This is a genomic window from Ruegeria sp. HKCCD7181 (genome assembly GCF_057221055.1).
Map to the genome: position 1 here is coordinate 57,672 of NZ_JBWVBC010000013.1, position 42,178 is coordinate 99,849.

General features: G+C 56.6%; 31 protein-coding genes and 1 pseudogene (1 of these 32 running past the window's edge). 14 read left to right on the forward strand and 18 right to left on the reverse strand.

Features of this window, described 5'->3' with window-relative positions; translation table 11 throughout:
• The 3 genes in view from AC2TCY_RS20440 to AC2TCY_RS20450 are tightly spaced (at most 2 nt apart) and all read left to right on the forward strand, a layout consistent with a single transcriptional unit that may run on beyond the window.
• A protein-coding gene (locus AC2TCY_RS20440) for a 2Fe-2S iron-sulfur cluster-binding protein (RefSeq protein ID WP_480850288.1) crosses the window boundary here: on the forward strand, positions 1 to 2,449 show its 3' portion. The gene continues 428 nt to the left of window position 1, outside the view; only the last 2,449 of its 2,877 coding nucleotides appear in the window; its start codon lies beyond the left edge, outside the window; its stop codon occupies positions 2,447 to 2,449.
• Positions 2,442 to 2,993, forward strand: a complete 552-nt coding sequence (locus tag AC2TCY_RS20445) for a hypothetical protein (RefSeq protein WP_480850290.1) — start codon at positions 2,442 to 2,444, stop codon at positions 2,991 to 2,993. The genes AC2TCY_RS20440 and AC2TCY_RS20445 overlap by 8 nt, the downstream gene beginning before the upstream one ends.
• 2 nt (positions 2,994 to 2,995) lie before the next feature.
• Positions 2,996 to 4,033 (forward strand): aromatic ring-hydroxylating dioxygenase subunit alpha, encoded by a 1,038-nt coding sequence (locus AC2TCY_RS20450; protein ID WP_480850292.1) that lies wholly within the window; start codon positions 2,996 to 2,998, stop codon positions 4,031 to 4,033.
• 161 nt (positions 4,034 to 4,194) lie between these two features.
• On the opposite strand, the gene AC2TCY_RS20455 is transcribed toward AC2TCY_RS20450, so the two are convergent.
• The 5 genes from AC2TCY_RS20455 to AC2TCY_RS20475 form a co-directional block, all read right to left on the reverse strand.
• A complete protein-coding gene (locus AC2TCY_RS20455; RefSeq protein ID WP_480850294.1) occupies positions 4,195 to 4,428 on the reverse strand; it encodes a hypothetical protein in 234 nt (77 codons plus the stop codon).
• 458 nt (positions 4,429 to 4,886) lie between these two features.
• The gene (locus tag AC2TCY_RS20460) at positions 4,887 to 5,747 is read right to left on the reverse strand and encodes an amidohydrolase family protein (RefSeq protein ID WP_480850295.1); all 861 of its coding nucleotides are present in this window, start codon (positions 5,745 to 5,747) and stop codon (positions 4,887 to 4,889) included.
• Positions 5,748 to 5,749: 2 nt separating this feature from the next.
• A complete protein-coding gene (locus tag AC2TCY_RS20465) occupies positions 5,750 to 6,886 on the reverse strand; it encodes a mandelate racemase/muconate lactonizing enzyme family protein (protein ID WP_480850297.1) in 1,137 nt (378 codons plus the stop codon).
• Positions 6,883 to 7,788: a 5-dehydro-4-deoxyglucarate dehydratase gene (gene kdgD, locus AC2TCY_RS20470; RefSeq protein WP_480850299.1), complete on the reverse strand. Its 906-nt coding sequence runs from the start codon at positions 7,786 to 7,788 to the stop codon at positions 6,883 to 6,885. The genes AC2TCY_RS20465 and kdgD overlap by 4 nt, the downstream gene beginning before the upstream one ends.
• A gap of 91 nt (positions 7,789 to 7,879) precedes the next feature.
• On the reverse strand, positions 7,880 to 8,557 hold the full coding sequence (locus AC2TCY_RS20475) for a FadR/GntR family transcriptional regulator (protein WP_480850301.1): 678 nt from the start codon (positions 8,555 to 8,557) through the stop codon (positions 7,880 to 7,882).
• A 216-nt stretch (positions 8,558 to 8,773) separates the two neighbouring features.
• On the opposite strand from AC2TCY_RS20475, the gene AC2TCY_RS20480 reads away from it, so the two are divergent.
• The 8 genes from AC2TCY_RS20480 (at position 8,774) to AC2TCY_RS20515 (ending at position 17,973) form a co-directional block, all read left to right on the forward strand.
• On the forward strand, positions 8,774 to 9,745 hold the full coding sequence (locus tag AC2TCY_RS20480) for a TRAP transporter substrate-binding protein (protein ID WP_480850303.1): 972 nt from the start codon (positions 8,774 to 8,776) through the stop codon (positions 9,743 to 9,745).
• A 64-nt stretch (positions 9,746 to 9,809) separates the two neighbouring features.
• Positions 9,810 to 10,313, forward strand: coding sequence for a TRAP transporter small permease (locus AC2TCY_RS20485; protein WP_480850305.1), 504 nt, complete (start codon positions 9,810 to 9,812; stop codon positions 10,311 to 10,313).
• 1 nt (position 10,314) lies between these two features.
• Complete coding sequence (locus AC2TCY_RS20490) at positions 10,315 to 11,595, forward strand: TRAP transporter large permease (RefSeq protein ID WP_480850350.1); 1,281 nt, start codon at positions 10,315 to 10,317, stop codon at positions 11,593 to 11,595.
• A gap of 10 nt (positions 11,596 to 11,605) precedes the next feature.
• Positions 11,606 to 12,403, forward strand: a complete 798-nt coding sequence (locus AC2TCY_RS20495) for an NAD-dependent epimerase/dehydratase family protein (protein ID WP_480850307.1) — start codon at positions 11,606 to 11,608, stop codon at positions 12,401 to 12,403.
• Positions 12,404 to 12,409: 6 nt separating this feature from the next.
• On the forward strand, positions 12,410 to 13,915 hold the full coding sequence (locus tag AC2TCY_RS20500; protein WP_480850309.1) for an aldehyde dehydrogenase (NADP(+)): 1,506 nt from the start codon (positions 12,410 to 12,412) through the stop codon (positions 13,913 to 13,915).
• A gap of 53 nt (positions 13,916 to 13,968) precedes the next feature.
• On the forward strand, positions 13,969 to 14,961 hold the full coding sequence (locus AC2TCY_RS20505; RefSeq protein WP_480850311.1) for a tagatose 1,6-diphosphate aldolase: 993 nt from the start codon (positions 13,969 to 13,971) through the stop codon (positions 14,959 to 14,961).
• Between the two features lie 427 nt (positions 14,962 to 15,388).
• Positions 15,389 to 17,038, forward strand: coding sequence for a FumA C-terminus/TtdB family hydratase beta subunit (locus AC2TCY_RS20510; RefSeq protein ID WP_480850313.1), 1,650 nt, complete (start codon positions 15,389 to 15,391; stop codon positions 17,036 to 17,038).
• Positions 17,035 to 17,973, forward strand: coding sequence for a LysR family transcriptional regulator (locus tag AC2TCY_RS20515; protein WP_480850315.1), 939 nt, complete (start codon positions 17,035 to 17,037; stop codon positions 17,971 to 17,973). Before AC2TCY_RS20510 ends, AC2TCY_RS20515 begins: the two co-directional genes overlap by 4 nt.
• Here the strand turns inward: AC2TCY_RS20515 and AC2TCY_RS20520 are convergent.
• The 6 genes from AC2TCY_RS20520 to AC2TCY_RS20545 all read right to left on the reverse strand — a co-directional run bounded on the left by AC2TCY_RS20520 (position 17,942) and on the right by AC2TCY_RS20545 (position 24,847).
• On the reverse strand, positions 17,942 to 18,808 hold the full coding sequence (locus AC2TCY_RS20520) for an HpcH/HpaI aldolase/citrate lyase family protein (protein ID WP_480850317.1): 867 nt from the start codon (positions 18,806 to 18,808) through the stop codon (positions 17,942 to 17,944). The two genes, AC2TCY_RS20515 and AC2TCY_RS20520, sit on opposite strands and share 32 nt — an antisense overlap.
• Complete coding sequence (locus AC2TCY_RS20525; RefSeq protein WP_480850319.1) at positions 18,805 to 19,971, reverse strand: CaiB/BaiF CoA transferase family protein; 1,167 nt, start codon at positions 19,969 to 19,971, stop codon at positions 18,805 to 18,807. The genes AC2TCY_RS20520 and AC2TCY_RS20525 overlap by 4 nt, the downstream gene beginning before the upstream one ends.
• 1 nt (position 19,972) lies before the next feature.
• Complete coding sequence (locus AC2TCY_RS20530) at positions 19,973 to 21,220, reverse strand: methylaspartate ammonia-lyase (RefSeq protein WP_480850321.1); 1,248 nt, start codon at positions 21,218 to 21,220, stop codon at positions 19,973 to 19,975.
• Positions 21,221 to 21,235: 15 nt separating this feature from the next.
• On the reverse strand, positions 21,236 to 22,705 hold the full coding sequence (locus AC2TCY_RS20535; RefSeq protein ID WP_480850323.1) for a methylaspartate mutase subunit E: 1,470 nt from the start codon (positions 22,703 to 22,705) through the stop codon (positions 21,236 to 21,238).
• Positions 22,706 to 22,800: 95 nt separating this feature from the next.
• Positions 22,801 to 23,298 (reverse strand): methylaspartate mutase subunit S, encoded by a 498-nt coding sequence (gene glmS / locus AC2TCY_RS20540; protein WP_480850325.1) that lies wholly within the window; start codon positions 23,296 to 23,298, stop codon positions 22,801 to 22,803.
• 595 nt (positions 23,299 to 23,893) lie between these two features.
• Positions 23,894 to 24,847 (reverse strand): winged helix-turn-helix domain-containing protein, encoded by a 954-nt coding sequence (locus tag AC2TCY_RS20545; protein WP_480850327.1) that lies wholly within the window; start codon positions 24,845 to 24,847, stop codon positions 23,894 to 23,896.
• A 396-nt stretch (positions 24,848 to 25,243) separates the two neighbouring features.
• Here AC2TCY_RS20545 and AC2TCY_RS20550 point away from each other — a divergent pair, with 396 nt between their 5' ends.
• Both AC2TCY_RS20550 and AC2TCY_RS20555 read left to right on the forward strand, forming a co-directional pair.
• Positions 25,244 to 26,374 (forward strand): TIGR03032 family protein, encoded by a 1,131-nt coding sequence (locus tag AC2TCY_RS20550; RefSeq protein WP_480850353.1) that lies wholly within the window; start codon positions 25,244 to 25,246, stop codon positions 26,372 to 26,374.
• A 100-nt stretch (positions 26,375 to 26,474) separates the two neighbouring features.
• The gene (locus AC2TCY_RS20555) at positions 26,475 to 29,717 is read left to right on the forward strand and encodes an autotransporter outer membrane beta-barrel domain-containing protein (protein ID WP_480850329.1); all 3,243 of its coding nucleotides are present in this window, start codon (positions 26,475 to 26,477) and stop codon (positions 29,715 to 29,717) included.
• Between the two features lie 266 nt (positions 29,718 to 29,983).
• Here AC2TCY_RS20555 and AC2TCY_RS20560 read toward each other — a convergent pair whose 3' ends face one another.
• The 6 genes from AC2TCY_RS20560 to AC2TCY_RS20585 form a co-directional block, all read right to left on the reverse strand.
• A complete protein-coding gene (locus tag AC2TCY_RS20560; RefSeq protein WP_480850331.1) occupies positions 29,984 to 30,766 on the reverse strand; it encodes a hypothetical protein in 783 nt (260 codons plus the stop codon).
• 129 nt (positions 30,767 to 30,895) lie between these two features.
• A complete protein-coding gene (locus AC2TCY_RS20565; RefSeq protein WP_480850333.1) occupies positions 30,896 to 32,791 on the reverse strand; it encodes a DUF3604 domain-containing protein in 1,896 nt (631 codons plus the stop codon).
• 146 nt (positions 32,792 to 32,937) lie between these two features.
• Positions 32,938 to 33,945, reverse strand: coding sequence for a HupE/UreJ family protein (locus tag AC2TCY_RS20570; protein ID WP_480850335.1), 1,008 nt, complete (start codon positions 33,943 to 33,945; stop codon positions 32,938 to 32,940).
• Positions 33,945 to 34,787 (reverse strand): peptidylprolyl isomerase, encoded by an 843-nt coding sequence (locus AC2TCY_RS20575; RefSeq protein WP_480850337.1) that lies wholly within the window; start codon positions 34,785 to 34,787, stop codon positions 33,945 to 33,947. Before AC2TCY_RS20575 ends, AC2TCY_RS20570 begins: the two co-directional genes overlap by 1 nt.
• A gap of 72 nt (positions 34,788 to 34,859) precedes the next feature.
• A complete protein-coding gene (locus AC2TCY_RS20580; protein ID WP_480850339.1) occupies positions 34,860 to 36,770 on the reverse strand; it encodes a DUF3604 domain-containing protein in 1,911 nt (636 codons plus the stop codon).
• A gap of 537 nt (positions 36,771 to 37,307) precedes the next feature.
• The gene (locus tag AC2TCY_RS20585) at positions 37,308 to 38,840 is read right to left on the reverse strand and encodes an arylsulfatase (RefSeq protein WP_480850341.1); all 1,533 of its coding nucleotides are present in this window, start codon (positions 38,838 to 38,840) and stop codon (positions 37,308 to 37,310) included.
• Between the two features lie 568 nt (positions 38,841 to 39,408).
• On the opposite strand from AC2TCY_RS20585, the gene AC2TCY_RS20590 reads away from it, so the two are divergent.
• Positions 39,409 to 41,151 carry an alkaline phosphatase family protein gene (locus AC2TCY_RS20590; protein ID WP_480850343.1) on the forward strand — a complete coding sequence of 581 codons (1,743 nt, stop codon included), beginning with the start codon at positions 39,409 to 39,411 and terminating at the stop codon, positions 41,149 to 41,151.
• Between the two features lie 192 nt (positions 41,152 to 41,343).
• Here AC2TCY_RS20590 and AC2TCY_RS20595 read toward each other — a convergent pair.
• Positions 41,344 to 41,994, reverse strand: a pseudogene (locus AC2TCY_RS20595) (IS6 family transposase).
• Positions 41,995 to 42,178: the final 184 nt, after the last annotated feature.

Consider the following 42,178-nt stretch of genomic DNA (forward strand, 5'->3'; position numbering starts at 1 on the left):
GCAGGCAGCGGGGCACGGGACAGTGGACTCCGCCCCCGATCCGGCGCTTTACGACAAGCGACGCAAAAGCTGTGATGTACTTGTGATCGGCAGTGGTCCTGCTGGGCTTTCCGCAGCCGTTACCGCCGCACAATCAGGCGCCACGGTGATCCTGCTTGAACAGGACCACGCGCTGGGTGGGTCACTGCTGTCCGCCAACGGAACTCTGCAAGGGTTGTCCGCGTTTGATTGGGCAAACGACGCCGAGGACGCGCTGCGGGTTCTGTCAAACGTCACAGTCATGCCGCGAACATTAGCCTTTGGTCAGTACGATCACGGGTTGGTTCAGGCGGTGGAGACACGTCCTGACGAAAGTATATGCAACGCGGTCTTCTGGAAGATCCGGGCAAGGCGCATCCTGCTGGCGGCCGGTGCCATCGAACGCCCGCTGGTGTTCCCCGGCAACGACCGACCCGGCATTATGTTGGCGGGCGCCGTTCGTTGTTATGTCCGCCGCTTCAGTGTTGCCCCAGGGAGCCGTGTCGTGGTGGCGGTTCGTGACCCTCAGGAGCGCGCAGATACGGTCGCTGCCTTGCACGAGGCTGGAATCCAGATCGCAGCTGAGTTGCCAACCGGTTCGCGGCTCCTCTCCACGCGAGGCAAACGGCACCTGACTGGTCTTGTCTGGCGGGATGCTCAGGGTCACAAGCATCACACTCCCTGCGATCTGATCGCCATGTCCGCAGGCTGGATGCCGACTGCGCATTTGTTTGCGCAGACGGGAGAGCGCCTCAGTTTCTCGGCATACACCCAAAGCCTGTTGCCGCCAGAGACGGACGGTCCATTACGCGCCATAGGCGGCGCCCGGGGCGTACTGGATACGGCCGAGTGCGTAGCCGACGGTAAAGCGGCCGCGCATCAGGCCATGGCCGAGCTGGAGATGCACAAATTCCTCGACCTGCCACGCCCGGACCCGACGCCCACCCCAACCGGGGATTTCGACGCGGGCAAAGGCAAAGCAATCGTTGATTTTCAGAATGATGTTACCTGCGACGACATCGCCCTCGCACAGCGGGAAGGCTATCGAGATATCGAACTGACCAAGCGCTATACCACTCTTGGAATGGGCACTGATCAAGGCAAAACCAGCTGGACCAATGGTCTGCTGGAGATCGCCGCTTTGTCAGGACAAGACCCCACCGATATCGGTCACACAACCTATCGCCCGCCTTATTCTCCAGTCTCACTTGGCGCGCTGGTCGGTGCAGAGGTTGGCGCGCAAATGACACCCGTCTTGCGCACCCCTTTCCATACCGGGTTCGAGAAACTGGGTTGCGTTTTCCAGACCTCCGGCGACTGGCTCTATTCCCGATACTTCCCGAAAGCGGGGGAAACGATGGCCCAGGCGATCATGCGTGAAACCCGCGCCGTTCGCAATTCACTCGGCTGTGTTGACATGTCCACCTTGGGCAAGATCGACGTTCAGGGACCGGACGCGCTTGAGTTTCTCTCACGTCTTTACTGCAACAACTTCGATACAATCAAACCCGGTCGCCTGCGCTATGCCTTGATGTTGCGGGAAGACGGTTATGTGTTTGACGACGGAACCATCGCCTGCCTCGGCGAAGAGCATTTCCTTGTGACTTCTACGACAGCCAATGCCGGGTCCGTCTGGCGATACATGCAGCTATGCGCCCAGCTAGAATGGCCCGATCTGGATGTGTCCCTCACGGATGTCAGCGACCATTGGGCTTCTCTGGCAATAGCCGGTCCGAATGCGCGCGGACTACTGGCTGCATTGAAACCTGATTTCGACATTGCGCGCGACGCTTTCCCCTTTGCGGCGATACGCGAGGGGCATCTGGACCAGTTGCCCGTCAGGGTTTTCTCGGTCAGCTTCTCGGGCGAATTGAGTTACGAGATAAATGTGCCGGCAGGATATGCTGAATCCCTGCTGACGCGCGTACTGGAACGGGGCGCTGAATGGGATATCACACCCTATGGCCTTGAAACGCTGGATGTGTTGCGGATCGAAAAAGGCCATTTGTCGGTGGGGACCGAAATAGACGGACGCCGGACGCCGGGCGATCTTGGTCTGGCCGGAATGGTTTCAAAAAAGAAGGACTTTCTAGGCCGGGCCCTGCTACAGCGCCCAAACCTGCAAGGCAACGCGCGCGAACAGATGGTGGGGCTGGTGCCAGAGGACGGAACTACCACAATACCGTGCGCTGCACATCTGAGTGACAGCGAACTCGATGAGAGTGGACAAACCGCCACAATCGGCCATTTGACCGCCGCAATACACAGTCCAACACTCGACCATCCGATCGCGCTTGGGTTCCTGCAAGCGGGCCGAACCCGGATTGGCGAAGTAATTTGGGCGCACTCCCCGGTGGCCGGTGCATCGGTGCCGGTTCGGGTTGTCGAGCCTTGTTTCTATGATCCAGAAGGGGACAGGCTTCATGACTGAGGCGTTGCAAATCACCCGTGCAAGCAATGCCGTCGGGTTCCTGCCCGGTTCGCTGGGTCTGCGGCTGGATGAGGAGTTCTTTCCGCTGATCGCATTGTATGCAAATCCAAATACTCTGGATGCGCTGCTGCCATTTGGCCATGTTCAGCAAGGTGGCGAGACCTTCCTGCTGCGGTTATGGCCGGGAACTGTCTGGTGCAGCGGGCCTACCCCCGCTGGAACCTACCGCCAGGTGGACATCGGCCACGGCTTGACCCGCTTTCGCCTGCGCGGCGTCGAGGCCCTGCATTTTCTGGATCATTACACCTGCGCTGATATGTTTTCCGCCCAGACACGTCAGACCCATTGCATTCGCACCCGGCTTGGCTGCTATGAATGCACTATGTGGTGGCATAACACACGCGATGTGAACCTGATCGTTTTCCGCTCGGCCGCGCAATCTTTTGCAGACTATTTGCGCGCACTGGCCTTTCGTCACGACCCTACCGATCCATCCACCTATCCGCGCCCGGTTGTCCCCGGCGCTCCAGACAGAAGAGGTTGAACATGTATCTCCGCAACACCTGGTATGTCGCTGCATGGGACAGCGAAGTCACTCGCGAGCCGCGCCAGATCAAAGTTCTGGGTGAAAAGATTGTGATTTACCGCACCGAGGCCGGCACGCCTGTTGCCTTGATCGATGCGTGTCCGCACCGCAAACTGCCGCTCAGCAAGGGCCGCATCAAGGGTGACCACATCGAATGTGGCTATCACGGGCTGACCTTTGACTGCTCCGGCAGCTGCGTGCGAGTACCCGGTCAGGATAAAATCCCCGCGGCCACAAACATCCACTCATACCCGGTCAAAAGCCGCTACGGCCTGGTCTGGATCTGGATGGGCGATCCGGCGCTGGCGGACCCAAACAAGATTTTTGAAGTTGAACATTTCGAAGAACCGGGTTGGGGCATAAACAGGGGCGATGCGATGCCGTTCCCTTGCAACTACCTCTTTATCACAGACAATCTGCTCGATCCGTCTCACGTGGCCTGGGTGCATCAAAGCTCATTCGGTAACGCTGCATGCGAAGAGGAGCCGCTGACCGTGACAGGCACCGAAAACGGGGTGATCGTGTCGCGCTGGATGTATGATGTCGAAGTTGCGCCCTTCTACAAAAAGCTGGTGCCATTCGAAGGTAATTGCGACCGCGAGCAGCACTACGAAGTTCGCTATCCTTCGCTTGCCTATATCAAGGCGATCTTCACGCCTGCTGGCACTGGCGGTGATGCCACCAATCTGCCTGAGGGGCAGTACTTTCAGATGGACAGCTACAACTTCATGACGCCGGTGGACGAAAAAACCACCCGATACTACTGGTTCCAAATTCGAAATGTGCATGCAGACGATGCAGAGATTTCGCAATACATGAGCGACTCGGTGGAGTTTGCCTTTAACGAAGACCGCGACATTCTGATCGAAGTGCAGAAAGGGATGGATGATAAATCCACCCGCAACGTCGATCTGGCGATTGATGCCGGACCTCTTCTATTCCGCCGCCGCCTGCAGAAAATGATCAATGCGGAACAAGAAGTCTTGGAACCGGTCTGACCCTAGAGCCATCTAACGGGTTATGTTGCGTTTGGCTGACCAGGCTGAGCGGCATTGCCAACATGTTGTTCTGGCAGGGACGTTGAAGCCCTGCTGGAATGATCCAAAGTTCCGCGTTGCCCCGTCTGAATGGATTCGGATTGGGCACGTTATTGTATAATTTATACCAGAATCAGGCGATCAGTTTGGATAATTGTCGAAACGGTTAGTTGCGCTTGCGTCCCTGCCGACAGGTCTGCGCCCCACATGTCGTCACTACTCAGGAACTTGCCGGCCGCTCCTATAACATCGCGGATCAGCCGCATCCCGATGATGCCGCCCATCAACCAGTCATTCATCTCCGCGTTAATAGCACCAATCTGAATCGGATCCCGGCCAATTAACCCGTCCGCCATTTCAGCGATTGCCGAACGGACACCTTAAGCATGCTCAGGCTGATAGAGTGGCCCCATGGGGCAGACTTCACCCCATCCGATTAGGCCAGTATCAGTATCTGTCCATACGATGGTGTCGTCAAAGGTCTTGTAAGTCTTGTTGGGGTAGGTTGGCGGGATGGCCAGCGAAATATCAAGCAGGTAGACGGAGTTATTGGTAATATTTACGTGGGAAGACCCCAGGTCTTATCTTAGCTTAGGCAGCATTCCTAGACGAAATCGAGGTTAACGATACCCCAATAGTGTGGAATACTGTTCTCTTTGCGCGAAGAGTTCCTGCCAGCCAGACCTGTGAACACGGATCACACAATTCTGTGCCAAATCGCCTGACAATGATCGGCCGAGCGGATCAGAGGGCCTTCAGACAGTACAACAACTAAATAACCGTGCTCATAACTAGATTGCGACAATTCCCTCATCTAGCTGGAAGCCAACCCAAACAACTCCTCCGGGTTATCGACAAATACACGGCGACGAAATGCTTCAGGCACCCATCCTATTACCAGGTCCAGAAGTTCTGCATCGTTAGGATAGTCTTCGGTCCGAGTCGCCATATTGTGTGGCCAATTTGTTCCCCAGACGATCCGTTCGGGCGCATATCGGGCTATTTCCCGAGCAACTAAACCAATGTCGGCAAAGCCCGGTTTCCCGGACCGGGAAGACTCGTAGCACCCCGCAAATTTGAACCAACAGTTACCCCGATCAATCAGGCGTTTTAGTGCATCGACCTGAGGGCTATCCGGTGTAACGCCGCAAAAGAACTTACCATGATGATCGATCACGTAGCGGCTTTGCAGCGACTGAAGAGTATGTTCATGATCCAGGATATGGCTGCCGTCGAACTGAACAGCAATTGCCAAGCCACACGAAGAAGTCTTAGCATCGACATCCTTCAATTCCCGCAGACCAATAGCGCCTCCGGGCAGATCCATGACGCGAGCGCCGACAATGCCTGCATCCACCAGCGACCGAAGTTCGGATTCACTTGTTTTGCCGTGAATCGCCGCAACTCCTACTGCGCGACCGGTGGCCTGCCGCAGCACCTCAAGCAGGCATGAGTTATCGAACTGGTACGCATTGGCCACTGTGACTACGAACCGGTCAATTCCCAGCCACTGGGCCACCTGCAGATATTGCTCAAGATCCGGGCAACCGTCTGGGATGGCCGGGCCACCAGGTTGGGCGGAATATCCCTTTAGATAGACATGCAGTTGTGTGTCCACTGCCCCCTTTGGCACCTGGATTTTCGGGGGCGCTCCGTTCAGTTGGCGGCGCACCATGTTCATGAGTCCTGTGGCGCGAAGCGTTTCAGAGCCGACCGGTCGATTTCGATACCTAAGCCTGGTGCGTTCGGGATCTGCACAACGCCATTTTGATGCTCGATCGGGGTCGTTACGACTGCTTGCCGGAACGGATTCTCGGTGCGGTCAAATTCCAAAATCGGCTCGACAGGTCCTTTGCGTGGCGGGTTCGGTGGTAAAGCCGCCATGAATTGCAGGCTGGCCGCAATCTGAATTGCCGTCCCCCATACGTGCGGAACAAGTCTGATGCCGTGCAAAGCAGCCATATCTGCGATGCGGCGCCCTTCCGTGAAACCGCCAGTGCCGCAAATATCAGGCTGCAAGATGTCCACTCGGCGCTGTTCGATCGGATCTTTCATCCCCCAGCGCCCGTGCCAGGTTTCCCCTCCCGCGACGGGAATCGGTTGCTTCGCCTTGACTTCGGAATAGGCGCCCAGGAGTTCCGGCAAAACCGGCTCCTCGAACCAGTCCACCTTGTACTGTGCCGCCCGCTGTCCGACTTCGATGGCCTCCAGAACGTCATAGCCGTGATTGGCATCGATCATCAAACGCATGTCCGGTCCGACGGCATCACGAACAGCGGCGATTACACGCAGATCCTCTTCGACGTCAAAGCCAATCTTGATCTTAACCGCGTGGAATCCCTGCTCGCGATAGCTGCCCACTTCGGCTGCAATATCGGCGACCCGATCTACATCGTCCTTGCGGAACGAACCGGTGGCATAGGCGCGCACCTTGTCACGGAACCGCCCGCCCAGCAAAGTGGATACAGGCACGCCAAAGTGTTTGCCCTTAATATCCCAAAGCGCGATGTCGATCCCCGACAGGGCTGTCACGGTCAACCCGCGCTGACCCTGGTCGCGCAAGGCATTGTAAAGCTCAATCCACGTTTTTTCGGTTTCCAACGGATCGCGCCCTATCAGCATCGGCGCGTAAGCCTGGACTACCGCGGCATTGGGCATGGCAGGGCCGAGGCATTCTCCCCAGCCGGTCAGTCCATTGTCGCAAGTGATTTCGACCAGAACGTGCTGGCGCCGGTCAAAGCGCATCGAAGCACTTTCGAAGGCGGCATCGAGCTTGAAATCCAGGACATGGGTTTGAACGGACTCAATCTTCATCCTGCATGCGCCTCAATGAGCTCCAATAGAGAAGCAGATTCTTTTTCAGTCAGATCCGTCAATGGAGGGCGCACTCGACCTGCGTCGAACCCGACAAGACGAACACCGGCCTTGATCGCCGATACGGCATATCCGCGCTTACGATCACGAATGTCCATGAAGGGGTAAAAGAAGCTTTTGAGGATTTCTTCAGTGCGGTCTTTGTTTCCGGTCCGCAACGCCTTGTAAAAGTCCTGCGCAAGCGCCGGCACAAAATTGAATACCGCCGAAGAATAGGTTGTAAATCCTGCCCCGAGGTAGGCCTCCGCAAACAACTCTGCCGTGGGCATTCCACCCAGATAGGTCAGGCGGTCGCCAACCGTGGCTGTGATCTTTCGTACTTCACCGATATCACCCGTGCCATCCTTGAACCCGACAAGGTTGGGGCACGCATCGCACAGTCGCATCAGTGTATCTGCTTCAAGAACCGTATTGCCCCGGTTGTAGACCATAACACCGATGGAAACAGAGTCGCAGACAGCTTTGACATGAGCGTAGAGCCCCTCCTGCGGCGCATCAATCAGATAGTGGGGCAACAGCAGAATGCCGTCTGCGCCTGCCTTCTCAGAAGCGCGCGCCAGGTCGGCAGCCATAGTCGTCCCGTACCCACACCCTGCGATAATCGGCGTGTCCCCAGCTGCAGATTTGGCGGCAGCGACGATTTCCGGGACCTCGCTTGGGTCAAGCGAGAAAAACTCGCCGGTTCCTCCGGCAGCAAATAATGCGGTCGCTTCGAAGCCAGCCAACCAGTCAATGTGCTTTTCGTAAGGCGCGCGATTGAATTGTCCGTTGTCGTTAAAGGGCGTCACCGGAAACGAAAGAAGGCCAGCGCCAAGTGCGCTTTTGAGAATCTGGGGGTCCATATTGGTGTTCCTTGTTCGAGTTTGAACGTCAGATACAGCATATGGTCGGATGCGACACTGTCAACAACTTATAATATAAGTTAGCAGCAATTTATCGAACCAAGTCCCGATATCGGTCACCGCTACCCTTCAGGTGAAGTCGCATTGCGTCGCGCGCGGCCTGCTCGTCCTGATCCGAGATTGCCTTGGCAATTTTCTCGTGCTCCGACAAAATCTGTTGCAAATACCGTTGCGTAGCCGCCTCTCCCTCACTGCGCTCAAGCCGCTTACGCGGGATGACGCGATTGCCCATCAATTCGAAAAATTCGGTAAACCGCGGATTATTAGTGGCTGCTGCAATTGATTGGTGAAAGGCAAAATCTGCCTCAGCCGTCGGCACCCCCTCGCGAATCAGTGCGCCCATTTCCTGGCAGCTTTCGAGAATCGCGCCCTCCTGGGCCGGAGAACGGCGCTTGGCCGCAAGGGCCGCCGCCTCAACCTCTACAGCTGTGCGCAGCTCAAGGATTTCGATTATTGACGATATCTTATTGGTATCAAAGGATTTCAGCATTGTAGCGGAGGGCATGGCCTGCCGAATCACAAACACGCCCGCACCTTGCCTGGCCTCGACCAGCCCATCCGAGCGAAGCGAAGCAATTGCCTCCCTCACAACCGTACGGCTGACTTTATGCGCGGCGGTCAACTCCGCCTCGCTTGGCAATTTCTCTCCAATATGAACCTGCCCACTGAGGATCGGCTCGCGCAGCGTGGCCGCCAATGCCGCCACCATATTTGCTCGCCCCTGCCGCGGCTTAGGGGCCTTCTTGGGATTTTCTTGACCACCCATGTTTTCAGCTGCGCTCCTTATATCTCAGGTTTTTCGATTTTTACCGTGAAGTCGGTTATCCTACAACTAACGAATTTCTCATTGACACAACTCATCATATATGTTTGCAATATTATCGCAACATGTATGACAACTATCGACCTTGAGAGGGAGGATCTCATGAAGTTTACCAAATTCAGCGTGGCCACCAGCATAATTGCCCTGACGCTCGGAGCATCTGTTTCGGCGGAGGAGCTGCGCGGCTGGAACACGCACGTGCCGGATTACCCCGTTTCCATCGCCATGGACCGCTTCGGCGAACTGGTTGCCGAGCGCACCGAGGGCAGGATCGAACCGCGCACGTACCACTCGGCTCAGCTGGGTGAGCAAGACGACGCAATCGAACAGATGCAGTTCGGCGGCATTGACTTTGCGGTGTTCAACCTTGTGCCGTTGAATAACATTATTCCGGCCACCCGAGCCACAACCCTTCCGTATGCGTTCAAGTCAATCGACCACATGCACCGTGTGTTGGATGGTGACGTTGGGGCCGCCATTAGCGCCAAGATGGAAGAGGCGAACATGGTAGGGCTGGCCTGGTATGACAGTGGCGCCCGATCATTCTATGCCAATCAGCCGCTGAACTCGATGGCCGACCTTAAGGGACTGAAAATCCGCGTGCAGAATTCGGATGTGAATGTCGCGATGGTCGAGGCTCTGGGCGGAAACGCAACTCCAATTCCGTTTGGTGAGGTGTTCACCTCGATTCAGTCAGGCGTTGTGGACGGTGCAGAGAACAACTGGCCTTCCTATGAATCAACCGGGCATTTTGAGGTGGCGGGCCACTATCTGTTGGACCAGCACACAATCGTTCCCGAAGTCTTCGCAGTGAACAAGAGTGTCTGGGACGGGTTGAGCGCCGAAGATCAGGAAGTCTTGCGGCAGGCTGCAATCGAAAGCGCAACCCTGCAGCGGGAACTGTGGGCCGAACGCGAGGCCAAGTCTGAAGAGATCGTGCGCGCGGCAGGCAACACCATTGTAGAGTTGGAAGACAAGTCCGACTTCATCGCCGCGATGGCACCTGTCTACGAGGAGTTCGCAACCGATCCAGTGGTGCGCGATATTCTCGAACAAATCCAATCAGTAGACTAGGCTGATTTCTTAGGAAACAGCGGGGCAGACGGCAACCCGTCTGCCCCGCGAAAGTGAGGGCCTCATGCATTGGAAACTTTTCGACTGGCTGTCAGGGTTCGTCATCGTGATTGGTGGAGTTTCCCTGATCGCTCTGATCGGGATCATGGGCTACCAAGTTTGGGGACGATACGTCCTAAACGATACACCGACTTGGGCGGAAAGCCTGGCGCTTCTGCTTATCTTGATGGTGTCATTGCCAATCGCGGCGATCGGACTGCGTGAAAACTTCCACCTAGGCCTCGACTTTCTCACGGAACGCCTGCCGACGGTTGTTCAGGCGGGCCTGAAAGTCCTCAATACGGTGATCCTGCTGGTCTTCGGACTGGCCATGACCTGGCATTCCTGGGGCTTGGTGAGCGGCACCTGGAACCGGTTAATTCCGTTGATCGGGATACCGCAGGGGGTCAAATACCTGCCACTCGTGTTCTGCGGCGTGCTGATCGTGCTCTTCATGATCGAAAGATTGTTTTTTCTGCTGAAAGGCGCGTCCGCGTCTGCAGCAGATACAGTAGATGAAGGAAGCTGAGATGGGGCTTGCTATTCTTCTAGGCGTTTTTGCCATCGCCATGCTGGCCGGCATTCCGATTGCGTTCTGTCTTGGCATCGCGGCGTTTTCAGCGGCGTTAATCGAAGGCCTGCCGGAGCCGATCGTGTTTCAACGCATGGTTTCGGGCATGAGCGGCTTTACTTTGCTGGCCATTCCCTTTTTCGTCTTTGCGGGAGAGCTGATGATGCATGGCGGTATTGCGCTCCGTTTGGTGCGCTTTGCCGAAAGCATAGTCGGGCGGGTCCGCGGCGGTCTGGGTGTGGTCAACGTTCTCAGCTCGATGTTGTTCGGCGGCATCTCCGGCTCAGCCGTGGCCGATACATCGGCTCTGGGGTCGGTGATGATCCCGATGATGCGAGAGCAGGGATATGACGACGACTATTCCGTGAATGTCACCGTAACCTCATCGATAGCCGGCATCATGATCCCCCCGAGCCACAATATGATCCTGTATGCGCTTGCTGCCGGAGGCGGTGTTTCGATCTCGTCTCTGTTTCTGGCCGGCATCGTGCCTGGCATCATGATGTGCGTGATCCTGACTGTGGCTACGTACCTTGTCGCCGTGCGGCGCGGCTATCCTGCACAACCCTTCCCAGGCTGGCGCGCAGTTGCCGTCGCAGGTGTTGCAGCACTTCCAGGTTTCATGACTGCTGTCGTGATCATCGGAGGGGTTTTATCGGGCATTTTCACCGTCACGGAATCCGCGGCGATCGGAGCCATCTGGGCCTTGCTGGTAACGTTGTTCGTCTACCGGTCGTTGACCTGGAACGCTTTCTGGCAATCGATCACCCAGGCGATCCGGACAACGGCGCTGGTCATGATCCTGGTCGGAGCGGCAACAGCCTTTGCCTACTTCCTGGCACTCTACCAGGTTCCGGACAAAATCCTTGGCTTGATGACGGGCATATCCGACAACAAGATCGTCGTGCTGATGATGATCAATGTCGCGCTCCTGGTCCTGGGCATGTTCATGGACATGGCGGCATTGATACTGATCTGCACACCGATCTTTCTTCCTGTTGTACGTCAGTTCGGAATGGATCCGGTCCAGTTCGGCATGCTGCTGATGATGAATCTCGGCCTCGGCCTAACGACGCCACCGGTCGGCTCTTGCCTGTTCGTCGGCTGCGCTGTGGCGAAGGTTCGTATCGAAAGCGTGCTCAAAACCATCTGGCCCTTCTATCTGGCGATCTTTGCCGCACTGATGCTGACAACCTATGTCCCGGCGATCTCGCTGACCCTTCCAAGCTTGTTTGAATGAGGTAGTCGCAATGCTCGAAAAACTACTGATCACCGGTGCTGGCGGGGCATTGGGCAAAATGGTGCGCACCCGGCTTGACCACGTCGCAAAATCGCTGCGCGTGACCGCACGACGGGACATCCCGCTCAATGGCCCCAATGAAGAGCTGATGATTGGCGACCTCGCGGACGCAGCCTTTGTCGATCGCCTGGTGGACGGGTGCGACGGGGTGCTGCATCTGGGCGGCATATCGGTCGAACAACCCTTTGGGCCAATTCTTCAGGGCAACATCATCGGCATGTACAACCTGTACGATGCAGCACAAAAGGCGGGTCAGCCGCGCATCCTGTTCGCCAGTTCGAACCATACCATCGGGTATCATAAGGTGACGGAAAGACTGGACGCCAGTTCGGTGACGCGCCCAGACGGCCTTTACGGCGTGTCCAAGGTTTTCGGCGAAGCACTGGCGACCATGTATTTCGACAAGCTTGGGCAGGAAACGGCCATCGTGCGCATCGGCTCGTGCTACGCTGAGCCGAAAGATCATCGGATGCTCAGCACCTGGCTCAGCCCGGATGATTTCATCGCATTGATCGCACGGGTCTTTCAAATCGAAAGGCTGGGATGCCCAATCATCTATGGGGCCTCTGACAACGATGCAGGTTGGTGGGACAACGGCCAGATCGCTGATCTGGGTTGGTCGCCCAAAGACAATTCGGAAAAATTCCGCGCCGGGCTGGATGCGAAAGTCGAAAAACCTGCACCGGATGACGTCTCGGCAAGATTTCAGGGCGGCGCCTTTGCAGCGGCGCCGATAATGAAGGACTAAATCCACATGACCTCTGGAAAACACTACATCGCCGGTGACTGGATCGACAGCACCGAAAAATTCAACTCGGCCCCCGTCGACGGGCCAGCGCGGTCTTTTGCTAAAGGTACACCTGCGCTTGTTGATCAGGCCGTCGAAGCCGCCGAAGCTGCGTTCCTCAGCTTTGGTTGGGCCAGCCGGCAGCGCCGCGCGGCGCTTTTGCGCGCTATTGCCGATGAAATTGAGGCGCGCGGCGATGAACTAACACAGATGGCCACGCAAGAGACCGGTTTGCCCGAAACTAGGTTAGTTGGCGAACGTGGCCGCACCACCGGGCAGCTTCGGCTGTTTGCGGATCATATCGAACAAGGCGCTTACCTCGACCTTCGGCATGACCCCGCCTTGCCAGACCGGACCCCTCTCCCCCGTCCGGATCTGCGTATGATACAACGCCCCATTGGCCCTGTGGCCGTATTTGGCGCGTCGAACTTCCCACTCGCATTCTCGACCGCCGGCGGTGACACGGCAGCGGCGTTGGCAGCGGGTTGTCCGGTGGTGGTAAAAGGGCATGAGGCACATCCAGGCACCGGGGAAATCGTTGCCCAAGCCATCGCTGCCGCAGTTCAAAGCTGCGGTGAGCATCCCGGAGTGTTCTCGCTGGTGCAAGGCGGCTCGATCGAGGTCGGCGCCCGGCTGGTCCAGCACCCGCTGATCCGCGCGGTCGGGTTCACCGGCAGTCTGCGCGCCGGGCGCGCCCTGTTCGACCTCTGCGCAGCCCGGCCCGAGCCGATTCCGTTCTTTGGTGAATTGGGCTCGATCAATCCGGTCTTTGTGCTGCCCGCCGCCGCCGAAGCCCGCGCGGGCGACATCGCAACCGGCTGGTCCGCCGCGCTGACCATGGGCGCTGGCCAGTTCTGCACAAACCCCGGCGTCGTTCTGGTTGAGGATGGATCTGCAGCAGACGCTTTCCTGGCCGCGGCTGAGGTGGCGCTGGCGCAGGTGCCCGACCAGACGATGCTGACCGACGGTATTGCCCAGGCCTATCGCGATGGTGCTGCCAAGGTGACGGGTCGCGCTGGCGTGACCAAAGTGAAGGGTTCTACGGGTGAAACCCGCGCCGCTGCGCCGGTTCTGCTGTCGGTTTCGGGCGAAACCTGGCTGAATGATCCCGACTTGCATCACGAGGTATTCGGTCCTCTGGGCATCGTCGTTCGGGTGCGTGACATGGAGCAAATGACGCAGATCGCAGCTGGGCTGGACGGGCAACTGACCTGCACCTTGCAAATGGACGAGCAGGACATGAAACAGGCGGGCCAGCTGCTGCCAGTGCTCGAACGAAAGGCTGGGCGGGTGCTCGTCAACGGGTTCCCAACCGGTGTCGAAGTGTGTGACAGCATGGTTCACGGCGGTCCCTACCCCGCATCAACCAATTTTGGGGCAACATCCGTGGGCACTTTGGCTATCCGTCGGTTCACCAGGCCAGTCTGCTATCAGAACGTGCCCGAAGCCCTCCTTGAAAAGGCAATCGCCTGAAGCCCGCGCGATTTGCTGGCACAACCACACGGCCACGAAGGAGAATTCGCAAAATGTCGATGGGAAAAGCTTTTTCGCTTCGGAGGATGACGGACGAAAAGGGTGTCTTTCGGATGACATCTCTGGATCAGGTACCACCGATCCGGGATGCATTGCGTCCAAACCTGGCGGCAGATGCGAATCTGGACATGGAAATGATCCGGTTCAAACGTCTGATTTTGGAAGGGTTTCAGGACTCCATGACGGCGATGCTTCTCGATCCGGGCTATGCGATTGCTGGTTGCCTCGACGCTATGGAACCGCACACAGGTCTGTTCATCTCACTGGAGGATCCATATTCCCCAAAGACCAGTTCGGGGGCTACAGAGACAACACTTGTCAAGGACTGGACGGTGGGCAAAGCCAAACGCGTTGGCGGAAATGCTGTGAAACTCCTGATCTGGTATCGTCCAGACGGCGCGCCCGAGGTCAATGCCCATCAGCAGAATCTGGTCCGTCAGGTGGGCGAGCAGTGCAAGCACTTTGACATTCCGTTTATTCTGGAATTGCTTGCCTATCCAGGCAGAACACTGTCGGACACGCTGAGTGAAACAGTGCTGGGCTCTGTCGCGACCTTTGCCCGTCCTGAATTTCACGTTGACGCCTTTCTTGTCGAAAGCCCGGTACCGGCGATCGAAGTTCCCGAATTCGGCACTGACGGTTCGGACATGGTACTGAACTGTTACAAAAGGTTAGGTGAGCTTGCCGGTCGCCCGTGGATCATGATGTCGATGGGTGCGGATATGGAGCAATTTCGACGAATTATGAGTTACGCTTATGCTGCGGGGTGCTCGGGCTACTTGGCCGGGCGCGCCTATTGGCTCGACGCGTTAGAGCAATACCCCGATTGGAACAAGGCGGCGTCGGTTTTGGCCAACAATATCCGAGAATATGTCGAGCCACTGAATGCGCTCACTGAGGCGCAGGCCGCCCCGGAATACGGAATTCCAGAGATGCAAGCCCATTACACGGGCGCGGCCTTCTGTCAGTCCTATCCGGACTTTTGAACGGAATGCCCGATTGTATCCAAAACCGCGACTCTGCTCTTTTTCCGCCGGTGTCTTCACATCAACTGTCGTTCTTTTACCGATGACCCGATTTGGGCGTAGGTGACGTCGACGAAGTCGTCTTCAATCAGCGACAAACGCCACCGCCTTCCTGCTCAGATCGTTGCTCACGCAATGTGGATGTACTTTCGCTTCTATTTGAGCCTGCGCGTAGTTAATCTGAATGGCATCGTGACGGATGGAACACTCCTACCGAAGCGGGACAAACAGCCCGCAGTACGGATGTTGTGGAAGTTGGCAAAACGCCTTTGGTTTCCTTCCCAAGAGAAATCCTCTCTACCGATGAGTCCATTCTTCGCCGAAAGCAATTGACATGAGATAAAAACTTCTTACTGCTTTTGTGAAACTAGTAAGGAAATTTAACCTAATGCATGACTCCATCGGCGAACCAGCTGCTAGCTTCCCCAAACTGTTTCAACGTGGAGTTTCAAATACTCGTTTTCGAAAAATCGGAACCAAAGGCTTGCGAGTGGTTTCGTTTGAGAACGAGACGTTTCTGAAAGTGTCTCATGACGCGGTCAGCCAGCTTACCAGCGCGGCATTTGACGACGTCTCCCATCTGTTGCGGCCCGCGCATCTGGGCCAGCTCAAGGACATCCTGGAAGACGCGAACGCAACTGAAAACGATCAGTTCGTGGCGCTTGAGCTATTAAAGAACGCGGTTATTTCGGCCGATCAGGAATTTCCAAGCTGCCAGGACACCGGCACCGCCATAATAACCGGAAAAAAAGGGCAAAATGTGCTGATCGAAGGCGATCTTCACGATGCTTTGTGCCAGGGAGTTCGGGACACTTGGCAAACCCGCAATCTACGATTTTCGCAGATGGCGCCGCTGACTATGTACGATGAGATGAACACCGGCTCCAACCTGCCGGCACAAATCGATATAGAGGCGACTGACGGCGATGCATTGGAATTCCTGTTCATGGCCAAAGGAGGCGGCTCGGCCAACAAGACATTTCTGTTTCAGGAAACCCGGCGATTGCTGGAACCGGAGCGCCTCTTGGCTTTTTTCGACGAAAAGATCCGCACGCTGGGCACGACGGCTTGCCCCCCTTATCACCTTGCGATCGTGATCGGCGGATTGTCAGCAGAGCAGACGCTGAAGACCGTCAAATTGGCTTCGGCCAAAGAGTTGGACGATCTGCCGACATCGGGCGACGAGACCGGTCGCGCGTTTCGTGATGTTGCGTTAGAGGCGGAGGTTTTAGAGCTGACCCGGCAGATGGGGCTGGGCGCGCAGTTCGGCGGCAAGTATTTCTGCCACGACGTTCGGGTAATACGTCTGCCTCGTCACGGCGGCAGCTTGCCGGTTGGTCTGGGTGTAAGCTGTTCGGCCGACAGGCAGATCAAAGGCCGCATCGACCGCGATGGTGTCTGGCTGGAAGAACTTGAGCGCAACCCGGCGGCCTATTTACCCGAACGGAAATTCGAAGCCCGCGCGGCGCGGCGGATCAATCTCGATCAACCCATGGACGACATCTGCGCTGCATTGTCCGATCTAGACGTCTCCACACCGGTTTTGCTTACGGGCACCATGATCGTGGCACGCGATCTGGTACATGCGGAATTGGGCCGCATGATCAGGGAAGGTAAACCGCTTCCAAGCTACATCCATGACCACCCGGTCTATTACGCAGGGCCGGCGAAAACACCGGAAGGCCATGCATCGGGCTCCTTCGGGCCAACGACGGCAGCGCGCATGGATCCGTATGTGCCCGAATTACAGGCGCAAGGCGCATCGCGCGTAATGATAGCAAAAGGCAACCGCTCTCCGCAGGTGGTGAACAGCTGCAAAACTCATGGCGGTTTCTTTTTAGGTTCTGTCGGCGGCGCGGCGGCGGTCTTGGGCAAAGAGGTGATAAAGAGCATTGAAACGCTGGATTTTGCGGATTTCGGGATGGAAGCCGTTTTTAAGATCACAGTGAAAGATTTCCCTGCATTCATCATCATCGACAACAAGGGGGGCGATTTCTTCACCCGCAAACCCAATCTTGAAACGAAGCGTCCAGGATGAGCGAAGACGGCGTATCAAAGATCACCTTGCGGCAATTGGAGATATTCCTGTCCGCGGTAGAGAACCGCAATTTCATCCGAGCAGCGGAGCAATTGGGGCTGACCCCGCCTGCGGTCTCTATGCAGATGACACGCCTGAGCGAAGAACTGGGCGCGCCTTTGTTTGAAAAGGACGGGCGTTCGATACAGCCGACTTCTGCCGCGACCACGCTCATGCCGTATGCCGAGCGGGTGACAGAAACCGTTCGTGAGGCAAAGGAAGTCGTCCAGGCACTTCAGGGCGAGTTGAACAATCTGGTGCGGATCGCAATGGTTTCGACAGCACGCAATTTCGGCCCCCATCTGGTTCAGGCGTTCAAAAAACAAAATCCCGACATGAAGGTAGAAATTTCAATCGCCAACCGGCAGGGCGTGATTGCGCAGCTTGAACACCAGCAGATTGATCTGGCGCTGATGGGACGCATGCCCCGTCGCTTCGAAGTAGAGGCCTTCAAATTCGCCAAACACCCATACGTACTGGTCGCTCATCCGGAGCACCCGCTGACTCGTTTCAAGAAGATTCGACGAGCGGATTTGGCGGCACACAGGTTTATCGTGCGTGAGCCCGGATCGGGGACGCGCATGGTACATGACCACTTTTTTGAAGAAGCCCAGTTGGCACCGCCTCGCGCACAAGAGATGGACAGCAATGCCAACATAAAACAGGCCGTTATGGCTGGTATGGGATTGGCGTTCATTTCAGCCCATACAATTGCTTTGGAGCGAGGCGCCGGCAAGCTGACCGTGTTGGACGTAACAGGCATGCCAGAGCTTCGTGACTGGTTCGTTTTACATCTGAACGGCAAGAAATTGTCGCCAGCAGCGCTGAAGTTTCGTCAGTTCGTCAAGGATGACGGCCCCAACTTCATGCAGGATTTTTTTGGGGAGTATCTGTAGCCAGTAGTGCCTGTGCTCGCGCCACGATAGGCGGATCGATCATCTTGCCGTCCAGCTGAACCGCGGCGCAGTTATTTGCAATTGCCTGTTCGAAGGCGGTGACGATACGAACGGCCTGTTCGCGTTCCTGCGGGGTAACGGCAAAGACCTGGTTGACCACTTGGACTTGATTGGGATGAATGCACAGTACAGCGTCATACCCTATTGCCTTTGCTCGCTGCACAGTGGCCGCAAACTTGGAAGAGTCACTGACCTCTGCAATGGAACCGGGTAAACCGATAACCTGAACCCCGGCGACGCGGGCTGCCAGTATCAATTGCTGGCTGGGACCAATGAGATTTTCGGAGGTCGGAGCAAAGCCGCATTCGGTCGAGAAATCTTCCGTGCCTAAGGCCAATGCTGAAAGGCGGGGGGACGCTGTAGCAATTTCTGTGGCCTTTCGCAGTGCTGCAGGTGTTTCGATCAAGGCGATTAACTTGATCTGCCGATCCGGGAGGCCAGCGGCGCGCTCACATGCACTGAGATATTCATCCACCAGCTCAACATGATCCGGGCCCGCCACTTTGGGCAGCATCACTGCGCCGACGCCCGGAAGAGTGGCCGCCTTTAGATCGGACGCGCAAACCGCCAGATCCCGGTTCACGCGCACCGCCACTTGCGCGTCCTGCTCCGCCATCCGGGCAACGCTGGCAGGCAGCAAACCACGGGCGATGTCTTTCTGGTTCAGAGGCACGCTGTCTTCCAGATCGAGCACGATGGCATGCGCGCCCCGCTCGTGGGCGCGGGCGATGAACCGTTCCTGATGCGCCGGCGTGAATAGAAAGGAGCGGATCATTCGCCTGCGGCCAAAATGTCTACGCCAAATTCGCGCCGGATATCCTCCGAGTGCTCGCCGAGCGCCGGCACTCGTCCGAAACGTGGTTTTTCTGGGTCGAAGCTATGCTGCACCGGCGCGGCGACCAGGTGGGCGGTGTCTCCATTTTCCAGGGTTACGGGCGTATAGCGCAATTGAGGGTGTTCAGCGAAGTCCTCGACAGAATTCACAGCGCCATAGGCTATGGCCGCTTCGCGCAGCATCGGCTCCAGCTCTGCACGTGTCTTCGTCAGGAAAAATCCGGCAACAATGGCATCTAAGGCTGCGCGGTTCTCTACACGCTTGGCCGCGTCGCAGAACCGGGTGTCGGTTGCCAGTTTGGGTTGGTCGAGCACTTTGGCGCAGAGCCGTTTCCATTCACGTTCGTTCTGGATCGAGATCGCCAAGGTTTCTCCATCCGCAGTGGCGAAGCCGCCATACGGCGCAATCGAGGGGTGGTGCAGCCCAACAGGCTTAGGGGCCTTGCCGGTGTAGACAGTATGCATCAGCGGCACAGTCATCCAGTCAGCGGCAGTATCGAAAAGCGATACCTTGACCGCGCTGCCCTGCCCGGTTTTCTCACGCGCGATCAGTGCTTTTTGAATGCCGATGATCGCGTTCATGCTTGCGCCGATGTCGCAGACCGAAACGCCGATCCGGCCTGGTGCTCCGGGAGCACCATTAACGGCCACCAGCCCGCTTTCGCATTGCACGAGGAAGTCATAAGCCTTCATGTCCTGATAGGTACCGTCTTCGCCATAGCCGCTAATATCGCAAGTGATCAAGCGAGGGTTGCGGGCGCGCAGCACGTCCGAACCAAAACCGGCCCGGCTAATAGCGCCTGGGGCAAGGTTCTGGATAAACACGTCGGCCGTATCGAGAATTCGGTGCAGCAGCGCAGCGTCTTCCGGTGATTTAATATCCAGGCACAAGCTTTCCTTGCCGTGATTGGCCCAAACAAAATAGGAAGCCGAGCCTTTCACCGCGCCATCGTATTTGCGTGCGAAATCTCCGGTATCACGTTCGATCTTGATCACCCGCGCCCCACCCTGAGCAAAGTGACAGGAGGCCAGAGGAGCTGCAACGGCCTGTTCGACAGACACAACCACCAGGCCTTCATAGGTATTAATAATCGGTTCTGCCATGTCAGGTGGCCCTTCGAGTTGTCAGGATTGTGAGGTTGCGATGCATTTCGTTGGCAACGATAGTCATGCCTTCGTCAAATCCCATGCCGGGTTTGACGAGAACGCGTTGGGGCCGCGTAGCCTGGGCGACGTTGACACACGCGCGAGCCGAGATGTCTGTCTCGTTGCAAGTGCCGCCCTGATAGGCTTCCACTCCCATTTGTTTGCAATAGAGCACCGCTTCGATTGTGTTATGTAAACTGCCCAGATCAGGCGTCTTGATCTGTACCATGTGGCAGCAGTCCGCATCAACGAAATCGATCACGTCTTGATATGTGTTACACCATTCATCCGCAACGATACGCACGGTGCTTTTGCGCGCATCCAAAGCGGATTTGATTTCGCCCAGCAACTTGATCTGCCCTTTCTTGGATCCTGCATCCGCCGGACCTTCGATATAGAGCTGGAACGGAGAGGCGCGCTTTTCAAGACCCACCAGATATTCGGCGATGCACTCCGCATTATTGTCAAATATCAGCCCGATCGTACCGTAGACATCAATGTGCAGTTGCGGCTGATAATCGGCATCCTTTCGCAAGCTTTGAATGCGGCGGGTCAGCCAGGTAACGTATTCCACCAACTTGCCACCATTTTTGCCGAGCTTGGTCTGCACATTGTTGATCAGCCCGTGCGGCAGCGCATCGACCCGCTTCAGCACCATCTTGTCCACCGCGCCATAGCGGTCATCCCCGCTTTGACCAAACAGCGCCAGCGGCTGCGCGATGATCGGCAGATCGTACTCGCGGCAAATGATTTCGACCTTAAGTTGCCCGCTGGCTTTCGCAGCAGCGTCTAGCAGCGCCTGACTGAGACCATAGCGGATTGCCGTGTGCAATGGTTCACCATCAATCTCGAGAACGTCGAAAAACGCGGCGTTTCCGCGGAAGTCGTCGATATCGCGACCCAAAAGCAATGGCGCAATATGTTCTTGCAAATAGGGAATGAAACGCTCGGCGGTGAAAAGCGGGTCGCGCCCCGCCGCGCCTGAATACTGAACGGCCGAGCAGTCGCCTTCAGCGATTTGGCCGTTCTCAAGCTCTAACAGTACAGAAATGCTTTCGCCGCGCTGGCGGATGCTTTCGAAGCCGGAAGTCGCAGCCGGTCCGATATAGGTGAAGCCATCCTGCTTCGCCCCAGCCTTGATGGCGGATTGATCGTCAAAGTAGAAGGCCGCGAAACCCGGTGCGAAATTTGCGTTTATTATCTTCATTTTTGGTCTTAAATCCTAGGAGATTTCGGCTTTCGGCCGCCCGATGAGCTTGCTAGCAGAGATGGCATTGACATCGTCGACCACCATCTTGAAAGAAGCGTCCCGCCCCTCCGCTTTGGCCCGTTCCGCAATCTTGTCGTTGTGGAAGGCGATGACATCGACGGGCAACGGCACATCCCCTCGATCAAAAACCCGAATAGCGCCGAAATTGTCGCGCACCGGTGTCATGCGACCGGCATTGGCTCTCGCCGGCGCGAAGGGCACGTCCATCACGCCGCTTTCGAAGGCCAACACTGCGCCTCGGGCGATGTCCCCCTGCCCCAGTTCCAGCACCTTGTGCATGACGGCATGGACCTCGGCTTCGATCATCTCGACTTCCTGCGCGATCTCGGGTGTTTCCATGCGGTTCTGGTCGGAAACCATGTTGACCATCTGGCGGGTTGCCAGCAATCCGGCCTTGTTGGCCTCGAGCGTTGGGATGCCGCTGGCTTCGTGCGGCGTCTTCACAATGATCTTGGTCGCACGGGCGTATTTCGCTGCCATGGCGCCCAGGCAGATCACGGCTGTTGCCTTGGCTTCGTCCTCGGGGAACCCTCCCATCCATTGATGAAAAACCGTTGTCAGGGCATAGTCTTCATGGCCCGCGGCCATAAAATAGTGATGCGCCAGGTTGCGCAGGCTGCGAAGAGCAGCGATATCCTGGGCCATGTTGCCACCCTGACCATAGCCCAGCGTGATGCATTTCACACCTTGCTCCAATGCCAGCAGGCCCTCGATGATGGCGACGACATGCGACACGAAGGGCGGCACCAGCGTCCCGGTCAGCGGGCCGAACGGTTCGCGATTGATGCGAACGCCTACTTCTTCATAAAGACCAACAAGCCGGTCGCAATATTGCCAATGGCGGATGGATTGGGCCAGAGAGATCTTCTTGGCGTAGGGGATATTGTAGGAAATCCCTCCACCTTCGAAGCTGGTGAATCCGGCCGCAAGCGTGATTTCCGCCATCAGGCGGGCGTCGGGCGTCCCATGGCGAACCTGTACGGGCTTGCACTGGCCCTCGACAAGGCGGCGGCAGCCGTCTACGCCATGGTTAACAGCCGGAAACCCGTTCAGCAGCGATGTACCCGCAGCGCGGGACTTGTCGATCCCCTTTTGGGCCTCGTCGTAACGATTGTGGCGCGTATAGGCGTCCACGGTTGTCGGCAGCACGTCGCAATATGGTGAAAGACCGTTCAAAAGCGCGGTATGCTCGCGCAGCAGGGCCACGCCCGCGCGAGGCTGCAGAAGAGTTTCTCCCGTAGCCTCGGCATTTGCCAAAACGGTAGAAAATCGCTTGTCTTCCGAAAGCGACTGTTGAAGCGCGACGCCGTCTTTGAAACTTGCATCGCGTCCCGTGGGCCATGTGCACAGAACCTTTGCGCGTTCAGCTTCGAAGGTGGCCTGGTCAAGGCGCGTGTTCAGTATATCTGTCGCATTGAGCATTGGTTTATCAGACCGATTCTTGAGCGTTCGTAAGGACATCCCTTTTGGGTCGGCGCCAAAGGCGCCGAAGGAACGTTGCTTGAATTTTGGTGGTGTCAGGTTGATTTGTCGTAGGCTGCGACTTGGCTCCACAAGGCAGCCGAATTATGACCATATGCCGCCGGGCGTTTCGCCCGAATGTCTTCTTTCAGAATTTGGGAAACTCGATCGAGGTCGTCGCTGGGCTTGAAGACCCGATCGAAACCCATTTCCCAAAACTGCGCTTCCACAGTAGCAAAATCGCGTTTGCCAATGACGAGGTTGCCGCCAACGTACAGGATGATGTCTCCGATACCTTGCTGCTCGCACCGCGCCCGGAAGCCCTGACAATCAATCTCTCCATGTCCATAAATCGAGGATACCAGAATGGCGTCCGCACCACCTTCGATGGCGGCCGTGATAAATTCATCCTGACTGACCATCACACCAAGGTTATCTACTTCGATTCCCTGCGCGTTCAGGACACTGGCGATGATCTTGTTCCCGACGGCATGGCAGTCGACGCCGATCACCCCGAGGACGACTTTGAATTCTTTGATTTCGTTCAGCACCACGTTTTGCCTTCCGAGATGAGTTGGTTGTTTCTGCGTTGTTAAACGATTCCGAATGCTGCTCAAAATTTTTTATCTAAAAATATTAATTGCTAATTTTTATTTACCGTTTTGAATTAAGCCCACCTCATCGCAACACGACCATCCGTCCGGTGGAGCCGTGTTGCTTCATTGGCGAGAAAGGTTGCGAAGGTGTAGATGGTTTCGTCAGGTTGTTGGCCTCGCAACGATGGCGAAGCGAAGTGCCATGCCGAGTTTAACAGGCCTGCCTCGCATCAAAGGCTTTCGTTTTCTCGTGCCGTGATCGGCAATGCTGTCTGGATGTACCATTGATTTGCCCTCAGCTTTAGAAACGTTGAGGGCCTTCTTGCGCCAAGCGGGATCTGCGTTTCATACGGGATTGAGACGCGCACTTCGGCAGGCAGTTTGTTGCGAAGGCAGCCGAAGCCGACCCATCAGCTTCTTCTGCTTCATGGCAACCCTTGGGCCGGAAAGTCATGACACGCGTCGGGCGGATTAACGAACTGATCGCTCCGCCCTCATATTACGGTGACGCCGAGGTTGGTCTTGCTAAGCTCTCACTTATTGGAAAGCTTCTTCAAAGGGCACTGGTCGGCTCATGAAAGGTCAAACAGTCAGGCCCAATACTATTGAGGATGGCAGGCTCGATAAGACCATTGTCTTCCAATTGCGGGCCAGACATTTCAAGTGCGGCCCGAAGTCCCATTTTAGAGGGTACACGACGCCACACCACTCTTGTGGCGTATGGTGCACCACCCAACCGCCATGAACTGCCGTGCATTAGGCCTGTCATGATATCTGGTCTGTACGCATGAGGCGCATCCAGAGTTGACAGGCACACAGAATACGGAGGGACAGATTTTTGTTCCGTCACATACACACGCCCATGTATGAATACAGCCGAGCCCTGATAGCGTGCGCGTTGCCTCGTGCCGACTTTGCGGTCTTCGCCGCGTTCCGACGTCCAAACGGCAACCTGACCATCAACCTCTTTCAAGACCGTTACACCGACTTTGATCACATTGGGCCATGACGGTGTACGATAGAATGTGTTGTAAATCCCGAGAACGTGCTGCCATTCCTGGAGCGGACTGGTGCCCGCAAAGCGTCCGACATGTTCTTGGCTGTCTACATTTCCAGCGGAGGTCGCACGATTTTTGTGCGTCAATGACGGTGCAATCTCAGGTGCAGAAAAAGTGTCTTCATGGCGAGAGAATTTGGGACGAACAAAGCGCAGTCCCCGGCCATACTCCCATTGAATGCAATGCTCCGGGCTTTTGTCATCCGCTAGTGCTTTTCGCAACGCGCTGACCCGATTGTAAATCGCGGCGTCAGAGACCTCTCGGGCGTCCCAAACAGCTTCAATAAGCTCATCTTTTGCCACCACTTCGCCCTCTCGGCGAACCAGGAATTGAAACAGCTTCAGGACACCTCGTTGCAACCGCACGACTTCGCCGTCGACATATAGCAATCTTCGCTTAACGTCGAAACTCCAGTGCCCATAGCTGATCGAAGAGGATTCAAAGTTCATACTGCAGAACCTCACACCGTTTTCTTTTCTGTTTGGGTGTAATTTTCGTGTGATTCCACAGCGCAACTCAACTTCAAGTTAAAAAAATAGGAATTGATGTTGCAGATTGATGGCCGCTGACTGCGTACAAAGCCAGAGTTACTTCACGATTAACGAGTTTCACGCTTAACGAGTAAAGAGAAATGGTTCCCTGGAGCCAGGTTGAATTGGCCCCAGGGAAGCAATGTACGGCCATATTGTGTGGTGCCACAAAAAGCAGAGCGAGGGCTTCAATACCACCGCAATTACCGGCGATTTGCGCCAAAGAAATCGCAAAGCCAATAAGTGAGAGATGCTCAAGCTTCCCGGAACATTGGCAAAAAACTACATTAGCGTGAAGTGGAAACAGTTGTGAACATGCCACAGATGGGCGGATCTTCGAGTGATCAGGCCGAAGAGATCAATACGGGCACAGCCACAAGTACGATACCGGAAGCGACGGAAAGTAAGGTCGAATATTCCGTTTCCACAGGTCTTGCAGCGCGGCTGAACGGACTGGGGTTGTCGCTGGCCTTTTCTTCGTATCAATCCGGGCTCCTCTATCTGATCGGTGTCAAGCCGGACAGCGGAATCAACATCCATCAGATGGCCTTTCCGCGCCCTATGGGGCTACACCGGCACGGGGCACACGGTTTGTCGCTGGCCGCCGATGATCAGATTCTTCATTTGCAGAATGTACTGGAGCCGCATGAACGGATGAACGCCTTGTTCGATGCCGCCTTCATGCCTCGGCAAAGCGAGTTCACCGGGCGGCTTGATCTGCACGATCTGGGCATCGACGCGGATGGGCGGTCGATCTTTGTAAACACCCGCTACAACTGCCTGGCCACGCCTGACCCGCGTCACAGCTTCCGCGAAGTCTGGCGGCCTCCGTTTATCTCGGCACTGGTGGACGAAGACCGCTGCCACCTGAACGGGTTGGCGATGCAGGACGGCCGGCCCCGATATGTCACCGCCGTTAGCCGTTCAGACACGATCGACGGCTGGCGCGACCGTCGCGCCGATGGCGGGATCGTCATCGATGTGGAGACCGGCGATATCGTCTGCGAAGGTCTGTCGATGCCCCATTCCCCCCGCTTGCACAATGGACGGCTGTGGCTGTTGAATTCGGGCACTGGAGATCTGGGTGAGGTGGAGTTCGGCCCTAACGGCAAGGGCCGCTTTGTGCCGCGTGTCTTCTGCCCGGGCTTTGCGCGCGGGTTGGCGTTGCACGGCCGGTTTGCCTTCGTCGGCTTATCCAAACCGCGCTACAAACGGTTCGAGGGTTTGGCGCTGGACGAGCGGTTAACCGATGCCGACAGCGCGCCTTGGTGCGGCATTCAGATCATCGATCTCGAGACCGGTACCTGCGTCGACTGGCTGCGGATCGACGGTGCGTTGGCCGAGCTTTACGACCTCGAATTGCTGCCCGGCCATCTCTGCCCGCTGGCCATCGCCCCCAGTACTCCAGAGGCGGCAGAATTGATCACTGTAGCAAAACCGGCGTGAGACCGGATCACATCCAAAATAAGGGACGGGATTTGTGAAAAAGACGAGTAGCGGATCGATCCAACCGTGGAACCAAAGGGTTCTGTTGCGCGGCGGGCGGATGACAAAACTTAAGGGGCACGCTGCCAGTTTTGCGCCATCAATCAGTTACCTGATGTTCGGCGTTTCGGCTTCAGCCCTCGGCGTGGCCGTCTCCTTCAGCGGTAGTGCGGCACAGGCGGGCAGTTGCGCCCTGCAGCCCGATGGCACGTATCTATGCTCCGGGCCGGCTGCTGCGGGAGTGGACACCACGGTTAGTATCCACCCTGCCACCGGGCCGGTCTCTGTCCTCACAAGCGCCGGGTTTGGTCTGGATGTATCCACTGGCGATGGCGTGTCTCTGAGCGGTGAAGACGTCACTTTCACGGATATTTATGGATCGACGATCACATCACAATACGGCACGGGGATTGATGTAGAAAGCAACCCCGGTACTGGCGGTTTATCCTTTACGTCCTCGGGCGCGATTACCGGTGCCACTTCCGGCCTCGTCGCAAACAACTACGGCGGTGGAGCGCTGACAATCGACGCGGCAGACGTCACCGGAGCGGGTTACTACGGGATATGGGCATACAACAATGGTGGCACCGACCTCTCGGTCACCACCTCCGGCGCCGTAACGGGTGGATTTACAGGCCTTGTTGCGCTTAACGGTGGCAGCGGCGCTCTGACGATCGCGGCGGTGGACGCCACCGGAAGTCGAAATGGCATTTATGCGGCGAACAACTCCGGCGCAGCCACTGATTTATCCGTTACTACGACGGGTGCGGTCAGCGGTCTTAGTGGTATTGTCGGAACAAACTACGGCTCTGGCGCGCTATCGATTTCAGCGGCAGATGTCTCGGGCGGAAGCTTCGGAGGCATTAACGCCAGGAACTACGGTACCGACCTTTCGATCACAACAACTGGTACCGTCACGGGTAGCACCGCGATAAACGCCAGAAATTATGGCGGCGGAGCGCTGACGATCGACGCTGCCAACGCCACCGGAAAACGCAGCACCGGGATTCGGGCCGACAATAGGGGCACTGAACTGACTGTCACCACGTCCGGTGTAGTCAGTGGTGCCGCAAACGGAATCTGGGCACGCAATCGAGGCAGCGGCACACTGACGATCAATACGGCTGGCGCCACCGGAAACTCAAGCGATGGGATTTATGCCGCCAACTCTGGCGTCGACCTGTCGATCGCCGCGACCGGCACGGTGAATGGTGGCCAGAACGGAATAGATGCGCGCAACAATGGCAGCGGTGCGCTGACGATTTCAGCCGCGGATGTCTCGGGCGGAAGCTCGGAAGGCATTCGCGCCAGTAACTACGGCACTGACCTTTCGATCACAACAACCGGCACCGTCACGGGTGACAGCGCTGCGATATTCGCGCAAAACTACGGCAACGGAACGCTGACAGTTACTGCGTCAGGCAATCTTGTCGGTGGCTCTGGGTCCGCAATTTCCACTCAGACGAATGCTGGTCAGCTGACCGTGATTGAATTACAGAGCGGCGCGTCAGTTTCCGCCAGATCCGGCGAAGCCATCAGCAACAATGAGGGCGATAGTCAGGTGACACTGACGGCGGGTTCAGCTGTAGCAGGCGCAGTGCGCCTGGATGATGGCAAGGATGCGCTTACGGTCAACGGTGGAGCCGATATCAGCGCCGCAACGCTGTTCGATGGTGGTGACGGCGCCGAGGACGAACTGACCCTCTCAGGTTTCACCGGTACGTTCGACAACACCCTCTTTACCAACTGGGAAACCCTAGTTGCTGACAATGGCAGCGACCTGACCCTTAACAGCGCGGCAGCGGGTTTCGACGTGCTGAGCATCCGTAATGACGCCAGTGTTACGGCCGAAAACGCGGACTTCTCCTTTGGCGGGCAATTGCAGATCAGTACAACCGGCAGCTTCCTCGCCGGGTTTAACGGCCTGGGTGCCGTTGATATCAACGGCAATGTCCTCAACGACGGCCTGCTTTCTCTGGCCGATGGGCAAAGCGGTGACCGGCTGACCATTGGCGGCAACCTGTCGGGCAGCGGAACTATCGAGCTTGACGTTGATCTGACGGCCGGGACAAATGACGAGATCTTTGTGACTGGCGACAGTGCGGGTGCAAGCCAGGGCCTGGAGGTGGAAAAATCCGGCAGTGGCAATGGGGTCTTGCAGGAGTTCACACTGGCCACTGTCTCCGGCGCAAGCACCGAAAGTGACTTCCAGCTTGTAAACGCCGATTTCGTCACCACTGAGGGTCAGCAGGCAATCAGTGACGGCGATGTTACCTACCTGCTGGAATATGATGCGGCCACGGGCAAATTTGTCCTGTCACCCTTCGACAATTCCGGTGGGCTGAACGACAACCCGGGCGGTTCTTTTTTGGCCGCCAGCGTCCAGCAGTTCAGCGACCGGTTGTCTCTGGGCGGAACGCTACAACGAGTGACCGGAAGCTCGCGTGGGGGTTCAACACAGGTTAACACCGTCAGCCGGGCGCTCTACGACCTCACCACCACGAAACAGCCGGTGATCTGGATGGAAGTCGAAGGTGGACGTGACAGTTACGCCGTCGATGACCGGGACGTCGATACAACCAGCGGCGGCCTGCGGGTCGGAGCCAGTCTGCCCATGGCCGAGATCGCAGGCGGGCAGCTGGTTGGCGGTCTGGAATTTGGCGCATCAAGCTTGTCTACGACGGTGCGTACCTCGCTGGCGGAAGCCAAGGTCGATACTGATGCCTATGACGTGACGCTAAGCACGTTGTGGCTGGCCGACAGCCTACTCTATCTCGACGGGCAGCTGCGTTATGCCTACTTCAACGGTGCAACCCGTCCCAATGGTGGTGCAGAAGTCGACACTGACGGCAACGGGTATGGCCTGTCCGTCGAGGTTGGCAAGCCGTTCGCGCTGGAAAACGGGTTGAACCTGATCCCGCAGGCGCAACTGATGTACAGTAGCCTTGATACAGACGATGTCGTCGGCGTTGCGGGTGGGGGCCTGACCGGCTCATTGGCCGACGGTGACACGCTGACCGCACGTCTTGGTTTGCGGGTAGAACATGCGTTCGTATCCACGGGCATCGTCTTTGGACAGGTTGATTACTATCATGCGTTCGACAATCGAACCGGCGTGACATTTGGCCAGGACACCATCCTGACTAAGCGAGGCAAGAACACAGCAGCATTGACCGTTGGTGGCCATATGACGATCACAGCGAACACCACGATGTACGGTGAAGTGTCAGGCGAAACCGGGCTCGGCAGCAGTTCTGACGACTATGGCTTCGCTGGCCAAATTGGATTCGAAATCCGCTTCTGAGCCCGGCAAAACCCGTCAGCCCACCGTCTCATTAAGGTAGGCTGATCGCATAGGAGCCATGTAACGACGTTGAGCCATAGCGGCAAACCTATGCCGTTAAAGGGCAACAGCGACGACTGAACCTATAACAACTAAACGAGAAATTTGGCGAGACGTCCAATTGCAGGGTTGTTGCGAGACCGAAGTGTTTCTGACCGTATACGCAAAATAGGTACAAACGCGGAGAATGCAGTAGTCTGCTGAGAAGTCGCAAAAAGGAAGTGCGGTTATTTCGGAACCAGCAACTTTGCGATCAGACCGATCGTGTCTTTGGGGCCTGTTCCGGTGTCATAGAAATTACGCTCATAGCTCAACTGCCATTGCACCGGTCGACCACCGATACTGGTCAGTTTCGACAGCTTCACGCCAACTGGCAAAGTGACGAATTCGCCGCGGTCCCAATCATAAGCAAAGGTCATGTCGGACGCGCCCACCGACCAGCTGTTTCCCAGCGAAACATCCAGGATCGGTTGAAGGGTAGAGATATTTACGTCCGGTCGCGAGTCATCGCCAGCGATGGTAAAAATGTTCTGGTTGAATGCGCCGACCAGGCCCCAATCGGGTTGGGCAACAAAACCAACCGCGGGTCCGAGCCCCCATTTCTCGGCACTGAACCCATCAGCACCCGTTGGCAGCAGGGCAACAAGCCCGACGCCGTAGCGGCCCCAGTCGCGGTCAAAGGTGGTCAGGTTGAACAATGTGGAATCGCTGAGACCTGAATCCCCGGCAGCATTTTGGGTCACATAAGGTACGGTCAGTCGGGCGATGTTGTTGGTTCCGCCAAGCTGATAGGGAATTGCGGCACGGAATTGCGTTACGTTCTGCGACCCGGAACTGTTGTGCAGACTCGGGGAATAGAAATCCTGCACCAGAAATGCCATCAGCGACGCCGTGGGATCGCTCGCCTCGCTTTCCAGCGATTGTTCGGCCGACACCGCAGAGGTGCAGCCCAACGCCAGAACCGCTGCCTTCAGTAACAATGCAAAACCCCGGGTTTCTTGTCTTGCCATGATCTGGCCTTTTCTTCTTCTTTCAAACGCAATCCGGGAGGGTTAATCCCGATCCGCTTCCAACTCAATACCCGAAACTCCCACTTTCGCGTGGGAAATTAGAGCCCGCGGGCTTTGGCGCGAAAAGCCTTATCCAGGTGTGTACCAGATCGGCGAGGTGTAGGCCCGTTCCTGGATACTGGCAGGAAGACCTTCCGGCAGGTCGGTGCCAAAGAACTTGGCGTCATAGGTTGTCCAGCGCGGGGTCGGGATTTCGATGACCCGGACATAGTAGAACGCCCGCTGTGCGGGTTCAAAATCGGGGTCAGTCCAGAACCCGTCAAGAAACCCGGCACCGATACTGTTGGAATAGGTCGCCTCTTCTATATTGACCGTGTTGCCTACTGGCGTAGTGGCCCGCCCATTGGCGTCAATCTCGCGCTCGCCCGAGACAGCAACGTCGTAGATCCGCTCATGCGTTTCGCCTGCCGCGTCAGCCCAGCCCTTGACGATCTGTACCCGGTCCAGATTGGCACCATCAGGGTCGCGCAGCGCCCGGATCAGAAAGGTTGGGGCCGTGTCGGATGCCTTGAGATCGCCGCCCATGGGCACGCCGGTCTCGTAACCATGTCTGGCGAAATCGGCGCGGTCCAGATCTGCTGCGGTGAAATCGTAGCCACCAAAGACGCGGACCCGGATGCGGGTGCCGGTTGTGGCAAAAACTTCCTTGCGGGCCATAGCGTCCCAGATGGCTTCCCGGGTGTTCTCGCGCGCCCAGACGGCCGCTAGGCCCGAGGCAGAAATCTGGCGCGCATATTGCTTGGTTTCCTCTGGCCCCGGACGGCCCGCTACGACCTCGTCAAAACGGATGGGGTCTGCGGTGGGTTCCAGCATCGAGACCTTGCCAAAGTAATTGTCCTCTTCGACCGTGGCCAGGCCGGTATGGGCGTCGGAAGAACCGATCATGCCGAACTTGAACGGGTTCGCCCCCAGTTCTGCCTCGTAGCTCAGACCACGCTTCAATGCTTCGCGGGCATATTCCCGCGGCAACATGTCCGGCGTCTTGGGTTGCGCCCCGAAACTGCCTTTGTCCCATGTTTCGAAGTCCGCAAACTCGTCCTCGGGGGACAGCAGGGGATGTGTTTCACCGTCACCTTTCATCTGTGTGACTTCATACAGCGGCTCCCAACGCATGCGGCGTTCGGCAAAGCCCTGATCGATAGGGGTTTTCGTGCTCAGCGTCACATCGTCGAACATCAGCCCGTTGGACAGGTTGCCGTTATGCGGAATCGCCAGCACCTTACCGCCTGTCATCGCCTCGTAATCGCCCATCCAGGCCCACAGTTCCTCGGGGTCCTGCGTGTCGTATTGCGAAATGGGCACGATCTGATCGGCCTCGCTCTTGCCATCCCGGAAAATGATGTTTCGGTGCAAATTGTTGCCGTCGGCCTGCAACGTCCATTCAAAGCCGATCAGCGCGGTGAACAGGCCCGGTGTATAGAAACGCTCGGCAGATTCTGTGATCCGTCCCCACATGGTTTTAGCAAGGGCTGTCTCCTCGCGCAGCGGATCGTCGAGCGCATTCAACGCCTTCTGCCACTCTTCATACGCTTCCAACTGGCTCTCGAACGTGCCAATTTTCGATAAGTCATAGATTTTTCTGCCCCAGTCATTGGCCAGCAGGTCCTCATTACCTTCGGCAATCGCTGGCGGCAGGCCCAGATTTTCTGCGTGGTCCGTAACCACCAGAAAGTCCAACGGGCGCTCCAGTCGCGCCGGAACGCCGGAGCTTGAAACGACAACTTCCCCACGTGCGAACCGATAGGCGTCATCTGGTCCCAGCGTCGCCCCGACTAGCCCGGCATCGGCAGAGTAGGTTGTGTGCAGATGTGTATCGCCGAAATAAACGTTGTTAGGAAAATCCTGCCCAGGATACGGCGAATACTCAATTGCTGCACCCGATGGCGGCGGAGTATCCTGCGCCATGGCAGTGGCAGTCATCGATATCGCAAAAAACAATGTTACTGCGTTCTGAAACCGAACCATTTGTTTTCTCCCGAGGTACCTGCCCTGCTTGCGGTGGCCGAAATTCCGTCGCATGGCCGCAGGATTTGTACAAATATTCAACTTTGTGCAGCAGGAATTCTGCGCCGAAGCCCAATGCGAAACAAGTCACTCCTACGCTCCGCAAATCAGAACGACAACACCCGCTCGACAAACCAGAAGGTCGCCACGGACCCGACCACATAACCCAACGCCAAATTGGCCAGACTGTCCCGCCTCTGCCAGCTCTGCGCGGCAACAGGCAGCGCCTTACGTATCAGCGCCGCCACGATCAGAACGACACTCACAAAGGCAAGCTGCCCAGCCTCTACACCGATGTTGAAGGCCAGAAGCGCGGTGACAATGTCCTGCTCGGGCAGGCCGATGTCACGCAGGGCGCCCGCAAAGCCAAGCCCGTGCAACAGCCCGAAGGCGAACGAGATCAGCCAGGGCGCACGCTCGGACAAACGGTCCTTTCCGCTCCGGGATTTGAGGATTTCGACCGCCATGAAGATAATCGACAGCGCGATCACTGCCTCGACCGGCGGGCCGGGGACCGAGATATGGCCCAACGTGGCCAGCGCCAGCGTAATAGAATGGGCAATAGTGAACGCGGTGATCGCACCAACCAGACGCCAAACGTTACGGATCAGCATCAGCAAGGCGAAGACGAACAGCAGATGATCCCAGCCTTCCAGGATGTGATCAAAGCCAAGGGCCGCATAACTGCCGAATACGCCCAGCGTCGATGGTTTCGCAGGAACGACATAACTGGTCTGATCCGGAGTGAGGCGCACCGTGACAGGAGCGCTGTCCAATGGCTGCAGCCGCAACAAAACATCCGTCTGCTGCGCGGACAGGCCAGAGATCGAGATATTGCCCCCCACCAAACCACCGGGACAGTCGGACACCCAGGCCGATATCCAGGCCGCGCCGTCGAAATTTGGTGCAGGCCCAATTTCGGGCGTGCAGTTTTCCGGCAAGGTCACGTCGATTTTCATTGGCGCGCCGGTCACATCCGGCTTGCGCCAGAAAACCTGCCAACTGTCCGTCGTCAGTTGCCGGACATCCAGATACCCGGGCTCAAGCGCATGTCCCAGCGCCGCTACACCTGGCAGGCATAAAAGCAGCGTTACAAACAAAAGACGGCGCAGCATCACTGCGAAACTCTTTCGGCCAGTTGATCGGGCGTGGGTGCCGTAATCTCGTATTTCGATTTCAGCTGTTCGAACTGGGCCCGAGACAGTTCAGACATCAGATCACGCCGCCAGTCGAACAACACATCGTCATGGATGGTCTCCAGCGAAGGCAGAGCGGCCTCCTGCCGGTCCTCCAAATAGACCAGGTGCAGCCCGTACCCGGATCTGACCGGTCCTACCCAGCGATTCAGGGGCAGCTTGTTCAGTCCCTCAAAGAAACCACGCCCAAACGTACCATCGATCTGCCCCGCCGTCGTCAGGGGCAGCGCGTCCGGCAGCAGGCTGATCGACCTGAATGTGGAGGGATCCGCGCCATCGTTTAACGCTTGCACAGCAGCTTCTATACCGGCGGGGTCGCTGTCGGCATCAAGCCCGACCTGACGGAAAGCAAGCTTGCCCTGCGGCATGAACCTGTCCGGGTTTTCGGTCAGATGATCAAGCAGCACCGGTTCCTCCGGTTCGATGGCCTGCGCCACTGAGGTCGTCAGGAAGTCCATCTTCTGGGCTAGGCGTTTGCGCACAATACTGTCACCGCGATCCAGCCCCAGTGCGCGGGCTTCACGCACCAGAACCTCTTCACGCAGCAGATTGTCTTGCAGATTTGCTAATTCTGCAGCTGTGGGTGGCCGTTGCCAGGTTGTCTGGAACTGCCCGATTAACCGCTCGATGTCCTGATCGTCGATGACGATCTGGTCTTCGCGCTCCTGCACATTGTCCGTGGGGTTCAGATAGTTGAACCATCCAAAAACGGCGATGCCCACAAGCGCAAAATGGAACAGAGGTTCCCTGTAAAAGGTCATGCACACTCCATCATTCGATCAGTTGTTCCTGACAAATCCAAAAGGGGCCGGACGAGCCGAACCCGGTCTGGCTTAACTTGGCGTATACCAAATCGGAGAGGTATAGGCACGATCCTGAACGGTAGAGGGCACGTCCCCAGGCACTTCGGCGTCAAACAGCTTGGCATCATAGGTGGTCCAGCGCGGCGTTGGAATCTCGATCACGCGTACATAATAAAATGCGCTTTGCGCGGGATCGAACTCGGGATCCTGCCAATGAGCCGTCAGGATCGGTTCACCAATCGTATTGGTGTAGCTGGCATTTTCCACATCGACCGTGTTTCCGACCGGCGCGTCGCAACGGTGGTTGGCAGCCGTACCGCGATTGTCGGAACAGGCGACGTCATAGATGGCTTCGTGAACTTCACCATCCTGATCGAGCCAGCCCTTGATCACCTGCACCCGGTCCAGATTGGCCCCTTCAGGATCGCGCAGCGCCTGAATCACCAATGTTGGCGCTGCGCCGTCTTGCGACGCGCCCAGATCGCCGCCCATCGGCACACCGTTGGCGTAACCATGCGCAGCAAAGTCCGGGCGGGCAAGGTCATCTTCAGCAAAACCATAACCGCCAAAGACGCGAACACGCAGTCGGGTTCCGGTAGTTGCATAGACCTCGCGGCGCTTCATCGCATCCCAGATCGCCTCGCGGGTATTCTCGCGGGCCCAAACGGCTGCAAGACCCGATGCCGAAGTGTAAGCGGCGGTGATATCATCTGACGGATCGTCCGGCGTCAACGCACCGGTGACGGCCTCTTCCATACGGATCGGATTGTCGGTGGGCTCCAGAACGGTAACCTTGCCAAAGAAATTATCCTCAGCGGCGGTCGACATGCCAGTGTGACTGTCGGTTGATCCAACCATACCGAACTTGAACGGATTCACGCCCAGTTCCTGCTCATAAGCAAGGCCGCGTTTATAGGCCTCACGAGCATATTCGCGGGGCAACATGTCAGGGGTCTTGAGCTGTGTGCCAAAACTCCCTTTGTCCCAGGTTTCGAAATCCGCGAACTCATCTTCGGGCGACAAAAGCGGGTGCGCCTCGCCATCACCCTTCATCTGGGTAACTTCGTAAATCGGCTCCCAACGCTGACGGCGTGTGGCATAATCCGAAGAGAGCGGCTCACCCGACGCTCTGACATCATCGAACATAAGGCCGTTCGAAAGATTGCCGTTATGGGCCAGTGCCAGAACCTGCCCGCCAGTCTTGTCTTCGTAGGCCTGCAACCAATCCCACAGATCTTCAGGGTTCTCGGTGTCATAAGCCGACAGCGGAACGATCTGATTTGCCTTGTCGCTGCCATCCCGGAAAATCACGTTGCGATGCAGGTTGCTGCCATTCGGCGCCGAGGTCCATTCATAGCCGATGAACGCGGTGAACGCGCCGGGATTGTTGTGACGCTCGGCGGCTTCGGTGGTCTTCTGCCAGTAGGTCTCCATCAGGCCGGTCCCGGCCATGGGATCGGTGGCACCGGGGTTGTTCACGTTTCCAAACCACATGCCATAGGCTTCGCGCACGCCATCCATGGTGCCGGGCGCGAATACCTTGCTGATTTCGCGGCCCCATTCATTGGCCTGCATGACTGGATCGCCCGATGTCATGGCCACAGGAAGGCCGAGGTTTTCGGCGTGATCCGCCACCACCAGCCAGTCGAGCGGCCGCTTCAGGCGTCCGGGCACGCCCAGCGATGAAGCCACCATCTCGCCTTTGGCAAACCGGTACGCATCATCGGGGGTAAGCGTGGCCAATGCCAACCCCGCATCCGCCGAATAGGCCGTATGCAGGTGAGTGTCCCCGAAAAGGACCTGATTGGGGAAATCCTGCTCAAGATAAGGCGAATAGGTGGCGCTTGCTTCCGGGATCGGAATGATGGTCTGTTGCTGAGCCGCCAACGGCGCGGCTCCGGCAGTTATTGTAAGAGAACAGAGTAGACCTAACCGTTGCATGGTATCTCCCGATATTTGTCTGTAATTTAACAGGCGCACCCGGTTCGGTCAGAAATGGACCGCCAAACGCCTTTGCGACAAGTTACACTTCGAAATCAGAAAGATACAAGATGCCTTGCTTTGTTTCGGCGGCATTCCAGCCAGACCTGGAACGATAGTTTATTGTTCCCGTCGCAAAGGGCCCTTTGAAGACATTATCTGCAGCGCGTCGTCGATTGGCCAATGAGATAAGACACTCGATGGTGAAAATTGGAAAGTTCGATCGGGACCGCTGGGTCAGTTTATACCGCAATGGTCAAAGTCATTAGGCGTTAAACGCCTTTCTCTTGGTCCAACTATGGCGGTTGGATCTGGCTGGTGTGACGTTCAAAACGCAATCCAACCACTGTTTCAGGGGCGCTGCCACAGAAATACTGCAGCGCCCCTTGGCAACCCACCGTGAAGGCATAAGCGATCAGCCGGGCGACGCTGGCAAGTCTTGAGCTATCCAACGTGGGCTCATCCCGGCGGACGGAAACGGTCTGTGCTCTTGACCTGCTAGCGAGCGTTCGGGTCCATCATGGCATCCATTATGCCTTGGACGTCCAGATCGAAGCTTGCCTGCCGAGGTGGATACTCCTTGAATGAAGCAAAGAATTCCAGAGCAACTGCTGCAGCCGGACCCAGCGCCCATGAGCGATTTTCCTGCCACTCGTCAAATCCACGCGTTTCGTGAAACCGCTCAAAAGGATCGAGATCGAGACGGGTGATCAGGGGCGTCACCAACTGGTTCTGGATTCCATTGAACCACTTGTCCTGCTCGGTGAAGAGAAACTTCCACTCTCCAAATCGTAGACCATGAAAGGTGGTCTCCGAGAAAAACGGGAAGAACATTCGGTTGGATGGCCCTTCACCAGTTAGCACAGGCGTCTGGTCGACTCCGTCAATATGAACACGATACTCGACGCCATTTATCTCAGCCCCGTCCAGCAGATCTTCCGCAAGGCTCGGTTGGCCGAGAAGCGACATGATCGTGGGAACCCAATCCTCCATCGTGACGAGTTCACCCGTCGTAGTTCCCGGTTCCACCACGCCGGGCCACTTGATCATCGCGGGAACTTTGAAGCCGCCCTCATAGCCCCCGACACCCTTGTCGGCTCTGAACGGATGATTGCCACCATCAGGCCAGGAGTTCGAAGCGGCACCATTGTCTGTTGAGAACATCACGACCGTATTGTCCGCAACACCCAACTCATCAAGAAGTTCAAGAAGCGCGCCAACATCATCGTCAAGTTCTACCATGCCGTCTGCATAAACGTTGCCGGTGCCCGTAATGCCGTCGTATTCATCGCTCAGGTTGGTGCGATAGTGCATCCGCGTGGTGTTGTGCCAAACGAAAAACGGCTCTCCCGCCTCTACCGCGTCGCGAATGAAACGCGTGCTTTCGTCAAGCACTTCTTGATCCAGAGTGCGTTGGCGCTCTGTTCCAAAATCGCCAAGGTCCTCGATCTTCTGTTCGCCTCCGTCTTCGGCTGAGAGGGAATGGATGACACCGCGCTGTGCGAATGGTGACGTTTCAAAAAACTCCGTAGGATAGTCAGCCTGCTCTACATATTCACCGGCATTTAGGTGATACAGAATGCCGAAGAACTCGTCGAAACCATGCGCTGTCGGAAGGTGCTCGTCCCGGTCGCCAAGGTGGTTCTTGCCAAACTGACCAGTCCGATATCCTAATGGCTTGAGCATTTTAGCCAGGGTCGGGTCTTCTGGCTGAAGGCCTTGTTCCGCGCCCGGCAAGCCGACGGTCGATAGGCCTGTCCGGATTGGGTACTGCCCGGTAATGAACGCTGCGCGTCCCGCCGTACAGGAGGCATGGGCATAGTGATCCATAAAAAGAAGACCATCTTCCGCGATGCGATCGATGTTTGGCGTGTCACAGCACATCATTCCGCGGTGATAGGCAGAGATGTTCCACATTCCGACATCGTCGCCCCAAATGACAAGGATGTTGGGGCGGTCAGGACTCTGCGCCAATGTCATTGCAGGCGACAAAATGAGGGCCGCCACCGCTAAGAGATTTTTAAGTTTCATCAAGAAGAAACCTACTTAAGTGCAAAGATTCCACGTTACTCTATAGAGCGGATTATTCTTTTGAAATACTTCGTGAGAATGCCTGAACGTCATCTTTTAAGGTCGAGCTTTTGGCAGTCAGGACCGATGTCAGAGAACACTCTTTTTTGTGGTTGATCTGTTCCACTGTTGAGCTGCCCCCCTTGAAACCTGGCACTGACGTGAGCCAGGGTTTTCTGTCGGAAAAAAACAAGTCAGAGGCAAAAACCAATTGGGTCTATCTTTGTCGCTCGATCGAAAAACACGAAAAGACTCTTGTTTTTTGGCTGTCCAAACGCCGGTACAAAGTTGCAGAAACAACGTTCTTTACGTATCGAATTGGTCAACATGATCCGAAAGGGCCAAATCGTACCTGTGCTACGCCCATTTCAACAGTTTTCTTGACTATCATGGTGGGCCTAAATCAATCGAGAGTTTTCGGAATAATCGCCTTGGGAAATCGGCCTGAGGGCGCTCGTTTACAAGCTTGTTTGATCAGGATTGGCGTTGCATTATCGCGGTTTCAGCCATTCATTATACTGGAGCTCCCGTGGCGATTTTGACCAAAACCGGAAAGCTGTTTCTGTTCGCTCTTTGTGTGGCTCCCTTTGCCTTGCACGCTCAGGTCAAACCTCGTTTGATACTGCAAATTACCGTGGACCAACTTCGCGGAGACATGCCCGCTCGGCATTATGACGAGTTCGGGGAAGGTGGGTTCCGTTATCTCATGGACGAAGGGATTCACTACACCAACGCTCATCACACCCACGCCAACACCGAAACCATTGTCGGCCACACCACGCTCGCAACAGGCGCGAACCCTGCGGCTCACGGTATGGTCGGCAATCTTTGGTATGATCGGGATCAAGGACGAACAGTATACAATATTGAAGACCCTGATTATTCAATTCTCACCAGCGGCGCGGACGTAGATGACGATACTGAGATCGACCCAACTCAACGCGCGGCAAACACCGATGGTCGCTCACCCCGTGCAATCCTGACTTCAACCTTTGGGGATGAACTGGCTGTTACGACCACAGGCGGGGCCAAGGTATTTGGTGTTTCTATAAAGGACCGCGGCGCTGTGGCTATGGCGGGGCATGCGGGCAAGGCATTCTGGTTCTCAAAATCTGCCGGTCAGTTCGTGACGAGCAGCTATTATTATGAGGCCTATCCAGAATGGGTTGATGCCTGGAATGCCAAGGGCCTGCCGCAGAGCTTCAGTGGGCAATCCTGGACACTTCTCAACCCAATAGACACTTATCTGTTTGCGGATCGTGACGATCAGGAGTGGGAGCCGGACTTCGCGGGGTTCGGGCGTACCTTTCCTCACCGGCTGGGTTCGATCGATGGCAAGTATTTCACAACACTTCTGACGTTCAGCCCGTTTGGAGACCAGATAACGGCGGACTTCGCAAAGACCCTGATTAGTGCCGAGGGGTTGGGCGATGACGACGTAACCGACTATCTGGCCGTCAGCTTCTCCGTAACCGATTACGTCGGCCATCTGTTTGGCCCATCGAGCCTTGAGGCCGAAGACAATTTGCTTCACCTCGACCGTACGCTGGCCGACCTGTTTGCTTATGTCGATGCCGAGATTGGACTGGAAAACACACTGATCGTGCTTTCCTCGGACCACGGAGCCCCTGAGGCGCCCGGGTATTTGGACTCTATCGGCTTGCCCGGAGGATATGTTACTCCCGATGATTGGGAGACAACCCCTGCTGTTGACCGGATCAGGAAGCGCTTTGGCCTGACGGGTCCCCTGTTCGCGGGCTATGATCACCCGTATCTGACGCTGTCCGACACTATTCGCAACGACCCGAACATCGACAGGGTCGCATTGGAAACGGCAATCTCTGAAGAACTTGTCGCCTTTGAGGGAGTTGCCTATGCGGTGCCCAGTTCGCGACTTCGTGAGGGTTCATTGCCCGACAATGCTCTCATGCGGGCAGTCTCGAACAATTATCACCCGGACCGATCCGGAGACATTTACGTGGTCTTCCAACCGGAATGGTTCATCAACGATATGGACGGATTGTCAGTCACTGTCACCCATGGTTCTCCTTGGCGCTACGACACATTTGTACCGATCATGTTTGCGGGCCAAGGGGTGAACCCACAAAAAATATCTCGGCAAGTTCATACTGTAGATGTCGCCACAACCTTATCAGCGGTTGCTGGAACCAGGCCGCCGTCTGGCGCGGCAGGAGCCGTACTGCCCGAAATACTAGGGCAAAAAACCTGTTGCAAAGATTTGAGCACTGACGCTCGCGAGCTTAACGAGTGAAAGGCCTGCATTGGTAATCGGTTGAGAGGCTACTCATGATCTCCTTCAATGGCGCACGGTAGGACCCTCCTCCTGCAGCCAGATTACGGTGTTGTCACGTTAACTTTCGATCCACAAAGAGATCCTGGTTTTCGGATTTCATGCGGCTTGAGTGGCGGCGTTCCAGGCGTCAAAGGCCTCGAGGCGGTGATATCAGATTGTTAAAGCTGAACGACGACGCGCGGGAACATAGAAGCAATTCCGAATGGCTGAATGGGTGGCCACGAACCACTGTAACCCTACTGGAAACCGATGGCCCTGCATCGTCCGTTCCCGCTTTGGGAATGGGGGGGGTGGCTGTTCTCGGCTCGATTGTTCAAGCCCGTGTGCGACCAATGATCCAACCCCGGCGCGACCTCTCGATTAGCAGCGCCATATGAGCGCAGTTTGTCCGTGGTGATCCGCTTGGGAATGAAACCAAGACGCTTTGTTAGGCGGCGCAACAGCCGTTTTGCGGCCCGTTTGTCCCGTTTCGGTTGGAGGATTTCGTCCAGCACAACGCCATGCTGATCGACTGCGCGCCAAAGCCAATACTTGCGACCGGAGATACAGACGACAACCTCATCGAGGTGCCAGACGTCGCCTGGTCGGCCCTGTCTCCGCCGCAAATTTCGAGCGATCCGCGGTCCAAACTTAATGACCCAACGCCGGACAGTCTTGGTAAGAGGCATCGATTCCGCGCTGCAGCAGCATCTCTTCAACTTCCCGCAGGCTCAGATTGAAGCGAACGTAAAGCCACACCGCGTGGGTAATGATCTGAGGGCGAAATCGGTGACGCTTGTAGCTGATGGATGATGAATTCATCGATGTCATCTACGTCCAAATAACATCATCGGCAACCGAACGACGGTTAACGTGACAACGCACTCAGCCGCACTCGACCCCTTTGTCAACATGACCTAGTCCGGCGTGACCTCTTCGGCCAGGAAGAAACTTCGCAACAGATCCCTGCCGGTGTTACTAAGCCGATAGCCATTAGGCCCGAGCT

Coding starts and splice junctions, on each gene's coding strand:
- AC2TCY_RS20455 (WP_480850294.1), bottom strand. CDS start 4,428: ATGGCGGACGGGTTAATTGGCCGGGATCCGATTCAGATTGGTGCTATT.
- AC2TCY_RS20475 (WP_480850301.1), bottom strand. CDS start 8,557: ATGGTGGCGGCATTGGCGGCCACGCTGCGCGAGCCGATCCTCAGTGGG.
- AC2TCY_RS20550 (WP_480850353.1), top strand. CDS start 25,244: ATGCCACAGATGGGCGGATCTTCGAGTGATCAGGCCGAAGAGATCAAT.
- AC2TCY_RS20490 (WP_480850350.1), top strand. CDS start 10,315: ATGGGGCTTGCTATTCTTCTAGGCGTTTTTGCCATCGCCATGCTGGCC.
- AC2TCY_RS20495 (WP_480850307.1), top strand. CDS start 11,606: ATGCTCGAAAAACTACTGATCACCGGTGCTGGCGGGGCATTGGGCAAA.
- AC2TCY_RS20565 (WP_480850333.1), bottom strand. CDS start 32,791: ATGGTTCGGTTTCAGAACGCAGTAACATTGTTTTTTGCGATATCGATG.
- AC2TCY_RS20450 (WP_480850292.1), top strand. CDS start 2,996: ATGTATCTCCGCAACACCTGGTATGTCGCTGCATGGGACAGCGAAGTC.
- AC2TCY_RS20465 (WP_480850297.1), bottom strand. CDS start 6,886: ATGAAGATTGAGTCCGTTCAAACCCATGTCCTGGATTTCAAGCTCGAT.
- AC2TCY_RS20445 (WP_480850290.1), top strand. CDS start 2,442: ATGACTGAGGCGTTGCAAATCACCCGTGCAAGCAATGCCGTCGGGTTC.
- AC2TCY_RS20500 (WP_480850309.1), top strand. CDS start 12,410: ATGACCTCTGGAAAACACTACATCGCCGGTGACTGGATCGACAGCACC.
- AC2TCY_RS20505 (WP_480850311.1), top strand. CDS start 13,969: ATGTCGATGGGAAAAGCTTTTTCGCTTCGGAGGATGACGGACGAAAAG.
- AC2TCY_RS20570 (WP_480850335.1), bottom strand. CDS start 33,945: ATGCTGCGCCGTCTTTTGTTTGTAACGCTGCTTTTATGCCTGCCAGGT.
- AC2TCY_RS20580 (WP_480850339.1), bottom strand. CDS start 36,770: ATGCAACGGTTAGGTCTACTCTGTTCTCTTACAATAACTGCCGGAGCC.
- AC2TCY_RS20485 (WP_480850305.1), top strand. CDS start 9,810: ATGCATTGGAAACTTTTCGACTGGCTGTCAGGGTTCGTCATCGTGATT.
- AC2TCY_RS20530 (WP_480850321.1), bottom strand. CDS start 21,220: ATGAAGATAATAAACGCAAATTTCGCACCGGGTTTCGCGGCCTTCTAC.
- AC2TCY_RS20460 (WP_480850295.1), bottom strand. CDS start 5,747: ATGGTGCGCCGCCAACTGAACGGAGCGCCCCCGAAAATCCAGGTGCCA.
- AC2TCY_RS20535 (WP_480850323.1), bottom strand. CDS start 22,705: ATGCTCAATGCGACAGATATACTGAACACGCGCCTTGACCAGGCCACC.
- AC2TCY_RS20520 (WP_480850317.1), bottom strand. CDS start 18,808: ATGATCCGCTCCTTTCTATTCACGCCGGCGCATCAGGAACGGTTCATC.
- AC2TCY_RS20515 (WP_480850315.1), top strand. CDS start 17,035: ATGAGCGAAGACGGCGTATCAAAGATCACCTTGCGGCAATTGGAGATA.
- AC2TCY_RS20545 (WP_480850327.1), bottom strand. CDS start 24,847: ATGAACTTTGAATCCTCTTCGATCAGCTATGGGCACTGGAGTTTCGAC.
- AC2TCY_RS20555 (WP_480850329.1), top strand. CDS start 26,475: ATGACAAAACTTAAGGGGCACGCTGCCAGTTTTGCGCCATCAATCAGT.
- kdgD (WP_480850299.1), bottom strand. CDS start 7,788: ATGGACCCCCAGATTCTCAAAAGCGCACTTGGCGCTGGCCTTCTTTCG.
- AC2TCY_RS20510 (WP_480850313.1), top strand. CDS start 15,389: ATGCATGACTCCATCGGCGAACCAGCTGCTAGCTTCCCCAAACTGTTT.
- AC2TCY_RS20480 (WP_480850303.1), top strand. CDS start 8,774: ATGAAGTTTACCAAATTCAGCGTGGCCACCAGCATAATTGCCCTGACG.
- AC2TCY_RS20525 (WP_480850319.1), bottom strand. CDS start 19,971: ATGGCAGAACCGATTATTAATACCTATGAAGGCCTGGTGGTTGTGTCT.
- AC2TCY_RS20585 (WP_480850341.1), bottom strand. CDS start 38,840: ATGAAACTTAAAAATCTCTTAGCGGTGGCGGCCCTCATTTTGTCGCCT.
- AC2TCY_RS20560 (WP_480850331.1), bottom strand. CDS start 30,766: ATGGCAAGACAAGAAACCCGGGGTTTTGCATTGTTACTGAAGGCAGCG.
- AC2TCY_RS20575 (WP_480850337.1), bottom strand. CDS start 34,787: ATGACCTTTTACAGGGAACCTCTGTTCCATTTTGCGCTTGTGGGCATC.